We start from the raw sequence: 56,054 nt of genomic DNA on the forward strand, positions 1-56,054 counted from the left end.
ATGTCCGGCAGCTCGCCATCGGCGCGGAACCAGACGTATTTGATCGGGTCCGCCGGCTGCGGGTTGTAGGGGTCTTTCTCGGTCACCGGGCGCACTTCGATGGGCTTGGGGCACAGCAGTTTTTCGCGCATGTGCTCAGGGATCAGGTGCGCGCGCTGCTGGGTGATTTCCAATTCCGACGGCAGGTTTTCCGGGCCGACCACCTGGGGCATCGTGTCCTGGTGCTCGAAGCCTTCCTCGTCGTACTGGAACGAGGCGCTGCAGGTGAAAATCGGGTTGCCCTTCTGGATCGCCGTCACCCGGCGAGTGCTGAAGCTGCCGCCATCGCGCACCCGGTCGACCTGGTACACCACCGGCAACGCCGCATCGCCCGGGCGCAGGAAGTAACCGTGCAGCGAATGCACATGACGGGCCTCTTCGACAGTCTGGCTGGCCGCGGACAGGGACTGACCCAACACCTGTCCGCCGAACAGCTGGCGGAAGCCCAGGTCCTGGCTGCGACCGCGAAACAGGTTTTCCTCGATCGGTTCCAGGGTCAACAGGTCGACCAGATCATCCAACACGTGGCTCATTCAGACTCTCCTCACACAGAGCAATGCCGCGCAGTCTTGGCTGTCGCGGTCGATTCAATCGGGTTCACACACATGGGCACACTCCAGATGCCCCCGACCTGCTATCCATGCAAGGTTTCCAACCATTGTTCGCGGTTGATGCGATACAGCACATGATGACGCAGCGGATGCTCGCTGCCGAGCTTTGGGTGATCGAAATCGTCGTGCGCATCGTGTTGCATGCCGATGGCCTGCATGACTTTCTGCGACGGCAGGTTGCTGGTGGTGGTGAAGGCAACGATCTCCTTTAGGGCCAGGCGATCGAAGCCACAGCGCAGCGCGGTCCAGGCCGCTTCGCTGGCGTAGCCCAGGCCCCAGTGCTCGCGCGCCAGGCGCCAGCCGATTTCCACCGCCGGGGTGAACGGCGCTTCGAAGCCCACCACGCCCAACCCGGTAAAACCGATGAAGGCCCCGGTATCCTTGCGCTCCAGCGCCCAGGTGCCAAAACCGTGCTCGGCGAAATGCCCACGGATCCGACCGATCAGCGCGGCGCTTTCCAGGCGGCTCAGGGGGGCCGGAAAGTAACGCATGACCTGCGGGTCGGCGCACATCGCCGCAAACGCCGGCAAATCCTCGTCGCGCCACTGGCGCAACAGCAGTCGAGCACTTTCGAGTTGCAGTATCGGCTCCATCGTCCCCTCCATTTCCATGCGTGCCAGTCTACATCGCTGGTAGGATCCTTTTCGGATTCCTACATGAAATTGCCATGCCACTGCCGCTGATCTACCACGACGACTACAGCCCCGAGTTCCCGGCGGAACACCGCTTCCCCATGGACAAGTTTCGCCTGCTGCGCGACCACCTGGTGGACAGCGGCCTGACCCACGATGCCGACCTGCTGCGCCCGGAACTGTGCCCGACGGAGATTCTCGCCCTGGCCCACGACCCTGGGTATATCGAACGTTATATGGCCGGCGAGTTGTCGCGGGAAGACCAGCGGCGCCTCGGCCTGCCCTGGAACGAAGCCCTGGCCCGGCGCACCGTGCGCGCTGTCGGCGGCTCGCTGCTGGCCGCCGAACAGGCCCTGGAGCATGGCCTGGCCTGTCACCTGGCCGGCGGCACCCATCACGCCCACTACGACCACCCGGCGGGCTTCTGCATCTTCAACGACCTGGCGGTGATCAGCCATTACCTGCTCGAAGCCGGGCGGGTCGGCCGGGTGCTGATCTTCGACTGCGACGTGCACCAGGGTGACGGCACCGCGCGGATTCTCGAACATACCCCGGACGCCGTGACTGTCTCGCTGCACTGCGAAAAAAATTTCCCGGCGCGCAAGGCCACCAGCGACTGGGACATTCCCCTGCCCATGGGCATGAGCGACGCCGATTACCTGAAAGTGGTCGACGATGCCCTCAATTACCTGCTGCCGCTGTACCAGCCGGACCTGGTGCTGTACGACGCCGGGGTGGATGTGCACAAGGACGATGCCCTGGGTTACCTGAAGCTGACCGACCAGGGCGTCGCCGCCCGCGACGAGCGGGTGATGCGCCATTGCCTGGGCCGCGATATCCCGGTGCTCGGGGTGATCGGCGGCGGCTACAGCAAGGACCGCCAGGCCCTGGCCCGCCGCCACGGCATCCTCCACCACAGTGCGCAACGGGTGTGGACGTCATCAGGTTGTCACTGAAAGCTGGGCGCCTTACCCACAATGGCTGTGGAGCCGCTTGTGGATAACCTGAGTGCAAGCGGCTGCAGGTCATGCTGGCTGTGCCCTACAGATAGACGATCATTTTTTGATCAGGCCCGGTAAGCACTGCTGAATGCTGCGAAGCGGGAACATAAATAGTGATGCCGCTGGAGGTCCTGCGGACCTTTCGCAGCCTGCGGCAGCGGCTACAAAAGCCTTCATCAGGTAGTCATGAAATTGTGGGTGCCTTACCCCCAATCTCTGTGGAACCGCTTGTGGATAACCTGAGTGCAAGCGGCTACAGGTAAGGCTGGCTGTGCCCTACAGACAGGTGATCATTTTTTGATCAGGCCGGGTAAGCACCGCTAAATGCTGCGAAGCGGGAACATGAATAGTGATGCCGTTGGAGGTCCTTCGGACCTTTCGCAGCCTGCGACAGCGGCTACAAAAGCCTTCATCAGGTGGTCATGAAATTGTGGGCGCCTTACCCCCAATCTCTGTGGAGCCGCTTGTGGATAACCTGAGTGCAAGGGGCTACAGGCCATGCCGTACAAGCCCTGCAGAGCACTGAACATTTTTTGATCACCCCTTGCATAAGCCGCTGCGGGGCGCATGGCGCATTGGCGACGGGCCTGCCTCGGGTAGAATGCCTGGCTTATTCCGCCACGCCGCCGCCCGCCATGACTTTATCCAGCACACCCTGCCCCATCACGTCGCCATTATCGGTGGCGGCCCCGCCGGCTTGATGGCGGCCGAGGTGCTGAGCCTGGCGGGCATCCGCGTCGACCTCTACGACGGCATGCCGTCGGTGGGCCGCAAGTTTTTGCTGGCCGGGGTCGGCGGCATGAACATCACGCATTCCGAGGCCTACCCGGTCTTTCTCTCGCGTTATGCCGAACGGGCCCCGCAGATGGCCCCGCTGTTGCGCGAGTTCGGCAGCGAGGCCTTGTGCCAATGGATTCATGGCCTGGGCATCGAGACTTTCGTTGGCAGCTCGGGCCGGGTGTTCCCCACCGATATGAAAGCCGCGCCGCTGCTGCGCGCCTGGCTCAAGCGCCTGCGCGATGCCGGCGTGGTTATCCACACCCGTCATCGCTGGCTCGGCTGGAATGCCGACGGCAGCCTGCGCATCCACAGTCCGGAAGGTGAAAAGTCGGTCCAGGCCGACGCCCTGCTGCTGGCGCTGGGCGGCGGCAGCTGGGCACGGCTGGGCTCGGATGGGGCCTGGATGCTGCCGCTGGAACAGCGCGGCGTGCAACTGGCGCCCCTGCAACCGAGCAACTGCGGGTTCGAAGTGCAGGACTGGAGCGATCTGCTACGCAGCAAGTTCGCCGGCGCCCCGCTGAAGAACGTGGCCATCGGCCTGAACGACGACATCCCCCGCCTCGGTGAATGCGTGATCACCACCACCGGGATCGAGGGCAGCCTGATCTACTCGCTGTCGGCGCCGATTCGGGACGCGATCAACCGCCACGGCTCGGCCACCGTGCATATCGACCTGCTGCCGGGCAAACCCCATGACCGGATCCAGGCCGCGCTGAGCAAGCCACGGGGCTCGCGCTCCATGGCCAAGCACCTGCACAGCCAGCTGGGCATCGACGGAGTAAAGGCCGCACTCTTGCGTGAACTGACCACTGCCAACTGCTTCGCCGACCCGGCGCTGCTGGCCAAGGCGATCAAGGCCCTGCCGTTGCCCCTGGTGAGAACCCGGCCGCTGGACGAAGCCATCAGCAGCGCCGGCGGCGTGACGTTCGAGGCCATGGACCAACGCCTGATGCTCAAGCAATTGCCCGGCGTGTTCTGCGCCGGGGAGATGCTCGACTGGGAGGCGCCCACCGGCGGCTACCTGCTCACCGGGTGTTTCGCCAGCGGGCGGGCTGCGGGGTTGGGGATGATCGAATGGTTGCGGGAAAAGGCCTGAAGCCTGCGTACATCCTGTAGCCGCTGGCGCAGCCTGCAATCGGCTTGGGCGGCATTCCGACGTTGCGGCCGTAAAACCAAACGCCCCGGTTTTCCTGGAAAAACCGGGGCGTTTGGTTTGGCGAGGACTGCGTCCTCGATCGCAGGCTGCGGGAGCGGTATCGACCACCCCCATCCAGGGCTTACGGCTTGCGCTTGCGCGGCCCGGTGTTGAACGCCGGCACCTTGCGCACCGGTTTCACCGCCGGGGCTTCGGCCTCTTCGCCGCTGTCCACCCACTTGCCCAGGTTGCGCTTGCCGCCACCGCCGGAAGCCTTGGGCTTCTTCGGCTTTTTCGGCTTCTTGATCACCTGGCCGCTGGCGTCGGTTTCCGGCACCCGATGGTCCGGGATGAAGTCCGGCTCGTCATGGCGCTTGAGGGTCTGGCGGGTCAGCATCTCGATGGCCGACAACAGGTTCACTTCATCGGCGCACACCAGCGAGATCGCCTCACCGGTAGAGCCAGCACGGCCGGTACGGCCGATGCGGTGGATGTAATCCTCGGCGACGATCGGCAGGTCGAAGTTGACCACCAGCGGCAGGTCCTCGATGTCCAGGCCACGGGCCGCCACATCGGTGGCCACCAGGATCTGGATCTCGCTGGCCTTGAAGCGGTCCAGCGCGCGCTGGCGGGTGGCCTGGGGCTTGTCACCATGGATGCCGTCGGCATTCACGCCCTGGCCCTGCAACCTTTCCACCAGCGCGTCCACGCCGTTGCGGGTCTTGGCGAACACCAGCACCTGCTTCCAGCGGTTCTTGCGCAGCAGGTGGCTGAACAGCTCCGGCTTGCGCTTCTTGTCCACCGTCACCACCCATTGCTTGACGGTGTTGGCCGCAACGTTGCGCGGGCTGACCTCGATGCTCAGCGGGTCGTTGAGCATCTGCCCGGCCAACAGGCGAATGGCGTCGGAGAAGGTCGCGGAGAACAGCAGGGTCTGGCGCTTTTTCGGCAACGCCGCGTAGATGTCCTTCAGCTCTTCGGAGAAACCCAGGTCGAGCATGCGGTCGGCTTCGTCCAGCACCAGGGTCTGCAACTGGCTGAACTTCACCGCGTTCTGCCGGTACAGATCGAGCAGGCGCCCTGGGGTCGCCACCAGCAGGTCGATGCCTTTGCGCAGCTTCATCATCTGCGGGTTGATGCTGACGCCGCCGTACACCGCGTAGGTGCTCAGCGGCAGGTGCTCGGCGTACTGGCGCACGCTCTCGTGCACCTGTTCGGCCAGCTCGCGGGTCGGCACCAGGATCAGCGCGCGCACCGAATTGCTGGCCACTTTCGGCCCTTCCAGGGTCAGCGATTGCAGGAGCGGCAAGGCGAAGCCGGCGGTCTTGCCGGTGCCGGTCTGGGCCGCGGCCATCAGGTCGCGACCGCCCAGCACCGCCGGAATGGCTTGCGCCTGCACCGGTGTCGGGGTCTGGTAGCCAAGCGTTTCGAGGGCGCGCAGCAAGGGTTCGATCAGGCCAAGAGTGGCGAATGTCATGGGGATACCGTAGGGAAAAAAGTCAGCGCAGGTGTGCAATGGGCGGCAGTTTACCCTAATTCAGGCGGGTTTCTTTCGGGCTGACGAGTTGCCCTGCCTCTCGCCGTTACGAGTCCCCGGGCGGCGAGCAGCGATAATCTTTGTAGACGCGCCTGGAGCTGCCGGGAGAGGATTCAGCTCTTTTATCCCCATCGCCCCGTTGAAGATCCAGGAGCCTGACCCGTATGGACACCCCCAACCCGTTCCAGACACCGGCCGCCGAGTTGCAGACCCCGGCTGCATCGACCGCGCCATTGCGCCTGTACAGCATCAACGCCGTCGGCCTTGCCACCTTCCTCGGCACTTCCCTGGCGGGGTCCTACATGATCGCTGCCAACCTCAAGGCGCTCGGCCGCGAAAGCGAAGTGAAGAAGGCCTGGTATGTCGGTATCGGCCTGCTCGTCCTGATGATGGCGCTGAGCGCGGTGTTGCCGGAAAGCATTCCAGCCGTGGTCTTCGTACTGCCACCGCTTTTTGCGATGAACACCTACGCGCGCCAGCTCTTCGGTCCGGTCGTCATCGAACACAAACTCAGCAATGGGCCTTTCTTCTCGTTGTGGCGCGTCGCCGGGATCAGCCTGCTGTTCATGCTGGCTTTCGTCGTCGCGCTGATACCGCTGGTGATGCTGTTCAACCCGGCCTGATCATGACTGGCTGGAACAAAAAACGCCGGGCAATGCCCGGCGTTTTCAATCGTGCGCCAACCGGCCACTTCAAGCCGTGGCTTCTTCCTGTATCGCGGCGGCTTTTGGCTTGCGCCATTGCGGCAGGCCGATCAACACCACGGCGCTGATGATCACCACCATCGCCAGCGCCTCCTCCAGGCCAATGGTCTCGCCGACAAACACAATCCCCAGCAGCACCGCCACCGCCGGATTGACGTAGGCATAGCTAGTGGCCGCCGCCGGACGCACGTGCTTGAGCAGGTACATGTAGGCGTTGAAGGCGATGATCGAGCCGAAGCCGGTCAGGTACGCCAGGGCTGCCCAGCCTTCGATCGGCGGAACCGCGGCCAGTCGCTCGCCGCTCCACCAACTGCCGATCAACAGCACCACGCCGCCCACCAGCATCTCGACGGCACTGGCCATCGCCCCTTGCGGCAACGGCAGGTGCTTGCTCCACACCGAACCGAAGGCCCAGGCCGCCGCCGCGAACACCAGCAGGGCCGCGCCGGTCGGGCTCGACTGCAGGTTGGAACCGAGGTTGAGCATGGCGATGCCGATCAGCCCGAGGACGATACCGGCCCATTCCAGGCGGGTGTTGCGCGCGCCCCAGAAGTAACCGCACAGCAGGGTGAACAGCGGCACCGTGGCCACCGCCAGGGCCGCCACTCCGGACGCCACGCCCATGTGTTCGGCGACGGTGACCGCGCCATTGCCGCAGCTCAGCAGCAGGATGCCGATCACCCCTGCCGCCCGCCATTGCGCCCAGGTCGGCGCCGGTGCCCCACGCCAACGCAGGAAGCCATACATCAGGCTGCCGGCGATGACAAAACGGATGCCGGCGAGCATCAGCGGCGGCCAGTATTCGACACCAATGCGGATCACCAGGTAGGTCGACCCCCAGATCACGTACAGCGCAAAAAAAGCGGCAATCAAAGGCAAGGGAAAACGGCGTAGGCCAGGCATGGGAAGCTCGAAGACAGGCAAGGAAGAGGGCTTATTCTAGAAAGCCGGACGGCGGAACTTAAGCTACAAAACCTGTTTAAAGCGCCAGTACACTTTTCAAAACACGGAGATTGTGTCTATAACCCATGCTTTCGAAAGTCGCTGTATTTGGAAGCCTTATCATGGACAAATATGACCGCATGCTCCTCGCCGCCCTGCTGGAAAATGGCCGGGCGAGCTACGCCGAGCTGGCGCGCAAGGTGAACCTCTCCGCCCCGGCCGTGGCCGAACGGGTGGCCAAACTCGAAGCCAGCGGAGTGATCACCGGCTACCAGGCCAAGGTCGACCTGGCCAAGCTCGGGCTGCCGATCCAGTGCGTGATCGAACTGCGCATGGCCCAGCACGGCAATCAGAAAGCCTACGACGAACTGAGCCGGATCCCGCAACTCACCGAATGCCAGCGGGTCACCGGTGATCCGTGCGTGATCATGCGCGCCGCCGTCGGTTCGATGCCGGAGCTGGAAGAGCTGATCAACCGCGTTGCACAGTTCGGTTTCAGCAAGACCTCGATCGTGCTCTCCAGCGCCATCGAACAGCGCGTGCCGCTGGGGCATCTGGAGAGCAACGGCAAGTGAGCCCAGCCAGCGCCGATCTGTAGCCGCTGCCGAGCCGTAGCGAGGCTGCGAACGGCAACGCAGTTGCCGCAAAACCCGCGTCCGCGATCCGCCTGGAGAAACACAGTGCCCGGTTTTACGACCGCTACGCGGTCGAGCGCAGCCTCGCTGTCGCTCGGCAGTGGCTACAGGGGGTGTGGGTCAGGCGCCGCGACGGCGCTTGAGGTGTTCGCCGATCTTGGCGGCCGGCACTTTCTGCAATTTGCACAGGAAGTCGTGGGACAGCTCGCGCAGCCCGTGTTTCTGCCGCAGTTCCAGCGCCAGGTGCGCGGTGAGGTTGGCGGCCATTTCCGCGTCGGCCATGGCCCGGTGAGCCTGGCCGGTATGGGGCAGGCTGGCGAACGTGGTCAGGGTGCCGAGCTTGTGGTTGGGCGCCGCCGGCATCAGGCGCCGGGCCAGCAACAGGGAACAGGCGAAGTTCTGCAAGCGGGTGCGCTTGATCCGGCCCAGTTCGTAGTCCCAGAACTTCTGGTCGAACGCGGCGTTGTGCGCCAGCAGCGGCGTGGTGCCGACGAACTCGTTGACCTCGTTCATCACCTGCTCGGCCGGCGGCGCACTGCGCAGCATGGCGTTGCTGATGCCGGTCAGCTGTTCGATGAAGGCCGGCACCCGCACGCCGGCATTCATCAGGCTCTGGTAACGCTCGACGATGCGCCCCTGCTCAAGAATCACCACGGCGATTTCCGTGGCCCGGCAACTGCTGCTCGGGGAGATCCCGGTGGTTTCAAAGTCGATGACTGCGATGCGTTCCAAACCTGTCCAGCTCCATACAAAAAATAGTCAGCTCAGCTTTTGAGCAGTAGCGCGCCTTCGATCGGCACGTAGCGCGTGGCCGCGCGAATCAGCGAATTGGCGGTCAGCCCCGGCACGCCGTAAGCCACGGCTTCGACGCCGTGCTTGCTGATGATGCGCTCGAGCAACAGATCGAAATCGCCGTCACCGGAGGCCAGCACCACTTCGTCGACATGGTCGGCGGCGTCCATGATGTCGATGGTGATACCCACGTCCCAGTCGCCCTTGGCCGAGCCGTCGCTGCGCTGGATATAGGGTTTGAGTTTTACCGTGAAGCCCAGGTTGCGCAGGATCTGCTGGAACTGCTGCTGCTTGCTGTCGCCCCGGTCGATCGCATAGGCATAAGCCTCGACTATCTGCCCGCGTTGGCTGATATCGGCCCACAGGGCGGCATAGTTGAAGTGGCAGCCATAGGCCTGGCGCACGGTGTAATAGAGATTCTGGACATCGGCGAACACAGCGATTTTTTTCACCGCTTATCCTCATGGCGCTCACGCGCGCGAACTGGGCCGGGACTCAAACCCTGAAAAGTCGCCCAGTATGCCAGCCAGAAGGAAGATTCCGCGAATAATCGGTCCGGGACGCAGTGGCGTTCCGGACCGATGGCGAATCAGACGAAGGAATCGTCGTCGGAAAAGAACGAGCTGTCGTCGTTGCCGTAGTCGGCATCGCTGAAGCCGCCCTGGTCGTTGTTGCCCCAGGAGTCGTTGTTGGCCATGCGCTGCTCGTCATTGCCCCAGCCACCCGCGTTGTCGCTGGCGGGTGCCGGTTCTTCCTTGATCACTTCGACGATTTCCTGCGGCTGCTGGTTACCGTGGAACAGGCTGCTGAGGCCTTGCGCCAGCATCACGCCACCCGCCACGCCGGCGGCGGTTTTCAGCGCGCCGCCGAGGAAGCTGCTGCCAGCCGCGGCCGGAGCCTGTTGGGGTGGCGCGGCATAGTTTTGCTGGGGATAGCTCTGTTGCGGCGCGCCGAAGTTCTGCTGCGGCTGCGGGTTGAACGTCGGCCGCGCCGGTTCGCGCCAGCCACCGCCGGACGAAGCCGGAGCGCTTTGCGTCGGCGCCGGCTGCGGATCGCGGGAACCGCCACCGAAGATGCTCGAAAGGAACCCGCCGCTGCTGGGCGCCGGTGCCGCGGCCTGGGATCTGGCCTGCTGCAGCTCGGCCTGCAGTTGCTGGACCTGCTGGGTGAGTTGCTTGCTCTGCTCGTCGAGGCTCTTGATTGCCGCCTCTTGCACCAGAATCGCCTGGGTCATGAAATACCCGGCGGCAGGCTGCCGGGTCAGATGCTCCTTGATCCGCGTCTCGGCCTGGACGTCGCGCGGGGCTGAATCCTTCTCGGCTTGCTGCAACCGTGAAAACAGTCCATCGATCAGGGTTTGCTCTTCGCTGTTCATGGCGACCTCTTTAGATTGCCGGTAAAAAACTGGGCCTTGCCTGTCATGCACAAGGTGCAACCAGTAATGGGGCTGCCCAGCGGGCTTTCAATGGCCTTTACCTAACGTTTACGTTTGCTCGCCCCGGGGTCGCATCGGTTAAAGTGTCCAACCGCTTTTTGTGATCTGTGATAACCACTGATGAATCCGTTAACCGTTCTGCGCGACTCCCTGTACTTCTGCCAGCGCAACCTGGGGCGCATCGTCCAGCTGTGCCTGCCGCTGGTGGTCCTCGAAGCGCTGCTGCAGCAGGCGGTCGACAGCTCGCTGGGCCCCGAGGCCTTTCCCGGCTATAGCGTGGTCGTCGGCCTGCTGATCTACCCACTGTACACCGGGGTGTTGATCCTGTTTCTCGATGCCCGCAGCCGTGGCGAATCGCCATTGGCCCGCGACCTGCTCGCCGCGACTGTCAGCCTGTGGCCGCGTTTTGCCCTGCTGACCGCCATCAACACCCTGCTGATCCTGCTGGGCCTGTCGCTGTATTTCCTGCCCGGGCTGTGGCTGATGGTGACCCTGGCCTTCGCCGAATACCTGCTGGTGCTCAAGGGCCTGCAACCGCTGGCCGCGATCAAGGAAAGCTTCCGCCTGACCCGCGGGCACTTCCTGCGGATCCTGGTCTGCATCCTGGCCGTGATGGCCCCGCTGTGGGTGCTCAAGGGCGCCAGCCTGGCGGCGTATCCCGAGCCCAGTCCGATGTTGTCGCTGCTGATCGAAAGCGCCCACAGCTTCCTGCAATTGTTCACCAGCGTGGTGGTGTTCCGGCTGTTCATGCTGATCGGCGATTTGCCTGACAAGCAATGACGCGATATCCGACCGCTCTACCCCTTGGGCCGCGGCCCCGCTCTCGGTTATGCTCGGGCTCAATCCAGCAACGCCATAAGCCGAGCCGATGCCCCGTCCATTTCGCTTCATCCTCCTGGGCCTGCTGATCAGCGCAGGCCTGTTGTCAGCCCTGGTCTACAGCCTGACCTGGCGCCCCGACGCCAAGGAGTCTCTGCCGGTCGCCTGCGCTGGCAAGGTGCCCAGCCTGGTGCCGGGCCAGGCGCTGAAAGTGATGACCTGGAACGTGCAGTACCTGGCGGGCAAGCGCTATGTGTTCTGGAACGACCAGGCCCGGGGGCCGGACGAGCACCCGACCCCGGAAGACATGGCCTTCAGCCTGGACGAAGTGGCCCGGGTGATTCGCGACGAGCAACCGGACATCGTGCTGGTGCAGGAACTGGACGACGGCGCCAAGGCCAGCGACTACCAGGACCAGCTCAAGCTGCTGCAGGAACGCCTGACCGACCTGTATCCCTGCAGTACCCAGGCCTTCGACTGGAAGGCCGATTTCGTACCCTCCCCACACATTTTCGGCAGCGTCGGCCGGCAACTGGCGACCTTGAGCCGCTACCGCATCGAACACGCCGAACGCCTGCAATTGCCGGTGCCCGAGGCCAATTTCATCAGCCGCCAGTTCCAGCCGAAAAATGCCGTGCTGGTGAGCTACCTGCCATTAAGCGATGGCGGGCAGATGGCGGTGCTCAATACCCACCTGGACCGCGCGACAAAACCCGACGGTACCCTGCAAGCCCAGGTGAACGCGGTAACCAGGATCCTCGACCGCTTCGAAGCCCGCGGCACGCCCTGGCTGATCGGCGGCGACTTCAATCTGCTGCCCCTGGGCCAGTACCAGCGGCTCGCCCCCGAGCAACGCACGCCCTACTCCGCCGATAGCGCGTTGCACAGACTGTGGGACAAGTACCCGATGATCCCCACCAACAACGAAGCCAGCGGCATCGACCGCGCCCTGTGGCTGACCCACTACCCCAACGACCCGGCCCTGAACGGCCCGGATCGCACCGTCGACTACCTGTTCCACAGCCCGCGGATCAAGCGGGTCGAGGCCCAGGTACGGCAAGACGACACCCTGCGCATCTCCGACCACCTGCCGCTGATTGCGCGCTTCCTGTTGCCCGCCGCGTTGTAGCCGCTGCCGCAGGTTCGGGCCGCGTTCGGACGATAAGGCCGAAGGCCTTCAGTGGTCTCAAGATCCTGCGCCCGCGTTGTCGGAATGCCGCCCAGTTCGATCGCAGCCTGCGACAGCGGCTACAGGGCCCTGGATTACTTGCGCGGTTTGGCGCGGGCCGTGGCCTCGGCCACCAGCGGGTCATCCGGCCAGTAGTGTTTTGGGTATCTACCTTTGAGATCTTTCTTCACTTCCGCGTAGGTACTGCGCCAGAAGTTCGCCAGGTCCTGGGTGACCTGCACCGGCCGCCGCGCCGGGGACAGCAGGTGCAGCTTGACCACTTGCCGGCCACCGGCGATCCGTGGCGTTTCCGCCAGGCCGAACAGCTCCTGCAGGCGCACGGCGAGAATCGGTGGCTGCTCGCTGTAGTCGAGGCGGATCGACGAGCCGGACGGCACCGTCAGGTGGTGCGGCGCCAGCTCGTCCAGGCGCTGTGGCAATGGCCATGGCAGCAGGTTGTGGACGATGCTGGCCAGCTCCAGGTTGGCGAAGTGGCTGAGGCGCGAAACCTTGCCCAGGTACGGCAGCAGCCAGTTCTCCAGGCTCTTGAGCAAGGCAGCGTCGCTGACATCCGGCCACTGGCTTTCGCCCTTGGCCTCTAGATCGAGCTGGCGCAACAAGGCCACCCGCGCCTGCCACTGGCGCAGCTCCGGGGTCCAGGGCAACAGCTCCAGGCCCTTGCGCCGCACCAGGTTGACCAGGGCCTGGCACCGCGTCGCCTCGTCCAGCCCGGTCAACGGCTCGCGACTGAGTACCAGTTCGCCGACCTTGCGCTGGCGCTCGGCACGCAACACGCCTTCGCGCTCGTCCCAATCAAGCTGGTCGACGCTGCGCACCTGCTCGGCCAGGACCGAGTCGAACAGCGCCGGATCGAAATTCGCCGCCAGGTAGATGCGCTCTTCCCGCTGCCCCTGGCGACTGCCCAGGTCGGCGATCACCAGCCAGGGTTGCTTCATCAGGTTATCGGTCTCGCTGAACAGCGCCGCGCGGCCGTTGGCCAGCCGGTACTCGGCACCGCCAGGACGGCGTTGCTGGGCGACCCGATCCGGATAGGCCAGCGCCAGCAAGGCGCCCAGCCAGCGCGGATGGTCCGGGTCCGCCACCGCCTGGCTCGGCTGCCCACGCAGATAGCCGCGGTACTGCCGGGCCAGTTGCCGAGCCCGCTGTACGCCGCCCTGGGCACCGCGGGCCGCGCGCTCCTCGCCGGACAGCAGCACCAGACGGCTATGCAGGTCGGCACCACCACCGCGCAGGATGTCGCGCTCGCCGAGCAAGGCGGCGACGTCGCAGGCCATGTTCGCCAGCCCCAGGGCCTGGCCGCGCAACAGCAGATGGGCAATGCGCGGATGGGCCGGCAACTCGGCCATCGCCTGGCCGTGGGCTGTCAGCTTCCAATCCTCGCCGGCTTTGGCGGTCAGGGCGCCGAGGCGTTCGAGCAGGTCCTGGGCCTGGGCATAAGCCGCGCCGGGCGGCACATCCAGCCACACCAGTTGCGCTGGCGTCACACCCCAGCGCGCCAATTGCAGGGCCAAGCCCGCCAGGTCCGCCTGGAGAATCTCCGCGCTGCCATAGGCCACCAGTTGTTCGTGCTGGTCCTGGGACCACAGGCGATAACACACGCCCGGTTCCAGGCGCCCGGCCCGACCGGCTCGCTGGGTGGCGCTGGCCCGGGAAATACGCTGGGTGTCGAGACGAGTCATGCCGCTGCCCGGGTCGAAACGCGGCACCCGCGCCAACCCGGCATCGACCACCACGCGCACGCCGTCGATGGTCAGGCTGGTCTCGGCAATATTGGTCGCCAGCACCACTTTGCGCTTGCCGGGCGGAGCCGGCTCGATGGCCGCGCGCTGCGCCGTCAGGTCCAGTTCACCGTGCAGCGGGCAGAGCAGGATCTCCGGGCGCTCGCCCACGGCATCGGCCAGCTGCTGATGCACCCGGCGGATCTCGGCCTGCCCCGGCAGGAACACCAGGACACTGCCGCTTTCATCGTCCAGCGCTTCAAGAATGGTCTGCACCAACCGCGGCTCGATGAACTCGCCCGGCTGGAAAGGCCGCCCCCAACGCACATCGACCGGGAACATGCGGCCTTCGCTGCGCAGGATCGGCGCGTCGTCCAGCAGCCCGGCCAGACGCTCGCCTTCCAGGGTCGCCGACATCAGGAGGATTTTCAGCGGCTGCTCGTCACGGAACAGGTCGCGGCCATTGAGGCTCAAGGCCAGGGCCAGGTCGGCGTCGAGGCTGCGCTCGTGGAATTCGTCGAAGATCAATAGGCCGACGCCTTCCAGCGCCGGATCGTCCTGCAGGCGGCGGGTCAGGATCCCCTCGGTGACCACCTCGATGCGGGTGTTCGGGCCGACCTTGCTGTCGAGGCGAATGCGGTAGCCCACGGTTTCGCCGACCTTTTCCCCCAGTTCGCTGGCCAGCCGTTCGGCCGCCGCCCGCGCCGCCAGGCGCCGTGGTTCGAGCATGAGAATGCGTTGTCCGGCCAGCCAGGGTTCGTTCAATAGGGCCAAAGGCACGCGGGTGGTCTTACCGGCGCCGGGCGGTGCTTCGAGCACGGCCTCGTGGCGTGTCGCCAGGGCTTCACGCAGGGCGGGTAAAACTTCATCAATCGGCAAAGAATTCATACTGGCTCCCAAACAGAGGCGCGAGTATAACGGCGAACTGCCTGGCGTTAATCACGGTCTGAATTCATACCGGCAACGCTTCAGCCTTGCTCTTTCGTGTCTGTTCAGGAGATTTACATGCGTATTCCTTTCCGCATCATCGGTGGCGTCCTGGTTGCCACCCTGCTGACTCAGCTCACCGCCTGCGGCTCGATCTTCTTCCCCGACCGGCGCGGCCAGATCGATGGCAAGATCGACCCGCTGGTAGCCGTGCTCGACGCCGTGGGCCTGCTGTTTTATGTGATCCCGGGGCTGATCGCCTTTGGCGTCGACTTCGCCACCGGCGCCATTTACCTGGAGCCGGGCAAGACCGCGCAGATCGACCCGCACAAGCTGCAGCAAGCCATAGGCGCCGACGGCCAGGTCGATAACCACAAGTTGCAGGCTATCCTCGAAAGCGAGCTGGGCCGCAGCTTCCCGCTGGACGATCCACGCCTGATCCAGCACAAGGGCAGCGCACAGCAGCTGGCCCTGTACGGTCCGCAACCGGCAGCCTGACCCTCGCGTTTCTTGAAGGAACAAGCCTTGTATGAGCAGTAGCCCGGAACACGCGCGCCTGTTGCGCCTGGCGACCCGCGCCTCGCTGGCGGTGGCCAGTATCCTGATCGTGGCCAAGGCCATCGCCTGGTGGTTGAGCGGTTCGGTCAGCCTGCTGGCGGGCCTCACCGACTCGCTGCTCGATGGCGCCGCGTCGTTCCTCAACCTGCTGGCCGTGCATTACGCCCTGCGCCCGGCCGACGCCGACCACCGCTACGGCCATGGCAAGGCCGAGTCCCTGTCGGGCATGGCCCAGGCGCTGTTCATCGCGGTGAGCGCGGTGCTGATCGGGGTACAGGCCGTCGAGCGCCTGCAGAACCCTGAACCGCTGGGCGCGCCGTGGATCGGTATCGGCGTGATGCTGCTGTCCCTGGCGCTGACCGTTGCGCTGCTGATGGTGCAACACCGGGTGATCCGCGAAACCGGCTCCACCGCGGTACGCGCCGATTCGCTGCACTATCGCTCCGACCTGCTGCTCAACGGCAGCATCCTGCTGGCGCTGGTGCTGGCCAGTTTCGGCTGGCAGCAACTGGACGCCTGGTTCGGCCTGGCGATTGCCGTCTACATCCTGTGGAGCGCGATCCAGATCGCCCGCGAAAGCGTGGCGGTGCTGATGGACGAGGAGCTGCCGCCCGAGGTCAGCCAGCACATGCTGGAACTCGTATGCGCGGTGCCCGGGGTGCTCGGTGCCCATGATCTGCGCACGCGGATTTCCGGCAACCACTGGTTCGTGCAACTGCACCTGGAGTTACCGGGGGAACTGACCCTGTCGGTGGCCCACGGCATCAGCGATCAGGCCGCCGAGGCGATTCATGCGGCCTATCCGCGGGCCGAGGTGCTGGTGCACGCCGACCCGCAGGAAGTGGTGCAGACCGCCCGGGCTCAGTAAGTCACCTGATAGCCGCGCGAGCTCAGACAACCGCCCTGGGCCTGGCGGTAGGTCTGGACCACTTCCGGCGCCGGTGGATAGGTCATCGCCGCCGGATCGAAGCCACTCTGCTGCACCGCCCAGCGATAACAGTCGTAGCGGTCCTGACTGATCTGCTGCGGGCTCTGCCCTCTGACCGGGTAGGCCAGCACGTTGTAATCATTGCCGGCCTGCGGCGGCGGGCTGGCCACCGGCGGCTCGACCACCACGTACTGCTGGGTACTGGCCTCATAGCTGTAGTAGGCACCCGCGGCCAGAAAGAACAGCGCGCTGCCGATCCACACTTCCCGTGCGTAATCCGGCAGGTAGGCCACGCGAATCCCGTAGGGTGGGCGCACCACCACATATCGTGGGCCTTGCGGGCGATACCAGTAACCACCGGAGAAGAAATAGTCCTGCCCGCGATACGGTACGCGGTAATGCCGGTCCGGAAAACGATCGATCACATAACCCGGCCGATATTGCGGGCCTGGGCCCCAGCCATTGCCACGACCGTCCGGACGGCCCGGCCAGCGATAGTCGTAGGGCCGCGAGCCCGGTCCGCCGGCCTGCCAATGCTGGTTGTAGTCGTTACGGCGCGGGATGTCCTGGTAATAACCCTGGCGCGGCTCCTGGGTCTGGCGGACGGTATCGGGACGGCCCTGGATCGGCAGGTTGGCGGACGGCTGTGCCAGTCGCCCCCGCCCTTGATCATTCGGCCCGTGGTTCTGCCAGCGCCCGTTCTCGACGTTGCGCTCGAACTGCTGGCTGTTGTCGCCGCGAATGATTTCAGTCTGCTGGCGCGACTGATGGCTTTCGCCTCGCCCCTGGCCGCTGCCCGGATACCCGTCGTCACTGCGCTGGCCGCCATTGGACCATCCACGGCCGTCATTGCGGTCATCGGCGAGCCCCTGCGCACTGATGCTCACACAGAGCAAACCAACACCTGCCAAACGCCAGATGCGCGATTTCATGCTATTCCTCACTACGGATAGGGGCCTGTAGATAAGACTGGAAAAGCCCAGGCCGGTTCTGCCACAGGTTATCAGTCGCAAAACTTATTTATTGAGGCCGCCATGGGATATTTCCTGGCGCGCAGGCAATAAAAAAGGGGGACCCGTCGGCCCCCCTTTGAGAATTTCGTCCGTGCTCGACGCTTATGACGCCGGCTCACCTCACGCCGTCTTCTGGACAGTGTGTAGCCCGGGGGCCGGCTCAACCCTGTGGGATTGGCGGCCGCGGCAGGCCTGATTCGGCGGGCCGCAGTGGACTCTATGTCCGGGCAGTGATTCTGGTGATAAGAATAGGCCTAGCGTGCCGACAGAGGATTGCGAAGATTGCTCAAAAAAACATGACTTGCGCAATTTTTAACTCAAGATAGATAATATTGCGCAATAGTTACGAAAAAGGCCTGATCCATGAGCAAACTCGACCGATACGACCTCAGCATTTTGGCGGAATTGCAGCGCGACGCCCGCATCTCCAATCAGGAACTGGCCGAACGCATCGGCCTGTCGCCTTCGCCGTGCTCACGTCGGGTCAAGCAACTGGAAGACGACGGCTACATTTCCCGTCAAGTCGCCCTGCTGGACCGCAAGATGCTCGGCCTGAGCCTGACCGCCTACGTGCTGATCGGCATGGACCGCCACACCCCCGAGCGTTTCGAGAACTTCGAAGCGGCGATCCGCAGCCTACCGCAGGTCCTCGAATGCAGCCTGGTGACCGGGATGGACGCCGACTACCAACTCAAGGTGGTGGTGCCGGACATGGACCACTACCAGAAACTGCTGCTGGGCCATTTGACCCGTATCGAAGGCGTGACCAGCGTGCGCTCCAGCTTCGTGCTCAACCAGGTGCTCAACAGCACCGAATTGCCGCTGACCCACCTGCGCAACTGATCTGCTTCTGTCTGTAGGAGCAAGGGGGACGCCCAGTTCTTGTTCGCGATAAATGTTCCTGGCTACACATGGGCTGCAGCCGAACGTTTTATCGCGAGCAAGCTTCGCTCCTACAGAAGATCCCGATGGTGTGACGACGAAGCGCACCTGGATCAATGCCCGGCCGCGGCCCCTTGGCGTATACTCGCCCCCGCCTTTTTAGCCTTGCCCGTGCTGGAGATGTTCGATGGATCCTGCAGTATTCGAAGAGTGGATGATGACCGGTCTGGTGACCATCCTGATCATTTTCATGGCCTTCATCGTCTGGGATCTGGCGAAGAAGTCCAAGGCCGGACGCTTCGGCTCGTTCATCCTGTTCTTCGTCCTGGGCCTGGGCGTGGCCGCGTTCATCATCAAGAGCGTGGTGATCGGCCTGATCGAATCCGGCGCCTTATAAACGCGCCGGAACCTCCTTCCACTGGCCCTGATCGAGCCCCTCGATCGTCCAGTCGCCGATCCTGACCCGCACCAGGCGCAATGTCGGCAAACCCACGGCAGCCGTCATGCGCCGCACCTGGCGATTGCGCCCTTCACGAATGATCAACTCCAGCCAGCTGGTGGGCACGCTCTTGCGAAAGCGCACCGGCGGGTTACGCGGCCACAGCTGCGGCTCCTCCAGCTGCCGGGCTTCGGCCGGCAGGGTCATGCCGTCATTCAACTCCACACCATCGCGCAGACGCTGCAATTGCTCGGCCGTGGGCTCGCCTTCCACCTGCACCCAATAGGTCTTGGCCAGCTTGTGCCTGGGATCGGCGATGCGCGCCTGCAGCTGGCCGTCGTTGGTCAGCAGCAGCAAGCCTTCGCTGTCGCGGTCCAGGCGGCCGGCCGGGTAGATGCCGGGTATCGCGATGAAGTCCTTGAGGGTCGCCCGCCCTTCGCCGTCGCTGAACTGGGTCAGCACATCGAAGGGTTTGTTGAACAGGATCAGCTTCGGCTCGGCCGGTGGCGCTTTGGCAACACGGCGCGGCGCGGAGGAAGACGAAGGACTCTTCACGCCAGGGCGGCGGGAAGCAGGACGCGGAGGACGAGACATGGCGAAAAGAACATCTAACGGTCAGGGCCGACCATGCTAGTGGCCCGACCGTTAAATGACCATCCCGCGATCAGCGGAATGGCGGCTCGTCGAAGCTGCGCAGCTTGCGCGAGTGCAACGAATTGAGCTCGGTACGCAGCAGGTCCACCGCGGCGATACCGATCTTCAAGTGCTGGCTGACCGCGCGCTCATAAAAGGCGTTGGCCGAACCCGGCAGCTTGATTTCGCTGTGCAGCGGCTTGTCCGAGACACACAGCAAAGTGCCGTATGGCACCCGCAGACGATACCCCTGGGCGGCGATGGTGCCGCTTTCCATGTCCACCGCCACGGCGCGGGACAGGTTGATCAGCGGACGCTCCTGGGCCCAGCGCAGCTCCCAGTTACGGTCGTCGTAGGTCAGCACGGTGCCGGTGCGCAGGCGTTTTTTCAGGTCGTCGCCCTTCTCGCCGGTGACGTTGGCGGCGGCCTGCTGCAACGCCAGCTGCACTTCGGCCAGGGCCGGAATCGGAATGTTCGGCGGCACCACGCGATCGAGAATGCCGTCGCGGCGCATATAAGCGTGGGCCAACACATAGTCGCCGATGGTCTGCGACTGCCGCAGGCCACCGCAGTGGCCGATCATCAACCAGCAGTGCGGACGCAATACCGCCAGGTGGTCGGTGATGTTCTTGGCATTGGACGGGCCGACGCCGATGTTCACCAGGGTCACGCCGTGGCCGTCGCTGGCCAGCAGGTGATAAGCCGGCATCTGGTACCGATGCCAGACCACCCCGGCGGCGATCGACGAGGCTTCGCCGTGGTCCATGCCCTTCTCGATGATCACATTGCCCGGCAGGACCATGCGCACGAACCGCGGATCGCTGCGCAGCTGTTCAAGACCGTGGGTGATGAACTGGTCGACATAACGGTGGTAGTTGGTCAGCAGGATCCATGGCTGCACATGGCGCCAGTCGCTGCCGGTGTAGTGCACCAGGCGGCGCAGGGAGAAATCCACCCGCGCGGCATCGAACAGCGCCAGGGGCAACGGATGGGTGTTTTCCCAATCGTACAGCCCGTCGGCGATGCCATCGGTGGCGGCGGACAGGTCGGTGCTGGGGAACACCCGCGCCAGCACCGCGGCGGTGACGCCGGAACCAGCCAGTTCATCGCCCTGCTCGACCACGTACGGATACGGGATGTTCTGCTCGCTGACGCCCACTTCCACGGTCACGGTGAAGTCGTGCATCAGTGGCACCAACTGCTCCAGCAGGTACTTACGGAAGGCGGAGGGATGGGTGACCGTGACGCTGTAGGTGCCCGGCAACTGGACCTTGGCGTAGGCGCGGGTGGTCTGCGGGACTTCGCCCTGGCAGTGATAGGTCAGGCGCAATTCCGGGTAACGAAACAGGGCGCGCTGTTCGGCGTCGGGTTCGACGCGGTCCTTGAGGTAACGCTTGAGCGCCTGGCTCAGCGACGTGGTGGCCCGCTCATGCAAAGCGGCAAGCCGGTCCACGGCTTGCTCGGCGGTTTGAACGACAATAAAAGCTTCGGTCACGGTAAGCATCCTGTGTTCTGATCTTGCAGGCCTTCATCTTGCCTGCAACGCCGTCTCACGGGAACAGTGGAATCGCCCGGGCCGTCAGGTTCTTGCTCGCGATCCTCGGCGCGAACAAGAACCGGGCGCGCCCTCTCGCCTACAGATCGATCAGAAGCCTGTCGGGGTCGAGCGCGCGACTATCGCCTCGACATCCAGGCCCCGCGGCAAGGTACCGTAGACCCTTCCCGCCGAACCCAGGCGACTGGCGATAAAGGCATCGCTGACCAGCGCGTTGCCGGATTCCAGCAACAGCTTGGCCTGCAGGCCCAGGGCGATGTCCTCGGTCAGTTGGCGGGCGCGGTACTGAATGTCGTCGGTATCCTGGAAGGCGCCTTTCAGGTTGGCGATATGCGCGGCCAGGCGTCTGTCGCCATGGCCGTCGCCCAGTTCGGCGAACAGCGCGTCGAGTACGCCCGGCTCCTTGGACAAGGCGCGCAGCACGTCCAGGCACTGCACGTTGCCGGAGCCTTCCCAGGTCGAGTTGACCGGTGCTTCGCGGTACAGCCGCGGCAGGATGCTCTCCTCGACATAACCGGCGCCGCCCATGCACTCGGCGGCCTCGTTGATCATCGCCGGGGCCCGCTTGCAGATCCAGTATTTGCCCACCGCCGTCACCAGTCGCGAGAACATTGCTTCTTGCGGGTCATCCAGGTTGTCCAGCGCGCGGCCCATGCGCAGGCTCAAGGCCAGCGCCGCCTCGCTTTCCAGCGCCAGGTCGGCCAATACGTTCTGCATCAAGGGTTGCTCGCTGAGCACCCGCCCGCCCACCAACCGATGGGCACAGTGATGGCTGGCCTGGGTCAGCGCCTGGCGCATCAGCGAGCTGGAGCCGACCATGCAATCGAAACGAGTCATGGCCACCATCTCGATGATGGTCGGCACACCGCGTCCCTCTTCCCCGACCATCCACGCCAGGGCCCCGCGGAACTCCACTTCGCTGGAGGCATTGGAGCAGTTGCCGAGCTTGTTTTTCAGGCGTTGGATATAGAACTGGTTGCGGCTGTCGTCCGGACGGTGCCGAGGCAGCAGGAAGCAGGTCAGGCCTTTTTCGGTCTGGGCCAGGGTCAGGAAGGCGTCGCACATCGGCGCCGAGCAGAACCACTTATGGCCCACCAGCTCATAGGCCTGCCCCGGCCCCGTAGCGCCCACCGGATACGCCTTGGTGGTGTTGGCGCGCACATCGGTACCGCCCTGTTTCTCGGTCATCGCCATGCCGATGGTGACGCCGGCCTTGTGGGCCATGCCGACATTGCGCGGGTCATATTCGGTGGCGAGGACTTTCGGCAGCCATTGCTCGGCGAGATCCGGCTGCAGTTTCAGCGCCGGCACACAGGCGAAGGTCATGGTCAGCGGGCAACCGCTACCGGCCTCGGCCTGGCTGTGCAGATAGGTCATGGCGGCGCGGGCGACATGCGCCCCGGCCTGCGGATGAGCCCAGGGCAAGGACGTCAGGCCATGCTCGATGGCGGTACGCATGAGGTCGTGATACGCCGGGTGAAACTCCACCAGGTCGAGGCGATGACCGTAACGGTCATGGCTGGTGAACACCGGTTTGTTCTGGTTGGCCAGGAACCCCGCTTCCATCAGCGGCCCACCGGCCAGGGCACCGTAGGCGTCGATCCGCGATTCGGCCCAGCCGGCACCAAAACGCCGTGCCCATTCCTGCAATGGCAGATCGATTCGATAGAGGTTGGTACCGTCCAGGGAAGGTGGCTGGTTGATGACTTCGTGGGTCTCGGCGAACTGGTGCAGGTTCATGTCGGGCTCCTTGAGGGGTGTGCCAGAACCTCAGTTAAGCACCCCCTCCTCGACGAACAAAGTGGCATACCCGCCTAAATGCCGGCGCTTTCGCCTTGTTCCGGAGCCAGTACGCGACGCGCCAGAACGCCTTGCAACTCCTCGAATTTCACCGGCTTGGAGAGGTAATCGAGCAGGCAGCGCTCAGCCTCCAGGCCATGCGCCGAGGCTGACACCAGCAGCACCGGCAACCCGGCGCAACCCGGCATACCATGCACCTGGTCGTACAGTTTGAGTGCCTCGGCCTGCTCGATCTGGCAATCGAGCAGCACTGCGTCCACCGACTCCCGGCGCAACAACGCCAGCGCCCCGCGAGCATTCTCCGCCGTGCGCACCTGATACCCCAGCTTGAGCAGCATGCCGCGGATCACCAGTTGATTGATGCTGTTGTCGTCCACCAGCAGCACGCTGCAATCCTGTGGCATGCGCCGGGCGGAGCGGACCCGCAGGGCCGGCTGGGAAGCCATCGGCTGCTCGCCGTCCAGATCGAAGGTCACCTCCAGGCGGAAACAGCTGCCACGTCCCGGCTCCGATTCATGGGTCAGATGGCCACCCAGCAGATCCACCAGCTGCCGACAGATCGCCAGCCCCACGCCCAGCCCGCCGTATTCGCGGGTCATCGAACCATCGAGCTGGAAGAAGCGCTGATACAGCGAAGCCTCATCGAGATTGACGAAACCGATGCCGGTGTCGATCACCGCGAAAGTCATCGCCACCCGTCCCGGCGCCGTCGGCTTGCCGGTCACTCTCAGGACCAGGCCGCCCACCCGGGTGAACTTGATGGCATTGTCCAGCAGGCACTCCAGGCACTGGCTCAACTTGCCGCGATCGCCCAACAGCCGGTCAGGCAGCCCGGCGGCCAGGTCGATATCGAAGCCCAGCCCCTTGGCCGAGGCATTGGCGGAAAACTGGCCCTGCAAGGCATCGAGCAGCGAACGCAGGCTGAAGGTCTCGCGCTGGGCGCTGAGCTTGCCGGCCTGCAGCTCGGTCAGGGTCAGAATGCCGTTGACCATGCGCATCATGTCCCGGGCCGAACCGGCGGCGGTCTGCTGGTATTGCTCCAGTTCCGGGTCGAGATCGACGGTCTGCATCAGTTCCAGGGAACCGATCACCCCATTCATCGGCGTGCGCAGTTCATGGGTCAGGGTGGCGAGGAATTCATCCTTGAGCCGGTTGCTGTGGGCCAGTTGCTGGTTGAGCACTTCGAGCTTCTGCCCGGCATCGAACAGGGTCTGGGCCTGCTGTTCGCGCATCGAATTGATGCGGTCGGCCAGGGCCAGCGACAACAGCGCCACCTCGATGGCCGAACCGATCTGGCTGGAGTACATGGTCAGGAACACATTCGGTAGATAGCCCAGCACCATCAGGGTATTGATGATCCCGCCCACCAGGAACGCCGACCAGGCGATGATGAAGTAACGCGCCACGCGCATGCCGCGGCACCAGGCAACGATGCCGGAGACAAAAATCACCACGGTAAAGATCAGCGCCAGGGCCGTGGCCAGGCGTAATGCCAGGGCGTAGCTGGTCATCAGCGACAGGGCCACCACCACGGCGCTGCACAGGATCAGCACCAGCAGCAGGCGATCGACCCGCCGGCTGTGGCGGGCGGTCTGCAGGAAGCTGCGGGCGAACTGGCTGCCGAACAGGGCCGCCGCGCCAATGAAGAATGGCGTCGCCGCGTTGGCCCACCACGGGTTGTCCGGCCAGAAGTACTCCACCGCGGCGCCGTTCACCGACAGCTGGTACAGCCCGAACGAGGCGATGTAGAGGATGTAATAGAGGTAACTGGTGTCGCGCACGCTCAGGTAAATGAACAGGTTATAGACCAGCATCCCCAGCAGCACGCCGTAGATCAGGCCGAGCACATACAGGCGCACCGGTTGTGCTTCCAGGTAGGCCGTGCTGGACCAGAGCGTCACCGGCGCCTGGACCGAGCCCTGGCTCTGCAGGCGCAGGAACAGAGTCTTTTGCTCGTAGGGCGCGAAGCTCAGGTCGAACAGGTAATTGTTCTGGCGGATCTGCCGGCTGTCGAATGGCAAGGCATCGCCGGTGCGCTGGGCCAGGCGGTAGCCACCGGCTTCATTGGGCACATACAGCTCCAGATGATCGAGCGGCGGATAGGCCAGCTCCAGCAGCCAGGTGTGTCGTATGGAGGGGTTGGCGGGACGGTAGCCGAGGTCGATTTTCAGCCAGAATGCCGAGCGGGAGTAACCAGCGTTTAGGGTGGCCTTATCATGGGTCTTGAAACTGCCGGCCATGGCCGGTGCGCTGACATCTGCGATCGTTGCCTGACCACTCGCGTCTTCAAACACCTGCATCACCCGACCCAAGGGCAGGCTCTGGGTGAACTCGTCGAACTCGACCGCGCCAGCCAGCATCGGCAAGCTCAACAGCAACATCAGCAAATAGCGCATAAAGCCCCAGCGTGGCCTGTCCGGTGGTGTCAGGAAGCCCCCCATTTCCCTTTGAGTAGACGTAAAACCGGCATGACCTGTTATTGGTTTGGATCCACTCTAGCATAGCCGTTGATGGCCAATGAAGACCATGAAAATTTTAGTTTAAAGGCTCTAGAACGGGCATTTCAGCGCCATCCATTGATCTAGAGCTGTTGCTTCGGTCAAGTTGCCGGCAAGGCGGAAAAACCGGCCCCGGCCAACACGCGAGGAGCCGTGCAAAAAAGACGTTTGGTGGTAAGCTCGCGCACCATGAATATCTACAGCTCTCGCCCCGTTGTCCTCTGTCTCTCCGGCCACGACCCCAGTGGCGGCGCCGGCCTGCAGGCAGATATCGAAGCCCTGCTCGCCCAGGGCTGCCATGCGGCTCCCGCTGTGACCGCGCTGACCGTGCAGGATACGGTCAACGTCAGCGACTTCCGCGTGCTGGATCGCGAGTGGGTGCTGGCCCAGGCCAACGCCGTGCTCAACGACTCCACGGTCGCCGCGGTCAAACTGGGCATGCTCGGTTCGCTGGAAATGGTCGACACCGTGGTCGAGCTGTTGCAGGCACACCCGCATCTGCCGATGGTCTGCGACCCGGTACTGCGCGCTGGCGGCGGTGGACGCCTGGGCAAGGACGAGGTCGGCTACGCCATGCGTGAACGCCTGCTGCCACTGGCGACCATCGCCACCCCGAATCTTCCGGAAGCACGGATCCTCGCCGAGTTGCCCGAAGGCAGCGCAGACCAGTGCGCGGAAAAGCTCCTGCCGTTCGTCAAGCACCTGCTGATCACCGGCGGTCATGGCGACGAGCATGAAGTGCATAATCGCCTGTACAGCCGCGATGGCAGTCGTCACACCTACACCTGCCAGCGGCTGCCGGGCAGCTATCACGGTTCCGGTTGCACCCTGGCCAGCGCCCTGGCCGGACGCCTGGCCCAGGGCGAAAACCTGGCCAGCGCCGTGAAGTCGGCCCTCGATTACACCTGGCGCACCCTGCGCGACGCCGAGCAACTGGGCCAAGGCCAGTTCGTACCGCGCCGCCTGCCGCTGGACTTCTGCTCGTAAGCCATGAGGCCCGCTCGATGAAACTACGTGGTCTGTATGCCATTACCGACAGCCAACTGTTGGCCGGCAAATTCCTGCAGTACGTGGAGGCGGCGCTCGACGGTGGCGTGACCCTCCTGCAATACCGCGACAAGAGCAGCGACGAGGCCCGCCGCCTGCGCGAAGCCGAAGCCCTGCACAGCCTGTGCGAGCGCTACAAGACCCAACTGATCATCAATGACGATGCCGAACTGGCTGCGCGCATCGGCGTCGGCGTGCACCTGGGCCAGACCGACGGCCCGCTGACCCCGGCCCGCGCCCTGCTCGGTCGACAGGCGATCATCGGCTCGACCTGTCATGCCCAACTGGAACTGGCCGAGCAAGCCGCCAAAGAAGGCGCCAGCTATGTCGCCTTCGGTCGCTTCTTCAATTCCAACACCAAGCCCGGCGCACCGGCGGCCAACCTGGAACTGCTGGACCAGGCCCGCACCCGGTTGCACCTGCCGATCTGCGCGATCGGCGGCGTCACCCTGGAAAATGCCGCGCCGCTGGTCGCCCATGGCGTCGACCTGCTGGCCGTGGTCCATGGCCTGTTCGGCGCCGACAGCGCCCAGGAAGTAACCCGCCGAGCCCGCGCCTTCAACGCCCTCTTCTAACCGCTGATTTCCGAGAGCCCGATCATGTCTCGTTCCGAAACCCTGTTTGCCAATGCCCAGAAACACATCCCCGGTGGCGTGAACTCGCCCGTGCGCGCATTCAAGAGCGTGGGTGGCACGCCGCTGTTCTTCAAACACGCCGAGGGCGCCTACGTCACCGACGAAGACGACAAGCGTTATGTGGACTATGTCGGCTCCTGGGGGCCGATGATCCTCGGCCACAGCCATCCGGACGTGCTGAACGCGGTGCGCAAACAGCTGGAACACGGTCTGTCCTATGGCGCCCCGACCGCCATGGAAACCGAAATGGCCGACCTGGTCTGCTCCATCGTGCCGTCGATGGAAATGGTGCGCATGGTCAGCTCCGGCACCGAAGCGACCATGAGTGCGATCCGCCTGGCCCGTGGCTTCACCGGCCGCGACAGCATCATCAAGTTCGAAGGCTGCTACCACGGCCACTCCGACAGCCTGCTGGTCAAGGCCGGCTCCGGCGCGCTGACCCAGGGCGTGCCTAGCTCGGCCGGCGTACCGGCGGCCTTCGCCAAACACACCCTGACCTTGCCGTTCAACGACATCGACGCAGTCGAGAAGATGCTCGCCGAAGTCGGCCAGGAAGTGGCCTGCATCATCGTCGAGCCAGTGGCCGGCAACATGAACTGCGTGCCACCGGCCCCGGGCTTCCTCGAAGGCCTGCGCAACCTGTGCGACAAGCACGGCGTGGTGTTGATCTTCGACGAAGTGATGACCGGTTTCCGTGTCGCCCTCGGCGGCGCCCAGGCGCACTACGGGGTGACGCCGGACCTGTCCACCTTCGGCAAGATCATCGGCGGCGGCATGCCAGTGGGCTGCTTCGGCGGCAAACGCCAGATCATGGAACACATCGCGCCGCTAGGCCCGGTCTACCAGGCCGGCACCCTGTCGGGCAATCCGCTGGCCATGGCCGCCGGCCTGACCACCCTGCGCCTGATCAGCCGCCCAGGCTTCCATGCCGAACTGAGCGACTACACCAGCCGCCTGCTCGACGGCCTGCAGCAACGCGCTGACGCCGCCGGCATTCCGTTCGTGACCACCCAGGCGGGCGGCATGTTCGGCCTGTACTTCAGCGGCGCCGACGACATCGTCACCTTCGACGACGTGATGGCCAGCGATGCCAACCTGTTCAAACGCTTCTTCCACCTGATGCTCGAAGGCGGTGTCTACCTGGCCCCGAGTGCCTTCGAAGCCGGCTTCACCTCGATCGCCCACGGCGACGCCGAGCTGAAACTGACCCTGGACGCGGCCGAACGCGCTTTCGCCGCCCTGAAGTAACCTTCCCTGCCAAACCGGCGCCACACTTGCTGGCGCCGGTTTTACGCTGCATTCGCGCCCCAACTCCCGAAACAGCCCCGAAAGCGGCGGATATCGCGCCCGCGCAGCAGAAAAACGAGTAAAGACTTTGTAAGGTTGGCCCTGCTTATTTCATAATGCGCGCTTATTGGATCCCTCGATGGGTCCGCGCGCCCTTCAGAGGTAAGTCGATTCCCATGAACCGCACCGGCCGCGCCCTTGCACTGGGCTGCCTGTTGCTCCTTCAGCCCCTGCTCGCGCACGCACAAGCAGGCGGCAACTCGTTGTTGATCCCAGCGATGGGTCGCTGCACCCTCAATACTCAGTCACAAGATCTGTCCGAGGCCCTGGCGGTCTGCCAGAAGGCGGCTGACGAAGGGGATGCGCAAGCGCAATACGAGTTGGGCGAGTTCTACTACGAAGGTAAAAATACCCCGCGCGATCTCAATCAGGCCCTGAGCTACTTTGAAAAGGCCTCGCTGCAAGGCCACGCCCAGGCGCAATTCAAGCTCGGCACCATGTTCTTCCGCGGCGAAGGCGTACCGGCCAACAACGTCCAGGCTTATATCGTGCTGAAGATGGCGGCGGTCAACGGCGCCGAAGAGGCACTGGACACGGCCGACGAAGTGGCCGAGCACATGCAGCGCGATGAGCTGGAAGTCGCCACCCAGGTGCTGGGGCAGATTTTCCGCAAATACCTGATGGAGTTGCAGAGCGCCGACGGGCGTTCGCCCTTCTCACCCCTGCCTTGATGACATCGCGAGCAAGCTTGCTCGCGATAGCACACTCGATACAGCCCTTACTTCTCAGGCATCGGCATCGGAAACGGCATGACGTTGCTCACGCCACGCGCCTCGCTGATCTTCGGCGTGCCCAGGCGCTCGACCTCGTCGATGCGCACGATCGAATGCATCGGCACAAAGCTGCGCACCACGCCTTCGAACTGGGCCTTGAGCTTCTCTTCGCTCGGATCGACGACCACTTGCGTGCGCTCGCCAAAGACGAACTCTTCCACCTCCAGGAAACCCCACAGATCACTTTGATAGATCTGCTTGGCGTACATTTCGAACACCTGTCCCTGGTTGAGGAAAATCACCTTGTAGATTGGAGCTTCACGTTTGGTCATGGTGGGCGGGTAACACATCGGGGATATAAAAGAGGGCGCGAACTATAGCATAGCCACCGGACGCACAGCGGTAGGAACCTAAGGCCATGTTCCCTATAATGCGCGGTTCTTTGAATCACGTGATGACCCCTTCCATGGCCAAGAAGCTTTACATAGAAACCCACGGTTGCCAGATGAACGAGTACGACAGCTCGCGCATGGTCGATCTGCTGGGTGAACACCAGGCCCTGGAAGTCACCGCCCGCGCCGAAGACGCGGACGTCATCCTGCTCAATACCTGCTCGATCCGCGAACGGGCCCAGGACCGGGTGTATTCCCAACTGGGTCGCTGGCGCGAGCTGAAGCTGGCCAACCCGGAAATGGTCATCGCCGTCGGCGGTTGCGTGGCCAGCCAGGAAGGCGCGGCGATCCGTGACCGGGCACCGTACGTCGACGTGGTCTTCGGCCCGCAGACCCTGCACCGCTTGCCGGAAATGATCGATGCCGCCCGCAGCAGCAAGCTGCCGCAGGTCGACGTCTCGTTCCCGGAAATCGAAAAATTCGACCACCTGCCAGAACCGCGCATCGACGGTCCTAGTGCCTATGTCTCGGTGATGGAAGGCTGCAGCAAGTACTGCACCTTCTGCGTGGTGCCCTACACCCGTGGCGAGGAAGTCAGCCGGCCGTTCGACGACGTGATCTCCGAAATCATCCACCTGGCGGAAAACGGCGTGCGCGAAGTCACCCTTCTGGGGCAGAACGTCAACGGCTACCGCGGCCAGACCCACGACGGCCGCCTGGCCGACCTTGCCGAACTGATCCGCGTGGTCGCGGCGGTCGATGGCATCGAGCGCATCCGCTACACCACCTCCCATCCGCTGGAGTTCTCCGACAGCCTGATCCAGGCCCACGCCGAGGTTCCGGAGCTGGTGAAACACCTGCATTTGCCAGTGCAATCAGGTTCCGACCGGATCCTGGCGGCCATGAAGCGCAACCATACGGCGCTGGAATACAAGTCCAAGCTGCGCAAACTGCGCGCCGCCGTGCCAGGCATCTGCATCAGCTCGGACTTCATCGTCGGTTTCCCCGGCGAGACCGAAAAGGACTTCGAACAGACCATGAAGCTGATCGAAGACGTCGGCTTCGACTTCTCCTACTCGTTCGTCTACAGCCAGCGCCCAGGCACCCCGGCGGCCGATCTGGCGGACGACACCCCGGAAGAGTTGAAAAAGGAACGCCTGAACGTGCTGCAACATCGGCTGAATCAGCAAGGATTCGAAATCAGCCGACAGATGGTCGGCTCGATCCAGCGCATCCTGGTCACCGATTACTCGAAGAAAGACCCGGGCGAACTGCAGGGGCGGACCGAGAACAACCGCATCGTCAACTTCCGCTGCGACAACCCAACCCTGATCGGCCAGTTTGCCGACGTGCATATCGACTCGGCCCAGCCTCACTCGCTGCGCGGATCGCTGCTGCAATAACCTCCTGCCGATGCTGGCTGACCAGCGGTAGTGGCCTCGGGCACGCCACCGCCGGGAAGCCGGCCCCAAGGAAAATGTGGCGAAAGACATTGCTCGTATAAGAGCTTTCGCACCCAGGCCTCTGGCGTTATCCTTGATTTCATCCTTTATTGCCGTTGGGCGGCTAAAAAACGACCTTGAACGCACCCATAGAACCACATCGCTTTATCCTCGAGCCCTTTGAGGCTCGCCGCTTCGCCAATCTGTGCGGGCAGTTCGACGAGCATTTGCGCTTGATCGAACAGCGCCTGACCATCGAGATCCGCAACCGCGGCAATCAGTTCGAGCTGATCGGCGAACCCAAGCACACCACCTCCGCGGAAAACCTCCTGCGCCGCCTGTACCGGGAAACCAAGGGTACCGAGCTGTCGCCGGACATGGTGCACCTGTTCCTCCAGGAATCCGCCGTCGAAGAACTGGACAATCACCCTGTCGCCGAAGCGGCCGTGGCCCTGCGCACCAAAAAAGGCATGATTCGCCCACGCGGCGTGAATCAGCAGCGCTACGTCAAGGAAATCCTCGGCAACGACATCAACTTCGGCATCGGCCCGGCCGGTACCGGCAAGACCTACCTGGCCGTGGCCTGTGCGGTAGACGCACTGGAGCGCGAGCAGGTACGGCGCATCCTGCTGGTACGCCCGGCGGTCGAGGCCGGCGAGAAGCTCGGCTTCCTGCCCGGCGACCTGGCCCAGAAGATCGACCCGTACCTGCGCCCGTTGTATGACGCCCTGTATGAAATGCTCGGCTTCGAACATGTCGCCAAGCTGATCGAGCGCCAGGTCATCGAGATTGCGCCGCTGGCGTATATGCGCGGCCGTACGCTGAACAACAGCTTCATCATCCTCGACGAAAGCCAGAACACCACCGTCGAGCAAATGAAAATGTTCCTGACCCGGATCGGCTTCGGCTCCACCGCCGTGATCACGGGCGACATCACCCAGGTCGACCTGCCCAAGGGCACCAAGTCCGGCCTGGCCCATGTGATCAACGTCCTCAAGGATGTGCCGGGCATCAGCTTTACCCACTTCATGCCCAAGGACGTGGTGCGCCATCCGCTGGTGCAGCGCATCGTCGAAGCCTACGAGCGCTTCGAGCAGCGCGTGGCCGACGAGTCCGCCCAGCCCACCGCGGAAAAGGGCAATCGCCACGATGCTTGAGCTTGATCTGCAGCTTGAAAGCCGGGGAACTGCTCCCAGCGAAGCCCTGTTCCGCCAATGGTGTGAGCTGGCCCTGCGCCAGCGCACCGCCGATTCGGAACTGACCATCCGTCTGGTGGACGAGCCCGAAGGCCACGAACTGAACCGCACCTGGCGGCAGAAGGACTATGCCACCAACGTCCTGTCGTTCCCCGCCGATGTGCCGGACGAGCTGCTGGACATTCCATTGCTCGGCGACCTGGTGATCTGCGTCGAAGTGGTCGAGCGCGAAGCCGCCGAACAAGGCAAGGACCTCCAGGCCCACTGGGCCCATCTGGTGATTCACGGCTGCTTGCATCTATTGGGTTACGACCACATAGATGACGACGAAGCCGAAGAAATGGAAGCACTGGAACGAACGTTGCTTGCAGAACTGGGTCATCCCGACCCTTATGCGGACGACGAAACCGAAGAACATCCATCTGTAACAACCAAGGATTTAGAGTAATCGCTATGAGCGAAGACCGATCGAGCAGCGGGCAAAAGTCGTGGCTGGGAAAACTGACCCAGGCTTTTGCCCATGAGCCGAAAAACCGCCAGGAGCTGCTGGAGCTGCTGCGCGAAGCCCATCAGAACAAGTTGCTGGACAGCGAAGCGCTGGCCATCGTCGAAGGCGCCATCCAGGTCGCTGACCTGCAGGTACGGGACATCATGGTTCCGCGCTCGCAGATGATCAGCATCAAGGCGACCCAGACTCCCCGCGAATTCCTGCCGTCCGTCCTCGATTCCGCGCACTCGCGGTATCCGGTGATCGGCGAAAGCCATGACGACGTCATGGGCGTTCTGCTGGCCAAGGACCTGCTGCCGCTGATCCTCAGGGAGAACGGCGACAGCTTCAACATCAAGGATCTGCTGCGTCCAGCGACCTTCGTGCCCGAGTCCAAGCGCCTGAACGTGCTGCTGCGCGAGTTCCGCGCCAACCACAACCACATGGCCATCGTCATCGACGAATACGGCGGTGTGGCGGGGCTGGTGACCATCGAGGACGTGCTGGAACAGATCGTCGGCGACATCGAAGACGAGCACGACGTCGAGGAAGACAGCTACATCAAGCCGCTGCCGAGCGGCGATTTCCTGATCAAGGCGCTGACGCCGATCGAGAATTTCAACGAGTTCTTCGACAGCGAGTTCTCCGACGACGAGTTCGACACCGTCGGCGGCCTGGTGATGAGCGCGTTCGGGCACCTGCCTAAACGCAACGAAATCACCGAAATCGGTGCCTATCGCTTCCGTATCCTGAATGCCGACAGCCGTCGGATTCATCTGCTGCGACTAACACCTATCCCCCGCTAAGGAAAAGGCGTGTCATCTGCTCTTTCCTGCGTCGCGTTGTCGCCTGAAAGCTGGCCTGGCAAGGCGCAGTCCGCAGGAAATGGCATTGCCTTTCCAAAGACTGCAACACAGCATGGCCAGCTTTCAGGCACAACCCGAAAGGCCGGGCCTGCTGTTGCGCAGGGCTGCGTTACTCGTCGTTCATTTGAAAAAACCAAACCACACTCCTCGCGCCTTGCCCTGCGCAACAGCAGGCTCCGGCGCGACACAGGAAAGAGCAGATGACACGCCTCTTGCTGCGCTTAACCCGCCCCGGCTGGCCCGGTAACCTGCTGGCCATGGCGGCTGGCGCAATCACCACCCTGGCCCTGGCGCCGTATGACATCTGGCCGCTGGCACTGCTGGCGGTCGGCTTCTTTTATGCCAGCCTGCGCGAACTGAGCCCGCGTCAGGCGCTGTGGCGCGGCTGGTGTTTCGGCTTCGGTCTGTTTGCCGCCGGCACCAGCTGGATCTACGTCAGCATCCATACCTACGGTGGCGCCTCGGTACTGCTGGCCAGTTTGCTGATGCTGGCCTTCATTGCCGCCATCGCCTTCTTTTTCGCCCTGCCGGCCTGGCTCTGGGCGCGCTGGCTGCGTCGCAATGAGGCGCCCCTCGCCGACGCCCTGGCCTTCGCCGCCCTTTGGGTGGGCCAGGAAGCCTTCCGCGGCTGGTTCCTGACAGGTTTCCCCTGGCTCTACTCCGGCTACAGCCAGCTCGACGGCCCTCTGGCCGGCCTGGCCCCGCTGGGTGGCATGTGGCTGATCTCCTTTACCCTGGCGCTGACCGCCGCCCTGCTCTACAACCTGCCGGGCCTGATCCGTGCCGGGCGCAAGGGGTTTATCGCCGCCGGCCTGGTGCTGCTGGTCGCCCCCTGGGTGATCGGCATCGCGCTCAAGGGACACGCCTGGACCAGCCCGTCGGGCGAGCCGCTGACCGTGGCGGCGATCCAGGGCAATATCGAACAGAGCCTGAAGTGGGACCCTGCACAACTCAACTCCCAGCTGGCGCTGTACCGCGACATGAGCTTCGGCTCCAAGCGCGTGGATCTGCTGGTGTGGCCGGAAACCGCGGTGCCGGTGCTCAAGGAGTCGGCCGAAGGTTATCTGAGCATGATGGGCAACTTCGCCGCCGACCGGCATTCGGCACTGATTACCGGCGTACCGATCCGCCAGGAAGTGCACCATCAGAAACGCTACTTCAACGGCATTACCGTGGTCGGCGAAGGCGATGGCGAATACCTCAAGCAGAAGCTCGTGCCATTCGGTGAATACGTGCCCTTGCAAGACCTGTTGCGCGGTTTGATCGCGTTCTTCGACCTGCCCATGTCGGACTTCGCCCGCGGCCCCGCCGACCAGCCTTTGCTGCAAGCCAAGGGCTACCAGATCGCGCCGTTCATCTGCTATGAGGTGGTGTATCCGGAATTCGCCGCCAGCCTGTCAGCCCGCAGCGATCTGCTGCTGACCATCAGCAACGACACCTGGTTCGGCACTTCGATCGGCCCGCTGCAACACTTGCAGATGGCCCAGATGCGCGCCCTGGAAGCCGGCCGCTGGATGATCCGCGCCACCAACAACGGCGTGACCGGCCTGATCGATCCGTTCGGCAAGATCACCGTGCAGATTCCACAGTTCGAACGCGGAATTCTTTATGGCGAGGTGGTGCCGATGCACAACCTGACGCCTTATCTGCAGTGGCGCTCCTGGCCACTGATCATTGTGAGTGTCCTGCTGTTCGGCTGGGCCCTGCTGGCCAGCCGGATCGCCAAGATCGTCTGACCTCATCGCGAGCCTGCTCGCTCCTGCCGGGGGATTTGCAATTCCTGCGGGAGCGGCTGGCTCGAGATGAACCTAGTCCTCTCCACGATAAAACAGCTTGTAGCCCACCAGCCCCACCGCCTCGTTCAGCAACTGGCCGCTCTGCCAGATCGACTTGAACTCCGGCATCCAGCCGCCCAGCGGCCTGGCATTATCCACCCCGAGGAATCCCACGGGAGCCGGCACCACGGTGAATCCTGCCTGCTCGAAACTCCAGACAGCCCGCTGCATATGCCAGGCCTGGGTGACCAGCACTATACGTTTGACACCTTGTGGCTCCAGCACTTGCGCGGTGAATTGGGCGTTTTCCCAGGTCGTGCGGCTGCGCCCTTCCTGCCAGCGCACCTTCACGTCGAAATCGTTCAGCAGCGACTCGGCCATCAGCGCCGCCTCCGTAGGCGGCGTGCCGTAGTGCAGGCCTCCACTGGTCAGGATCGGCAACCCGGAAGCCTTGGCCAGGCGCGCCGCATAACGCTGGCGCTCGAGCCCGACCCCGGTCGGCTGGTCGCTGCCCCAGGCCGGATCGCCACGCTCCCGTCCCGAGCCCAGCACCACGATCGCATCGGCCTGTTCGGCCAGGGTCGACCACTGGCTTTGCGTCAGCGCCGGCTCACTTTCCAGGGCACTCGCGCCCCACTCCACCATCACAGGCAGGCTCATCAACCAGAACCCGCCCAGGCCGAGGGCAAAACACACACCGGCCAGTCGCGGCCTCGAGCGGCGAAACCACCAGGCGAACAGAAGCAACAGCAACAGAAGGCCGGGCGGCAGGAGCAGTTGTTTGACGAAATAACGAAAAGGCATCGAGCATCTCCAAAGATGCTCGAAGCCTAAGTGGGTAAAAGCAAAGCAACAACAGATACGAAACAGATTTTGTGCACAAGGTACGCGGCGTTGACGCTGCGCAGATGCCCGAATGGGCTGCGCAGACTCACTTGAAGTGCAGGGATCGGACCTTTGCCGCATCCCGGGCGGGCACCTTGTCTTTCAACCAGATGACCTTGGCCGAATGTGGAGTCACTTCGTGCCTCAGGCATTCGAGCACGCTCAATTGCGTCTCACGCTCGCTACGATCCAGATAGGCTTTGATCACCTCGAGCTCGGCATGACTCAGGCCCCGCAGCTCCAACTCCGCAGGACGCTCATTACGCAAGCTTCCTGCTGTTCTCGCTGTATCCAGGGCCAAAGCCAGACGATCTATCAATCGTTCGTACAACTCGGGTTTTGTAACTTTCCGCTGCGACTCAACCATCCACTCACCTCATGAAAGTAAGACTCACTCCCCTTTTTGAGCTTAGCCGCACTGCCGAAACCGGCCGGGTGCCGCGACCAACGGCCCACGGCGCGTAATCAGGGTTTCCCTCGGTAGAGCACGGTCATGTATGCTACGGCGCTTCCTGTAACTCCACTTCCAGCTCGACTGGGTAGCGAAAACGCCACATTTGGCGTCACCACCGCCCAACGTTGCATTGAAGAGGATTAGGCCACCCCCTATTCAGTTCAAAAGTAGCCATGCACGAACACTATCAGCCCCGTGAAATCGAAGCCGCCGCCCAGTCGTTCTGGGATGAGCAAAAGTCCTTTGAAGTCAGTGAACAGCCAGGCAAGGAGACTTACTACTGCCTGTCGATGTTCCCTTACCCCAGCGGCAAGCTACACATGGGGCACGTGCGTAACTACACCATCGGCGACGTGATTTCCCGCTACCAGCGCATGCAAGGCAAGAACGTGCTGCAACCCATGGGTTGGGATGCCTTCGGCATGCCGGCGGAAAACGCCGCGATGAAGAACAACGTCGCACCGGCCAAGTGGACCTACGAAAACATCGCCTACATGAAGTCCCAGCTGCGCAGCCTGGGCCTGGCGGTGGACTGGTCCCGCGAAGTCACTACCTGCAAGCCGGACTACTACCGCTGGGAACAATGGCTGTTCACTCGCCTGTTCGAAAAAGGCGTGATCTACCGCAAGAACGGCACCGTGAACTGGGACCCGGTCGACCAGACCGTCCTGGCCAACGAACAGGTGATCGACGGTCGCGGCTGGCGCTCCGGCGCGCTGATCGAAAAACGCGAAATCCCGATGTACTACTTCAAGATCACCGCCTACGCGGATGAGCTGCTGGAGAGTCTCGACGAGCTGCCGGGCTGGCCCGAGCAGGTCAAGACCATGCAACGCAACTGGATCGGCAAATCCCGTGGCATGGAAGTGCAATTCCCCTACGACCAGGCCTCCATCGGCGAAGCGGGCGCACTGAAAGTCTTCACCACCCGCCCTGACACCCTGATGGGCGCGACCTACGTTGCCGTGGCCGCCGAGCACCCGCTGGCCACCCTGGCGGCGCAGAACGACCCGGCGCTGCAAGCCTTTATCGCCGAGTGCAAGGGCGGCAGCGTCGCCGAAGCCGACATCGCCACTCAAGAGAAGAAAGGCCTGCCGACTTCGCTGTTCGTCGAACACCCGCTGACCGGTGAAAAACTCCCGGTATGGGTCGCTAACTACGTGCTGATGCACTACGGCGATGGCGCGGTAATGGCTGTTCCGGCGCACGACGAGCGCGACTACGAATTCGCCACCAAGTACAACCTGCCGATCAAGAACGTGGTGCGCACCAGCGCTGGCGACGAAACGCCTGCGCCTTGGCAGGACGCCTACGGCGAGCACGGCGAACTGATCAACTCCGGCGAGTTCAACGGCCTGGATTTTGCCGGCGCCTTCGACGCCATCGAAGTGGCCCTGCTGAAGAAAAACCTCGGACAATCCCGTACCCAGTTCCGCCTGCGCGACTGGGGCATCAGCCGCCAGCGCTACTGGGGCTGCCCGATCCCGATCATCCACTGCGACAGCTGCGGCGATGTACCGGTACCGGAAGACCAACTGCCGGTAGTACTGCCGGAAGACGTGGTGCCGGACGGCGCCGGCTCGCCACTGGCGCGCATGCCCGAGTTCTACGAGTGCAGCTGCCCGAAATGCGGCAAGCCTGCCAAGCGTGAAACCGACACCATGGACACCTTCGTCGAGTCCTCGTGGTACTACGCCCGCTACGCCTCGCCAAAATACGAGGGCGGCCTGGTCGACCCGGCTGCGGCCAACCACTGGCTGCCGGTGGACCAGTACATCGGCGGTATCGAACACGCGATCCTGCACCTGCTCTACGCCCGCTTCTTCCACAAGCTGATGCGCGACGAGGGCCTGGTCAGCTCCAACGAGCCGTTCAAGAACCTGCTGACGCAAGGCATGGTGGTCGCCGAGACCTACTACCGTCGCGAAGCCAACGGTGCCTACACCTGGTACAACCCGGCCGATGTCGAGCTGGAGCGTGACAGCAAGGCCAAGATCGTCGGCGCCAAGCTGATCAGCGATGGCCTGCCGGTGGAAATCGGCGGTACCGAGAAAATGGCCAAGTCGAAGAACAACGGCGTCGACCCTCAGTCGATGATCGAGCAGTACGGCGCGGACACCTGCCGCCTGTTCATGATGTTCGCATCGCCGCCTGACATGAGCCTGGAATGGTCCGACTCCGGCGTCGAGGGTGCCCACCGCTTCCTCAAGCGCGTCTGGCGCCTGGCTCAGGCTCACGTAGCCCAGGGCCTGCCAGGCACGCTGGAGCTGGGTGCGCTGAACGACGAACAGAAAGTCATTCGTCGCGCCATCCACCTGGCGATCAAGCAAGCCAGCCAGGACGTCGGCCAGAACCACAAATTCAACACCGCCATCGCTCAGGTCATGACGCTGATGAACGTGCTGGAAAAAGCACCACAAGCCACCCCGCAGGACCGTGCCCTGTTGCAGGAAGGCCTGGAAACCGTGGCCCTGCTGCTGGCGCCGATTACCCCGCACATCAGCCACGAGCTGTGGAGCCAGCTGGGTCGCAGCGGCGCCATCATCGACGCCGGCTGGCCGGTACTGGATGAGAATGCGCTGGTTCAGGACAGCCTGCAGTTGGTCATTCAAGTGAATGGCAAACTGCGTGGCCAGATCGAAATGCCGGCCAGCGCCAGCCGTGAAGAGATCGAAGCTGCCGCTCGGAGCAACGAGAACGTGCTGCGCTTCACCGAAGGCCTGACGATTCGTAAAGTGATCGTCGTGCCTGGCAAGCTGGTCAATATCGTCGCTAGCTAATTGGATCAGGCGTCAGCCCAAGGCTGACGCCGAATAAAACCTCCAGGGCCGCCCTGTCGGCCCACATGGTTTCAAGGGGAGCAACAAGATGATCAAACGCAACCTCCTGGTGATGGGCCTGGCCGTACTGCTGAGCGCCTGCGGCTTTCAGCTGCGCGGTACCGGCACCACCGAACTGGCGATCAAGGAGCTCGACCTGAGCGCCCGCAACGCTTACGGCGAAACCGTGACCCAGCTGCGCCAGGTCCTGCAGAGCAGTGGCGTCAAGGTCTATGCCGGCGCGCCTTACAAGCTGGTGCTGACCCGCGAACAGGAATCCCAGCGCAGCCTCAGCTACGCGGGTGCCGGTCGTTCGGCCGAGTATGAGCTGACCACCGTGCTGAACTACGAAATCCAGGGCCAGAACAACCTGCCCCTGCTCAGCGACAAGCTGCAAGTGCAGAAGATCTACATCCACGACGGTAACAACCTGGTGGGTTCCGACCAGGAGTCGCTGGAAGTACGCAAGGAAATGCGCCGCGACCTGGTGCAGAACATGATGCTGCGCCTGCAACTGCTGACCCCGACCCAGTTGGACCAGTTGCAGCAGACCGCGGATGCCCGTGCCAAGGCCGAAGCCGAGGCGCTGGAAGCCGCGCAGAAGGCTGAGGCGGAAACCCCGCAACAGTCGCCCATGCAACTGCCGAACCAGTAAGTCTCGTGGGGCGTGCAAGCGCCCCGCTTGCCCTTCCTTATGAAACTCGCCCCCGCTCAACTCGGCAAACACCTGCAAGGCACGCTCGCACCGGTCTACGTCATCAGTGGCGACGACCCGTTGCTGTGCCAGGAAGCCGCCGACGCCATTCGCAGCGCCGCCCGCCAGCAGGGCTTCGACGAGCGCCAGGTATTCAGCGCCGACGCCAATTTCGATTGGGGGACGCTGCTGCAAGCCGGTGCGAGCATGTCGCTATTCGCCGAAAAGCGCCTGCTGGAACTGCGCCTGCCTTCGGGAAAGCCCGGTGACAAAGGCGCGGCGGCCTTCATCGAATACTGCTCACGGCCGGCCGAAGACACCCTGCTGCTGATCAGCCTGCCCAAGCTCGATGGCAGCGCGCAAAAGACCAAATGGGGCAAGGCCCTGATCGACGGCGAGCAGACCCAGTTCATCCAGATCTGGCCGGTGGATGCCAGCCAGTTGCCGCAGTGGATTCGCCAACGCCTGTCCCAGGCTGGGCTTTCCGCCAGCCAGGACGCCGTGGAACTCATCGCGGCCAGGGTCGAAGGCAATCTGCTGGCCGCGGCCCAGGAAATCGAAAAGCTCAAGCTGATGGCCGAAGGCGGCCAGATCACGGTGGAAACCGTGCAAGCGGCAGTCGCCGACAGTGCGCGCTTCGATGTTTTCGGACTGGTGGACGCCATCCTCAATGGCGAGGCCGCGCATACCCTGCGCATGCTCGAAGGCCTGCGCGGCGAAGGTGTCGAGCCTCCGGTGATTCTCTGGGCGCTGTCCCGGGAGCTGCGGTCGCTGGCCAATATGTCGTTGCAATACAGCCAGGGCACTCCGCTGGATAAAGTGTTCAGCCAGGCCCGCCCGCCCGTCTGGGACAAACGCAAGCCGCTGATGAGCAAGGCCCTGCAGCGCTATTCCGCGCCGCGCTGGGCGCAATTGCTGCTCGATGCCCAGCGTATCGATGCGCAGATCAAGGGGCAGGCCGCCGGCTCGCCCTGGAGCAGCCTGAGCCGCCTGTCACTGCTGATGGCCGGACAACGCCTGCCTCTCCCCGCCGAATAAAGCCAACGTCCCGCCGAAGCGAACAAGCCCGTTCCTACAGAAAATGGGGGAATCGACGAGGACTGCTGAAAAACCCTACACATCACGGGGCTGGACAGCAGGGGCAAGCTGGCCGATCATCTGCCGCGCAAACCCACCTCAAGCGAGAACCCAAAATGAGCAAGCCATCCAAGCATGGCCCCAACAAGGCCAAATCCATCATCGCCCAGCCCCTGTTCCGCAGCCGCCAGGAACGACCCGCCAAGGGCAAAGGCAGCTACCGCCGCGAAGCCTTCCAGTCTAAAAGCTGGGAGGCTTCTTACTTTCTGGCTGCATAAAGCGGAGAACCCCGCCGGCGTGATAAGGTCTGTATCTGATTCGTATTCTCTGGACCTGTGCATGCCCTTCTGTCTTTCCCGTCGTTGGCACCTGCGCCAACTGATCGCTGCCTCCAGCCTTGCCCTGCTCGTCGCCTGCGCGGAAAAACCCACCGCCGCCGATGCCCAGCCACTCCAAAGCATTCAAGCCGCCCCTCTCGCCGCGCCTGCAACCGTCGCTCCGCTGGCCGTCGACAACCTGGATATCCAGCCAACCCAGACCTTTGCCCAATGGCAGGCAGGTTTCCGTGTCGAAGCCCTGAACGCAGGGATCCGCGCCGATATTTTCGACCGTGCGTTCGCCGGCATCACCCCGGACATGGGCGTGATCAAGGCCGACCGTAGCCAGCCGGAATTCACCCGGCCGGTATGGGAGTACCTCGACGGCGCCCTGTCGCCGCTGCGCGTGCGCAAGGGCCAGGCGCTGATCAATCAGTACGCCGACATCCTGCAGCAGATCGAACAGCGTTATGGCGTCGATCGCCAGGCGCTGGTGGCGGTCTGGGGCATGGAAAGCAATTTCGGTGAGTTCCAGGGCAACAAATCGGTCATCCGCTCCCTCGCGACCCTGGCCTACGAAGGCCGTCGCCCGGCTTTCGCCAATAGCCAGCTGCTCGCCGCCCTGCAGATCCTCCAGCACGGCGATATTCAACCCGAGAAGATGCTCGGTTCCTGGGCCGGTGCGATGGGACAGACCCAGTTCATCCCAACCACCTACAACACCCACGCCGTGGACTTCGACGGCGATGGCCGCCGCGATATCTGGAACAGCCCGGCCGACGCCCTGGCCTCGACCGCGCACTATCTGCAAAGCTCCGGCTGGCAGAAAGGCCAGCCATGGGGTTTCGAAGTGGAGCTGGCGAACGGCTTCGACTATGCGCTGGCGGACGGTGCGATCCGTAAACCGGTATCCGAGTGGATGCGCCTGGGCATGAAGCTGCCCAACGGCGCCAGCGTTCCGCCAGGCTCCGAGCAGCTTTCGGCGGCCTTGCTGCTGCCAGCGGGTTATCGCGGTCCGGCGTTCCTGATCCTCGACAATTTCCGCGCCGTTCTGAAGTACAACAACTCCTCGTCCTATGCCCTGGCGGTGAACCTGTTGTCGCAACGCTTCAACGGTTCAGGCTTGATCAACGGCGTCTGGCCGAAAGACGACATGCCCCTCAGCCGCTCCGAGCGCATCGAGCTGCAGAACCTGCTCAGCGCCAACAATTACGATGCCGGCAACCCGGACGGCATTATCGGCGCCAATACCCGCAAGGCGATTCGCAGCGCGCAGCAATCGCTGGGCTGGCCTGCCGATGGCTATCCGACCCACAAGCTGCTGGAGAGCCTGCGCTCGCGTTGAGCCGGCCTGCGCGCCAATCATCAGGGTAATCGTCTTGGACACGCTCGCTCCCACAGGGGAGCGAGCACAGGCTGATCAGCCGAACACCACGTCCTGTTCCAGGATCAACTGCTTCTCCCCCGCATCCAGCCTGACCATCGCTCCCAACGGCAGGGTCAGGTTCGGATCGCAGTGGCCACTGCGCCATCCAGCCAGCACAGGAATGCGCAGGGGTTCGAAGGTCTGCTTGAGCAGCCCGGCAAGCGCCTGGGGCTCCACGCCCGCCACATCCCCCACCAGCACACCGCGAAGCCTGTCGAGCATGCCGGCCAGGCGCAGGTGCGTCAGCAGACGGTCGATCCGGTACAGCGGCTCGTTGATGTCTTCGATAAACAGAATGATGCCGTCGCCATTGATCTCGTACGGCGTGCCCATGGTCGCGGCGATCAACGACAGATTGCCCCCCAGCAGTTGGCCGCAGGCGATGCCAGGCTCGATGGTGGTCAAGGGATAAGCCGCCGGATGCGCAAGCAAACTGCCAGCCTTCAGTTGCCCCCTGAGCAGGCTGAACAGCGAGGACTCGGTCGGTGGCTGCTTGTCGCCCAGCAGGTCGGCATTGAGCATCGGCCCGTGAAAGGTCACGAACCCCGCATGACGATTGATAGCCAGATGCAGCGCGGTGATGTCGCTGTAGCCGACGAACGGCTTGGCATGGCGGCGTAGCAGGTCGTAGTCGATTCGGTCGAGCAAGCGTGGGCTGCCGTAGCCACCCCGCAGGCACAGGATGGTATCGACATCGTCATCGGCGAAAGCGCTGTGCAGGTCGTTCAGGCGGACCTCATCGCTACCGGCCAGATAGCCGTCCTTCTGCTGGACCCCGGGGTAGATCCGCAGCGAATAACCTCGAGCGCGCATCCAGCGGGCGGCTTGCTCGGTATCCAGGGCGGCGGGCCCGGCAGGTGCAATCAAGCCGATCAGCCCTTGCGAAGGCAGCGCCGGCACCGGGCGTTGCGCACAAAGGACGTCAGTCGGTTGGAGGGTCATCCAATGGTTCTCCCTGTGTGGATTCTCTAGTGCACAGTAGCCATGAAAGCGGGCAAACAGAAGTGCCGAAACGCCACGGCGCTTGCGGGAAAAGTCTATGAAGGGAGGGAGACGCGGGCGTAATGGAAGATGATGCCCGCAAGGAAAGACCTTGCGGGCGCATTACATCAGGAGACCAGGCCTTCTTTGGCCAGCTTCGCCTGCTCGTCGGCGTGGTAGGAGGAACGTACCAGCGGGCCCGAGGCGACGTTCTTGAAGCCCATCTTGTAACCTTCCTCGGCGAACCAGGCGAAGGTGTCCGGGTGCACAAAACGCTGCACCGGCAAGTGGCTGCGGGACGGTTGCAGGTACTGGCCGAGGGTCAGCATGTCGATGTCGTGCTCGCGCATGCGCTTCATGACCTCGATGACTTCGTCGTCGGTCTCGCCCAGGCCCAGCATCAGGCCGGACTTGGTCGGTACGTGCGGCACCAGTTGCTTGAACTTCTGCAGCAGAGTCAGCGACCACTGGTAGTCAGAACCCGGGCGCGCGGCCTTGTACAGGCGCGGCACGGTTTCCAGGTTGTGGTTGAACACATCCGGCGGCTCGGCGGCGGTGATTTCCAGCGCCACGTCCATGCGGCCACGGTAGTCCGGGACCAGGGTTTCCAGTTGCACGTTCGGCGACAGCTTGCGGATTTCGCGGATGCAGTCGGCAAAGTGCTGGGCACCGCCGTCGCGCAGGTCGTCGCGGTCGACCGAAGTGATCACCACGTACTTCAGGCGCAGGTCGGCGATCGCTACCGCCAGGTTCATCGGCTCATCGACGTCCAGAGGCTTCGGACGACCGTGACCGACGTCGCAGAATGGGCAGCGACGGGTGCAGATGTCGCCCATAATCATGAAGGTGGCGGTACCGCCGGAGAAGCATTCGCCCAGGTTCGGGCAGGATGCTTCTTCGCAGACGCTGTGCAATTTGTGCTTGCGCAGCAATTGCTTGATCCGGTCGACTTCCGGGGAAACCGGAATTCGCACGCGAATCCAGTCCGGTTTCTTCGGCAGTTCGGTGGTCGGGATGATCTTCACCGGGATACGCGCGACTTTCTCGGCACCGCGCAATTTAACGCCGGTTTCAACTTTCGCACGGGCCGGGCGCTCGGAAACATCCAGCGTCGGGATCAGGGTTTGCACAGCGTCTTGCGCAGTAGTCATATCAGTCGATTCCGCCCGTTAGGGTCGTCTGCTCAGCATAGTCGAGGTGTTTGACGAGCTGCGCACGCAGCCGGGCACTTACCTCGGCAAATTCAATCGGTCCTGTGTGGTCGCTCAGCTGGGTCATTGCCAGCCCGGCATAGCCACAGGGGTTAATCCGTCGAAACGGCTGCAGATCCATGTCCACGTTCAAGGCCAGGCCATGAAAGGAACAACCATGGCGGATCCGCAGGCCCAGGGAGGCGATTTTCGCGCCATCGACGTAAACGCCGGGGGCATCCGGCTTGGCCGCCGCGGTCACGCCGTAGCTGGCCAGCAGCTCGATCAGGCACTGCTCCATCCGGCTGACCAGGTCGCGCACGCCAAAACCCAAACGGCGGACATCCAGCAGCAGATAAGCCACCAGTTGGCCAGGACCGTGATAGGTCACTTGGCCACCCCGGTCGACCTGCACCACCAGGATATCCCCGGGAAGCAACAGGTGTTCGGCCTTGCCCGCCTGGCCCTGGGTAAAGACCGGCGGATGCTGCACCAGCCAGACCTCATCGGGAGCGTCGGTGCCGCGTTCGTTGGTAAAGCGTTGCATGGCCTGCCAGACCGGCTCGTAGGCCATCTGGCCGAGCTCGCGAAAGCCCAGCGTTTGTGGCATCACAGCACCATGTGCACGAAGCCGGTGGCCCGTAACTCGCTGTTGATGTCGTACAGCTGTTCTTGACCGGTGGCGATGATATGCAGCTGGATGGTCGTGTACTTGCCGTTGGTACTCTGGCGCTCGGCCAGGGTCTTGTGGTCAACGGTCGCGTGTTTTTCAAGGATCGCGATGATCTTGTCCTTGAAACCCACGCCGGTGTCGCCGATCACCTTAATCGGGTAATCCGCGCAGGGGAATTCGATCTTTGGCGCCTTTACTTCAGTGTCTGTCATGGCGTAACGGCCTCGTAAGCCGTGGCGACGGACGCGGCCCCCGCTCTACTTCAGAGCGAGGGCCACGCGGGTCGACAATATCAGTTGAACAAGCCGTAGAAGAATAGGCGGATGCTATCCCACATGCGGCGGAAGATACCACCTTCGTCGACCGCGTCCAGAGCGATCAGGTCGGCGCTGTGCACCACCTTGTCGTCCAGTTTCACTTCGACTTTACCGATCACGTCGCCCTTGGCGATAGGCGCGACCAATTGTGGATTCATGGTCATGCTGGCCGCGAGCTTCTTCAGCTGGCCTTTTGGCATGGTCATGGTCAGGTCCTGGGCCAGACCGGCCTTGACCTGGGAGGTAGTGCCTTTCCAGACAGGCGCCTGAGCCAGCTCGGTACCCTTCTGGTAGAAGGTCTGGGTTTCGAAGAAGCGGAAACCATAGGTCAGCAGCTTCTGGGTCTCGGCCGCGCGAGCCTGCTCGCTGTTGGTACCGAATACCACGGCGATCAGGCGCATGCCGTCACGCACGGCCGAGGACACCATGCAGTAGCCGGCTTCGTCGGTGTGACCGGTTTTCAGGCCATCGACGGTCTTGTCACGCCACAGCAACAGGTTGCGGTTAGGTTGCTTGATGCCGTTCCAGAAGAACTCTTTCTGCGAGTAGATCGCGTAGTGAGCCGGGTCTTCGTGAATGATGGCGCGAGCCAGGACCGCCATGTCATGCGCCGACGAGTAGTGCTCGGGGTTCGGCAGGCCGGTCGGATTCATGAAGTGGCTATTGGTCATGCCCAGGTCGCCGGCGGTCTTGTTCATCATGTCGGCAAAGGCGTCTTCGCTGCCGGCGATGTGCTCGGCAACCGCGACACTGGCGTCGTTACCCGACTGAATGATGATGCCGTGCAGCAGGTCGCTGACCGTGACCTGCGAACCGACCTTGATGAACATCCGCGAACCGCCGGTACGCCAGGCGTTCTCGCTGACGGTCACCGGGTCGTTCTCACCGATCTGGCCGCGACGGATTTCCAGGGTCGCGATGTAGGCAGTCATCAGCTTGGTCAGGCTGGCTGGCGGCAGACGCTGGTCACCATTGTTCTCCACCAGCACGTTACCGCTGCTGGCCTCCATGAGCACATAGGACTTGGCAGCCAGCTGCGGTGGCGACGGCATCACTTCTACCGCCCAGGCGGCAGGCGTGATGATCAGCGGGACAAGCAGACACAGGCGTTTGGCAAAGGTGGTGATGTTCATCCGTCTCTCGAAATTGCTAATGGAAACTTGTCCTCGCGGACAAAACTATTCAGACAGCCTTCTAAAGGGCTGTCGCGTGTTCAGTTGTTCACTCACGACCCTTGCCGGGCTTTTGTTGTACGACGAGCCAACAACCTGGGTTCACCCCTCAAATACCGCGGATGAACCATGAATCAGAATCCGATTACTCGGCGGTTACCAGGCTCGGCTGCCCCAGATTGGCCAGCCGGACACTGTTCTGCACTTGCTGGATCTCACCCGGCGAGCCGATCGGCCCCAGGCGAACCCGGTGCAGGGTCTGTTGATTGCGCACGATCGAGCTGATGAACACCGGAGCGCTCACCATCCCGCTCAGCTTCGAGCGCAGGAGCTCGGCAGCGTCCGGGTTGGCGAAGGCGCCCACCTGCAGATACTGGCCAGAGGCTTGCGCAGAAGCGTTTTTTTTTGCATCCAGCTGCACCGGCACGACGGCCGCGGCGTGCTGCTGCGGAGGTGGAGTCCATTGCTCTACAGTCCCCGTGGACGCCGTCATCACCGGCGCGGCTTTCGGCTCATTGAGCATCAAGGGTGCCGGCCGGCCGCGCTGGGCCCACCACTCCTGCGGGTCGATGCCCTCGACCTTGACCCGGGCGGTACCGATCTCGGCGTAACCGAGCTTCTTGGCCGCGGCATAGGACAAATCGATGATCCGGTCCGAATAGAACGGCCCACGGTCATTGACCCGCAGGATCACGCTCTTGTGGTTGTCCAGGTTGGTCACCCGCACATAACTCGGCAAGGGCAGGGTCTTGTGCGCGGCACTCATGCCGTACAGGTCATACACCTCGCCATTGGCGGTGTTCTGCCCGTGGAACTTGGTGCCGTACCAGGAAGCCGTGCCCGAAGCAACATAACGCTTGGATTCGGCCATCGGGAAATAGGTCTTGCCCAGCACCGTATAAGGGTTGGCCTTGTACGGACCGGTGTGCAGGGTCGGCGTGGCGTCGGGGATACGCGATACATCGACGTCCCACCAGGGCGCGCCGTCTTTGTGGGCGCGGTTGATGTCCAGGACCGGTTTCGAACGTACGGCCGTCGTCTGGCCTTTCTGTTTCGGCGCCTGGGTTGACGAACAACTGACCACCAGCAAGGACAACGCGGCAAGAGCCACCAGCTTCAGGGGTTTGCGGATTGGCGATGCCAGCATTACTTGACGCCCCGTGCTTGGACCAGCTGTTCAGAAAGCTGATGTACGGCCATGGCGTACATCACGCTGCGGTTATAACGCGTGATCGCGTAGAAATTCTTCAGCCCCATCCAGTATTCGGGGCCACTGTCACCTTCCAGGCGAAAAGCCGTGACCGGCATATCATCGCGCAGCGCATCATGACTCGACCAGCCCAGCGCCCGCAACTCCCCGACGGTTTTCGTCGGCTCGATACCAGTGGTCAGGCCTTCGTCGACCTGATCGCCACGCACTTCGGCCCGGCTGACCACCGGCTGCCCGGCCTCCCAGCCGTGACGCTTGAAATAGCTGGCGACGCTGCCGATGGCATCGTCCGGATTGGTCCAGATATTGATGTGGCCATCACCGTCGAAGTCCACAGCATAGGCGCGAAAACTGCTCGGCATGAACTGCGGCAAGCCCATGGCACCGGCGTAGGACCCCTTGAGGGTCAGCGGATCGACCTGTTCCTCGCGCGCCAGCAGCAGGAATTCGCGCAATTCCTTGCGGAAGAACTCGGCACGTGGCGGGTAATCGAAGCCCAGGGTCGACAGCGCATCGATCACCCGATAGTTACCGGTGTTGCGCCCGAAGAAGGTTTCAACGCCGATGATCGACACGATCACCTGTGCCGGAACCCCGTATTCCTGCTCGGCACGGGCCAGTACCGCCTCGTGCTGGCGCCAGAAGTCCACACCCCGGGCGATACGCGCGTCGGTGATGAACATCGGCCGGTATTCTTTCCACTGCTTGACCCGCTCGGCGGGCCGGGAAATGGCGTCGAGGATCGACTGCTTGCGCTCGGCCTCGCGAAACACCCCCATCAGCTGTTCGCCCGCGAAGCCGTAGTCGCGAGTCATTTCGCCCACGAACTCGGCCACTTGGGGCGAACCTTCGTATTCGCCGCCGGCCAGCGCTTCCTGCGCCGCACCAAGGATGCCTACCAGACCGACCCACGGCGCATACCGAGCGGTCCAGCCACGCATTACTTGCATTGAATTCTTCACCTTATTCAAACCTGCGCGATCCACTTGCGATGGGTATGGATCGACATCAAAACCCCAAACGCTGACAGCAGCGTCACCAGCGAAGTTCCTCCGTAGCTAATGAACGGCAACGGCACCCCCACGACCGGCAACAGGCCACTGACCATACCGATGTTGACGAAAACGTAAACAAAAAACGTCATGGTCAGGGCGCCGGCGAGCAATTTGCCGAACAGCGTCTGCGCCTGGGCGGTGATCACCAGCCCACGACCGATCAGCAGCAGATAGATCAGCAGCAAGGCGCAAATGCCCACCAGGCCGAACTCTTCGCCCATGACCGCGATAATAAAGTCGGTGTGGCTCTCGGGCAAAAAGTCCAGGTGCGACTGAGTGCCCAGCAACCAGCCCTTGCCGAAGACGCCGCCGGAACCGATGGCCGCCTTGGACTGAATGATGTTCCAGCCGGTGCCCAGTGGATCGCTTTCCGGATCGAGGAAGGTCAGGATCCGCTGCTTCTGGTAGTCGTGCATGATGAAGAACCACATGGCGATCGCCACCGGTACCGCGGCGGCCAGCACGCTGAGGATCCAGCGCCAGCGCAGGCCGCCCATGAACAGCACGAAGGCGCCACCGGCAAGGATCAGCAGCGAGGTACCGAGATCCGGCTGGCGCACGATCAGAATGAACGGGATACCGATCAGGACCAGGCTGATGCCCACATGCTTGAGTTGCGGCGGCAAACTGCGCTTGGCCAGGTACCAGGCGATGGTCGCCGGCATGATGATCTTCATGAACTCCGAGGGCTGGAAGCGAATCACCCCGGGGATATTGATCCAGCGGGTGGCGCCCATGGCGTTATGTCCCATGACATCCACCACCACCAGCAGCACCACGCCGAACACATAGGCCAGTGGCACCCAACGAGCCATGAACCGGGGCTCGAGCTGGGCAATGATGATCATCGACGCCAGGCCGATGCCGAACGAAGTCGCCTGCTTGCCCAGCAGGTCCCAGCTCTTGCCGCTCGCCGAATACAGGACGAACAGGCTGCCGGCCGCCAGGGTCAGCAGCAGGATCAGCAATGGGCCGTCGATATGCATGCGCTGCAACAGCGTCGCACGGCGACGCATCACATCCTCGCTGGACAGGATGCGATCGAAATTACTCTTCACGGGCCGTAGCCTCCGCACTGATAGGGCCGGCAAACTCAGGCTTGAGCAGGCCATCCGGGCCGAGGAGCCAGGCGTCCATCACCTGGCGCACCACCGGGGCCGCCACGCCGGAGCCGGACTCGCCGTTCTCGACCATGACCGAAACCACGATTTTCGGGTTTTCCGCCGGCGCGAAGCCGACGAACAGGGCGTGGTCGCGATGGCGCTCCTGAACCTTGGAGCGGTCGTACTTCTCGCCCTGCTTGATCGCGACCACCTGGGCCGTACCACTCTTGCCGGCGATCCGGTATTGCGAGCCAATGGCCGCCTTGCGCGCCGTACCACGGGCACCGTGCATCACCTGCTGCATGCCGTGGTTGACCTTCGTCCAGTCCGACGGATCGCGCAGGATGATGTCCGGCATCGGGTTTTCATCCACCGGCTTTTCGCCTTCGATGGTCTTGGCCAGGTGCGGACGGTTCCACTTGCCCTTATTCGCCACCAGCGCCGTAGCCTGGACCAACTGCAACGGGGTGGACTGCATGTAACCCTGGCCGATCCCGAGAATCAGCGTCTCGCCCGGGAACCAGGCCTGGCGACGGGTGGCGCGCTTCCATTCCCGCGACGGCATCAGGCCCGGCGACTCCTCAAACATGTCCAGCGAGACCTTCTGGCCGATCCCGAACTTGTTCATGTAGGCCGACAGCCGATCGATCCCCAGCTTGTGGGCCAGGTCATAGAAGTAGGTGTCGTTGGACCGCATGATCGCGGTGTCGAGGTCGACGTAACCGTCACCGCTGCGATTCCAGTTACGGTATTTGTGGTCGTAGTTGGGCAGTTGGTAGTAGCCCGGGTCATAGACCCGCGTGGAAGCCGTCACCACCCCCGAATCGAGACCGGCGATCGCCACCGCTGGCTTGATGGTCGAGCCCGGCGGGTACAGGCCGCGCAGCACCCGGTTGAACAGCGGGCGGTCGATGGAATCGCGCAGCTCGGCATAGGCCTTGAAGCTGATGCCGGTCACGAACAGGTTCGGGTCGAAACTCGGCTGACTGACCATGGCCAGCACTTCCCCGGTGTTCGGGTCCAGTGCTACCACCGCGCCACGCCGGCCGCCCAAGGCGGCCTCGGCAGCTTCCTGCAGCTTGATGTCCAGGCTCAGGACAATGTCCTTGCCGGGAATCGGGTCGGTGCGCTTGAGCACCCGCAACACGCGGCCACGAGCGTTGGTCTCGACCTCCTCGTAACCCACTTGGCCGTGCAGCTCGGGCTCGTAGAAGCGCTCGATGCCGGTCTTGCCGATGTGGTGAGTGCCGCTGTAGTTCACCGGGTCCAGGGTCTTCAGCTCTTTCTCGTTGATCCGCCCCATGTAGCCCACCGAGTGCGCGAAGTGCGCGCCCTGGGGGTAATGGCGGACCAGCTGCGCCACCACTTCCACCCCGGGCAGGCGGAACTGGTTGACTGCGATCCGGGCGATCTGCTCTTCGTTGAGCTCGAACAGGATCGGCACCGGCTCGAACGGCCGGCGCCCCTGCTTCATGCGCTTCTCGAACAGCGCCCGGTCTTCCGGCGTCAGCTCCAGCACTTCGACAATGACGTCGAGCACCTGGCGCCAGTCGCCGGAACGCTCGCGGGTCATGCTCAGGCTGAAGCTCGGACGGTTATCGGCCACCACCACGCCGTTACGGTCGAAGATCAGGCCGCGGGTCGGCGGAATCGGCTGGACGTGGACCCGGTTGTTTTCCGACAGGGTCGAGTGATAGTCGTACTGGATCACCTGCAGGTAATACAGGCGCGCGATCAGCACCCCGATCAGGCAGACCACGGCAATAGCCCCGAACACGACCCGGCCACGCACCAGACGGGCGTCTTTTTCGTGGTCCTTGATACGGATCGGCTGGGACATTAGAGGCGCGGGCTATTTGTGATAAGGGTGCCCGGACAGGACTGTCCAGGCGCGATACAGCTGTTCACCGATCAGGATCCGTACCAACGGGTGCGGCAAGGTCAAAGGCGACAGCGACCAGCGCTGGTCCGCCCGCGCGCAGACTTCCGGCGCCAGCCCCTCGGGGCCGCCGACCATGAAGTTCACGGTGCGCGAGTCGAGGCGCCAGCGATCCAGCTCCACCGCCAACTGCTCGGTGCTCCAGGGCTTGCCGTGGACCTCAAGGGTGACGATCCGCTCGTTCTGACCGACCTTGGCCAGCATGGCTTCGCCTTCCTGACGGATGAAACGGGCCACATCGGCGTTCTTGCCACGGGTATTGAGCGGTATTTCCACCAGTTCCAGCGCCAGTTCGGATGGCAGACGCTTGGCATACTCATGCCAACCCTCTTCCACCCACTTGGGCATGCGTGAACCGACAGCGATCAGACGCAGGCGCACAGCCGTCCCTTATTGCTGGTCTTTGTTGAGCTTGGTGAAGTGCTCATGGGTGTGTTCCGGGCTGTGGTGCTTGCCATCGGCCGCACGGCTCTGCTCGGCCCCCTGCCACAGACGTTCCAGGTCGTAGAACTGGCGTGCGGAGGCGGTCATCATGTGCACGATCACGTCGTCCAGGTCCAGCAGCACCCAGTCGCTGTCGCCCTTGCCTTCTTCACCCAGCGGCTTGACGCCCTGGGCCTTGACCATCTCGCGGACCTTTTCCAGCATCGCGCCGATCTGGCGGTTGGAAGTACCGGTGGCGATGATCATGTAGTCAGTGATGCTCTGCTTGTCGCGAACATCGATCACCAGGACATCCTGGGCCTTGACGTCTTCCAGCGCGGCGACTGCCACCTTGACCAGATCTTCGCCTTTCATTACTTGGTTAGTCATATAAAACTCGTTCAGCTCGTATGTTTGGCGCGTTGCACGGCATCAGCCGGCAGCGCGCCTTCAGTTCGGCCCACGGTAAAGACCGTGTGCATCGATATAGGCCAGGACCGCATCAGGCACCAGGAAACGTACCGACTTACCGCTGGCCAGCAGTTGACGGATCTGGGTGGCAGACACCGCGAGCGGTGTCTGCCAGACGAATGCAATGTGTCCACCAGGCCCTTGCAGGGCCAGGGGATCGCTCACCGAGCGCGCCGCCAGCAGGTTGCGCAACGCATCCGGCGGCTCGCTGTCGGCATCCGGGCGTTGCAGCACCAGGATGTGGCAATGCTGGAGCAACTCTTCCCAGCGATGCCAGGTAGGCAGGCCGCAAAAAGCGTCCCAGCCCAGCAACAGGAACAACTGGTCATCCGCGGCCATCTCGGCCCGCATCTGTTCCAGGGTGTCTATGGTGTAGGACGGCTTGTCCCGTTTCAGCTCACGGTCGTCCACCACCAGGGGTGAAACGCCCGCCACCGCACACTCGACCATCGCCAGACGGTCCAGCGCCGACACCTGCGGTGCATCGCGATGAGGCGGCCGCGCGCTGGGCGTCAGCCGCAGCTCATCGAGCCCCAGCGAGTCGGCCACCTCCAGCGCGCTGCGCAGGTGACCGATATGCACAGGGTCGAAGGTACCGCCCAGCAGACCGATACGTTTGCTCATCAAGTGCGCACATGGCCGTCGCCGAAGACGACATATTTCTCGCTGGTCAGCCCTTCCAGGCCGACCGGGCCGCGGGCGTGCAGCTTGTCGGTGGAAATACCGATCTCCGCGCCCAGGCCATATTCGAAACCGTCGGCAAACCGGGTCGAGGCATTGACCATCACCGAGCTGGAATCCACCTCGTTGAGGAAACGCCGGGCGTCGGTGAAGTTCTCGGTGACGATGGCGTCGGTGTGCTGCGAACCGTAGGTGTTGATGTGCTCGATGGCCGCGTCCAGGCTATCGACCACCAGGATCGACAGGATCGGCGCGGTGTATTCGGTGCGCCAGTCTTCTTCGGTGGCCTCGATCACATCGTCGCCCAGCAAGGCACGGGTACGCGGGCAACCGCGCAGCTCGACCTTCTTGTCGCGATAGATCGCCGCCAGCGGCGGCAACACGCGCTCGGCAATACCGGCGTGGACCAGCAAGGTCTCCATGGTGTTGCAGGGCGCGTAGCGCTGGGTCTTGGCGTTGTCGGCGATGCGAATCGCCTTGTCCAGGTCGGCCGCCACGTCGATGAACACATGGCAGACGCCGTCCAGGTGCTTGATCACCGGCACCTTGGCATCGCGGCTGACCCGTTCGATCAGGCTCTTGCCGCCACGCGGCACGATCACATCGACGAACTCGGGCATGGTGATCAGCGCGCCAACGGCCGCGCGATCGGTGGTTTCCACCACTTGCACCACTTGCGCCGGCAGGCCGGCCACTGCCAGCCCTTGCTGGATGCAGGTGGCAATGGCGCGGTTGGAATTGATCGCCTCGGAGCCGCCCCGCAGGATGGTCGCGTTGCCGGACTTCAGGCACAGGCTGGCGGCGTCGATGGTCACGTTGGGGCGCGACTCGTAGATGATGCCGATCACGCCCAGGGGCACGCGCATCTTGCCGACCTGGATGCCCGAAGGCAGGTAGCGCATATCGCGGATTTCACCGATGGGGTCAGGCAGCTTGGCCACCTGACGCAGGCCTTCGATCATTTCGTCGATACGCACTGGGGTCAGCGCCAGACGATCGAGCAATGCCGGTTCCAGACCATTGGCCCGGCCATTGGCCAGGTCCTGCTCATTGGCCGCGCTCAGCTCGGGGCGAGCAGCGTCCAATGCATCGGCTGCCGCCAGCAATGCGCGGTTTTTCTGCGCGGTGGTGGCACGGGCGATTACCCGCGAGGCTTCGCGGGCAGCGCGACCCAAACGGGTCATGTAGTCAAGAACGGACTCAGTCATGGTCTGCTGTGGTCTTGGCAAAGAGGAAAGCGGCTGATTATAGCTGTCGCGCCGGTCCACGGACAGCGGTCACGGGCGGATGGTCGAAATGGGCGGCAAATACCTCTCGTTCAGCCTGAATTAAGCCTGGAATTGATATCATTCCGACCCAATTCCCGTCATCGCTCCTGGCTACCATGTCCATTCTGTCCACTCCGACGCTGCCCAAGGCCCTGCCCGACAGCTTTTTCGATCGAGACGCCCAGGTCCTGGCCCGTGAACTGCTCGGCAAAATCATCCGCCATCGGGTCGGCGATCTGTGGCTGTCGGCGCGCATTATCGAAACAGAAGCCTATTACTGCGAGGAAAAAGGCAGCCATGCCTCCCTCGGCTACACAGAAAAGCGTAAGGCTTTGTTTCTGGACGGTGGCCACATCTATATGTACTACGCCCGCGGCGGCGACTCGCTGAACTTCAGCGCCCAGGGGCCGGGCAACGCGGTGCTGATCAAGTCGGCCTACCCCTGGGTCGACGAAGTCTCAGGCCCCGCCAGCCTGGCGCAGATGCTCCTGAACAATCCCGACGCCAGCGGCCGGCCGCGCCCCTCGCAGAAGCTCTGCGCCGGCCAGACCCTGCTGTGCAAGGCCCTGGGCCTGAAAGTCCCGGTGTGGGATGCCAAGCGCTTCGACCATGAAGTGCTGTTCGTCGAGGATGTCGGCACGCCCGTCGCCAGCGTCATCCAGACCACCCGCCTGGGCATCCCCCACGGCCGCGATGAGCACTTGATGTACCGCTTTGTCGACGCCGCCTACGCCCCCTACTGCACCCGGAACCCGCTACGTCGCGGGCAGGTCGAAGGTCGCGACTATTTGCTGCTC

At 63.3% G+C, this 56,054-nt stretch carries 54 protein-coding genes (2 of these 54 cut by a window edge); 25 read left to right on the top strand and 29 right to left on the bottom strand.

All coding sequences use genetic code 11. From position 1 onward, the window contains the following. Positions 1-572: the 5' portion of an acyl-CoA thioesterase II gene (gene tesB / locus H0I86_RS27620; RefSeq protein WP_009050999.1), read on the bottom strand. The gene continues 298 nt to the left of window position 1, outside the view; the window shows 572 of its 870 coding nt (coding positions 1-572); the start codon lies at positions 570-572; the stop codon falls past the left edge of the window. 101 nt (positions 573-673) lie between these two features. Continuing rightward, positions 674-1,243: a GNAT family N-acetyltransferase gene (locus tag H0I86_RS27625; protein ID WP_016703728.1), complete on the bottom strand. Its 570-nt coding sequence runs from the start codon at positions 1,241-1,243 to the stop codon at positions 674-676. Between the two features lie 74 nt (positions 1,244-1,317). Here H0I86_RS27625 and H0I86_RS27630 point away from each other — a divergent pair, with 74 nt between their 5' ends. Further along, positions 1,318-2,238 (top strand): histone deacetylase family protein, encoded by a 921-nt coding sequence (locus H0I86_RS27630; RefSeq protein WP_180922903.1) that lies wholly within the window; start codon positions 1,318-1,320, stop codon positions 2,236-2,238. A gap of 646 nt (positions 2,239-2,884) precedes the next feature. Further along, on the top strand, positions 2,885-4,159 hold the full coding sequence (locus tag H0I86_RS27635; protein ID WP_180922904.1) for a TIGR03862 family flavoprotein: 1,275 nt from the start codon (positions 2,885-2,887) through the stop codon (positions 4,157-4,159). Between the two features lie 181 nt (positions 4,160-4,340). Here the strand turns inward: H0I86_RS27635 and rhlE1 are convergent, their stop codons facing one another. Next, positions 4,341-5,675 (bottom strand): RNA helicase RhlE1, encoded by a 1,335-nt coding sequence (gene rhlE1, locus H0I86_RS27640; protein ID WP_180922905.1) that lies wholly within the window; start codon positions 5,673-5,675, stop codon positions 4,341-4,343. A 224-nt stretch (positions 5,676-5,899) separates the two neighbouring features. On the opposite strand from rhlE1, the gene H0I86_RS27645 reads away from it, so the two are divergent. Beyond that, positions 5,900-6,358 carry a hypothetical protein gene (locus H0I86_RS27645; RefSeq protein WP_180922906.1) on the top strand — a complete coding sequence of 153 codons (459 nt, stop codon included), beginning with the start codon at positions 5,900-5,902 and terminating at the stop codon, positions 6,356-6,358. 69 nt (positions 6,359-6,427) lie between these two features. Here H0I86_RS27645 and yedA read toward each other — a convergent pair whose 3' ends face one another. Beyond that, positions 6,428-7,342 (bottom strand): drug/metabolite exporter YedA, encoded by a 915-nt coding sequence (yedA, locus tag H0I86_RS27650; RefSeq protein WP_180922907.1) that lies wholly within the window; start codon positions 7,340-7,342, stop codon positions 6,428-6,430. Positions 7,343-7,503: 161 nt separating this feature from the next. Between yedA and H0I86_RS27655 the strand changes: the two genes are divergently transcribed. Continuing rightward, entirely contained in the window at positions 7,504-7,956 is a 453-nt protein-coding gene (locus H0I86_RS27655) for an Lrp/AsnC family transcriptional regulator (protein WP_009051006.1), read from the top strand. 180 nt (positions 7,957-8,136) lie between these two features. On the opposite strand, the gene H0I86_RS27660 is transcribed toward H0I86_RS27655, so the two are convergent. The 3 genes from H0I86_RS27660 to H0I86_RS27670 form a co-directional block, all read right to left on the bottom strand. Continuing rightward, entirely contained in the window at positions 8,137-8,748 is a 612-nt protein-coding gene (locus H0I86_RS27660; protein WP_180922908.1) for a 3'-5' exonuclease, read from the bottom strand. 32 nt (positions 8,749-8,780) lie between these two features. Then, positions 8,781-9,260: a LabA-like NYN domain-containing protein gene (locus tag H0I86_RS27665; protein ID WP_016703734.1), complete on the bottom strand. Its 480-nt coding sequence runs from the start codon at positions 9,258-9,260 to the stop codon at positions 8,781-8,783. Positions 9,261-9,397: 137 nt separating this feature from the next. Next, positions 9,398-10,183 carry a DUF2076 domain-containing protein gene (locus tag H0I86_RS27670; protein ID WP_180922909.1) on the bottom strand — a complete coding sequence of 262 codons (786 nt, stop codon included), beginning with the start codon at positions 10,181-10,183 and terminating at the stop codon, positions 9,398-9,400. Between the two features lie 180 nt (positions 10,184-10,363). On the opposite strand from H0I86_RS27670, the gene H0I86_RS27675 reads away from it, so the two are divergent. Beyond that, entirely contained in the window at positions 10,364-11,023 is a 660-nt protein-coding gene (locus H0I86_RS27675; protein WP_124309631.1) for a YciC family protein, read from the top strand. Between the two features lie 88 nt (positions 11,024-11,111). Beyond that, on the top strand, positions 11,112-12,191 hold the full coding sequence (locus H0I86_RS27680; RefSeq protein WP_180922910.1) for an endonuclease/exonuclease/phosphatase family protein: 1,080 nt from the start codon (positions 11,112-11,114) through the stop codon (positions 12,189-12,191). Between the two features lie 134 nt (positions 12,192-12,325). On the opposite strand, the gene hrpB is transcribed toward H0I86_RS27680, so the two are convergent. Next, entirely contained in the window at positions 12,326-14,857 is a 2,532-nt protein-coding gene (hrpB, locus tag H0I86_RS27685) for an ATP-dependent helicase HrpB (RefSeq protein WP_180922911.1), read from the bottom strand. A 117-nt stretch (positions 14,858-14,974) separates the two neighbouring features. Between hrpB and pmcY the strand changes: the two genes are divergently transcribed. Further along, positions 14,975-15,394, top strand: coding sequence for a periplasmic Zn2+ metallochaperone PmcY (pmcY, locus tag H0I86_RS27690; protein WP_180922912.1), 420 nt, complete (start codon positions 14,975-14,977; stop codon positions 15,392-15,394). A gap of 31 nt (positions 15,395-15,425) precedes the next feature. Next, on the top strand, positions 15,426-16,322 hold the full coding sequence (locus H0I86_RS27695; protein ID WP_180922913.1) for a cation diffusion facilitator family transporter: 897 nt from the start codon (positions 15,426-15,428) through the stop codon (positions 16,320-16,322). Here the strand turns inward: H0I86_RS27695 and H0I86_RS27700 are convergent. Beyond that, positions 16,316-17,314: a DUF6515 family protein gene (locus tag H0I86_RS27700; RefSeq protein WP_180922914.1), complete on the bottom strand. Its 999-nt coding sequence runs from the start codon at positions 17,312-17,314 to the stop codon at positions 16,316-16,318. The two genes, H0I86_RS27695 and H0I86_RS27700, sit on opposite strands and share 7 nt — an antisense overlap. 444 nt (positions 17,315-17,758) lie before the next feature. Here H0I86_RS27700 and H0I86_RS27705 point away from each other — a divergent pair, with 444 nt between their 5' ends. Continuing rightward, positions 17,759-18,238, top strand: coding sequence for an Lrp/AsnC family transcriptional regulator (locus H0I86_RS27705; RefSeq protein WP_009045772.1), 480 nt, complete (start codon positions 17,759-17,761; stop codon positions 18,236-18,238). Between the two features lie 226 nt (positions 18,239-18,464). Continuing rightward, complete coding sequence (locus H0I86_RS27710; RefSeq protein WP_007927060.1) at positions 18,465-18,674, top strand: DUF2788 domain-containing protein; 210 nt, start codon at positions 18,465-18,467, stop codon at positions 18,672-18,674. Here the strand turns inward: H0I86_RS27710 and H0I86_RS27715 are convergent. The 4 genes from H0I86_RS27715 to H0I86_RS27730 all read right to left on the bottom strand — a co-directional run bounded on the left by H0I86_RS27715 (position 18,669) and on the right by H0I86_RS27730 (position 25,100). After that, positions 18,669-19,310, bottom strand: coding sequence for a pseudouridine synthase (locus tag H0I86_RS27715; protein ID WP_009045773.1), 642 nt, complete (start codon positions 19,308-19,310; stop codon positions 18,669-18,671). The two genes, H0I86_RS27710 and H0I86_RS27715, sit on opposite strands and share 6 nt — an antisense overlap. Before the next feature lie 70 nt (positions 19,311-19,380). Then, complete coding sequence (amn, locus tag H0I86_RS27720; RefSeq protein ID WP_161705368.1) at positions 19,381-20,853, bottom strand: AMP nucleosidase; 1,473 nt, start codon at positions 20,851-20,853, stop codon at positions 19,381-19,383. Between the two features lie 141 nt (positions 20,854-20,994). Continuing rightward, on the bottom strand, positions 20,995-22,644 hold the full coding sequence (locus H0I86_RS27725; RefSeq protein WP_180922915.1) for an acyl-CoA dehydrogenase family protein: 1,650 nt from the start codon (positions 22,642-22,644) through the stop codon (positions 20,995-20,997). Positions 22,645-22,718: 74 nt separating this feature from the next. After that, the gene (locus tag H0I86_RS27730; protein WP_180922916.1) at positions 22,719-25,100 is read right to left on the bottom strand and encodes a hybrid sensor histidine kinase/response regulator; all 2,382 of its coding nucleotides are present in this window, start codon (positions 25,098-25,100) and stop codon (positions 22,719-22,721) included. A gap of 291 nt (positions 25,101-25,391) precedes the next feature. On the opposite strand from H0I86_RS27730, the gene H0I86_RS27735 reads away from it, so the two are divergent. From H0I86_RS27735 to H0I86_RS27750, 4 genes are all read left to right on the top strand, one after another. Beyond that, on the top strand, positions 25,392-26,189 hold the full coding sequence (locus H0I86_RS27735) for a hydroxymethylpyrimidine/phosphomethylpyrimidine kinase (RefSeq protein ID WP_045881137.1): 798 nt from the start codon (positions 25,392-25,394) through the stop codon (positions 26,187-26,189). A gap of 17 nt (positions 26,190-26,206) precedes the next feature. Next, positions 26,207-26,824 carry a thiamine phosphate synthase gene (thiE, locus tag H0I86_RS27740; RefSeq protein WP_124322458.1) on the top strand — a complete coding sequence of 206 codons (618 nt, stop codon included), beginning with the start codon at positions 26,207-26,209 and terminating at the stop codon, positions 26,822-26,824. A gap of 24 nt (positions 26,825-26,848) precedes the next feature. Beyond that, a complete protein-coding gene (hemL, locus tag H0I86_RS27745) occupies positions 26,849-28,132 on the top strand; it encodes a glutamate-1-semialdehyde 2,1-aminomutase (protein WP_180922917.1) in 1,284 nt (427 codons plus the stop codon). Positions 28,133-28,347: 215 nt separating this feature from the next. After that, entirely contained in the window at positions 28,348-28,902 is a 555-nt protein-coding gene (locus H0I86_RS27750; protein ID WP_007927077.1) for a tetratricopeptide repeat protein, read from the top strand. A 47-nt stretch (positions 28,903-28,949) separates the two neighbouring features. Here H0I86_RS27750 and H0I86_RS27755 read toward each other — a convergent pair whose 3' ends face one another. Then, complete coding sequence (locus tag H0I86_RS27755) at positions 28,950-29,276, bottom strand: DUF1820 family protein (protein WP_007927079.1); 327 nt, start codon at positions 29,274-29,276, stop codon at positions 28,950-28,952. A 134-nt stretch (positions 29,277-29,410) separates the two neighbouring features. Here H0I86_RS27755 and miaB point away from each other — a divergent pair, with 134 nt between their 5' ends. The 5 genes from miaB to lnt all read left to right on the top strand — a co-directional run bounded on the left by miaB (position 29,411) and on the right by lnt (position 35,063). Further along, entirely contained in the window at positions 29,411-30,739 is a 1,329-nt protein-coding gene (gene miaB, locus H0I86_RS27760) for a tRNA (N6-isopentenyl adenosine(37)-C2)-methylthiotransferase MiaB (protein WP_180922918.1), read from the top strand. Between the two features lie 176 nt (positions 30,740-30,915). Next, a complete protein-coding gene (locus H0I86_RS27765) occupies positions 30,916-31,935 on the top strand; it encodes a PhoH family protein (RefSeq protein WP_180922919.1) in 1,020 nt (339 codons plus the stop codon). Beyond that, a complete protein-coding gene (gene ybeY, locus H0I86_RS27770) occupies positions 31,928-32,422 on the top strand; it encodes an rRNA maturation RNase YbeY (protein WP_180922920.1) in 495 nt (164 codons plus the stop codon). The genes H0I86_RS27765 and ybeY overlap by 8 nt, the downstream gene beginning before the upstream one ends. A 5-nt stretch (positions 32,423-32,427) precedes the next feature. Further along, on the top strand, positions 32,428-33,267 hold the full coding sequence (locus tag H0I86_RS27775) for a CorC family transporter (RefSeq protein ID WP_180922921.1): 840 nt from the start codon (positions 32,428-32,430) through the stop codon (positions 33,265-33,267). Positions 33,268-33,527: 260 nt separating this feature from the next. Continuing rightward, positions 33,528-35,063: an apolipoprotein N-acyltransferase gene (gene lnt, locus H0I86_RS27780; RefSeq protein WP_373369381.1), complete on the top strand. Its 1,536-nt coding sequence runs from the start codon at positions 33,528-33,530 to the stop codon at positions 35,061-35,063. Between the two features lie 72 nt (positions 35,064-35,135). Here lnt and H0I86_RS27785 read toward each other — a convergent pair whose 3' ends face one another. Both H0I86_RS27785 and H0I86_RS27790 read right to left on the bottom strand, forming a co-directional pair. Next, entirely contained in the window at positions 35,136-35,906 is a 771-nt protein-coding gene (locus tag H0I86_RS27785; RefSeq protein ID WP_081359661.1) for a YdcF family protein, read from the bottom strand. Positions 35,907-36,033: 127 nt separating this feature from the next. Continuing rightward, positions 36,034-36,354, bottom strand: a complete 321-nt coding sequence (locus H0I86_RS27790) for a hypothetical protein (RefSeq protein WP_180922922.1) — start codon at positions 36,352-36,354, stop codon at positions 36,034-36,036. Between the two features lie 260 nt (positions 36,355-36,614). On the opposite strand from H0I86_RS27790, the gene leuS reads away from it, so the two are divergent. From leuS to H0I86_RS27815, 5 genes are all read left to right on the top strand, one after another. Continuing rightward, positions 36,615-39,221: a leucine--tRNA ligase gene (leuS, locus tag H0I86_RS27795; protein ID WP_180922923.1), complete on the top strand. Its 2,607-nt coding sequence runs from the start codon at positions 36,615-36,617 to the stop codon at positions 39,219-39,221. An 88-nt stretch (positions 39,222-39,309) separates the two neighbouring features. Then, positions 39,310-39,915 (top strand): LPS-assembly lipoprotein LptE, encoded by a 606-nt coding sequence (locus H0I86_RS27800; protein WP_180922924.1) that lies wholly within the window; start codon positions 39,310-39,312, stop codon positions 39,913-39,915. Positions 39,916-39,954: 39 nt separating this feature from the next. Further along, positions 39,955-40,992: a DNA polymerase III subunit delta gene (holA, locus tag H0I86_RS27805; RefSeq protein ID WP_180922925.1), complete on the top strand. Its 1,038-nt coding sequence runs from the start codon at positions 39,955-39,957 to the stop codon at positions 40,990-40,992. Positions 40,993-41,147: 155 nt separating this feature from the next. Then, complete coding sequence (gene arfA / locus H0I86_RS27810; RefSeq protein WP_007927093.1) at positions 41,148-41,309, top strand: alternative ribosome rescue factor ArfA; 162 nt, start codon at positions 41,148-41,150, stop codon at positions 41,307-41,309. Between the two features lie 61 nt (positions 41,310-41,370). Beyond that, complete coding sequence (locus H0I86_RS27815) at positions 41,371-42,693, top strand: lytic murein transglycosylase (RefSeq protein ID WP_180922926.1); 1,323 nt, start codon at positions 41,371-41,373, stop codon at positions 42,691-42,693. Between the two features lie 75 nt (positions 42,694-42,768). On the opposite strand, the gene H0I86_RS27820 is transcribed toward H0I86_RS27815, so the two are convergent. The 13 genes from H0I86_RS27820 to H0I86_RS27880 form a co-directional block, all read right to left on the bottom strand. Next, on the bottom strand, positions 42,769-43,716 hold the full coding sequence (locus H0I86_RS27820) for a S66 peptidase family protein (protein WP_180922927.1): 948 nt from the start codon (positions 43,714-43,716) through the stop codon (positions 42,769-42,771). 167 nt (positions 43,717-43,883) lie between these two features. After that, the gene (lipA, locus tag H0I86_RS27825; RefSeq protein ID WP_007927101.1) at positions 43,884-44,906 is read right to left on the bottom strand and encodes a lipoyl synthase; all 1,023 of its coding nucleotides are present in this window, start codon (positions 44,904-44,906) and stop codon (positions 43,884-43,886) included. 1 nt (position 44,907) lies between these two features. After that, entirely contained in the window at positions 44,908-45,555 is a 648-nt protein-coding gene (gene lipB, locus H0I86_RS27830) for a lipoyl(octanoyl) transferase LipB (protein ID WP_180922928.1), read from the bottom strand. Further along, a complete protein-coding gene (locus tag H0I86_RS27835; RefSeq protein ID WP_008152827.1) occupies positions 45,555-45,830 on the bottom strand; it encodes a DUF493 domain-containing protein in 276 nt (91 codons plus the stop codon). The genes lipB and H0I86_RS27835 overlap by 1 nt, the downstream gene beginning before the upstream one ends. An 80-nt stretch (positions 45,831-45,910) precedes the next feature. Then, positions 45,911-47,068 (bottom strand): D-alanyl-D-alanine carboxypeptidase family protein, encoded by a 1,158-nt coding sequence (locus tag H0I86_RS27840; protein WP_180922929.1) that lies wholly within the window; start codon positions 47,066-47,068, stop codon positions 45,911-45,913. Positions 47,069-47,252: 184 nt separating this feature from the next. Continuing rightward, the gene (locus H0I86_RS27845; protein ID WP_180922930.1) at positions 47,253-48,254 is read right to left on the bottom strand and encodes a septal ring lytic transglycosylase RlpA family protein; all 1,002 of its coding nucleotides are present in this window, start codon (positions 48,252-48,254) and stop codon (positions 47,253-47,255) included. Next, complete coding sequence (gene mltB, locus H0I86_RS27850) at positions 48,254-49,267, bottom strand: lytic murein transglycosylase B (RefSeq protein WP_180922931.1); 1,014 nt, start codon at positions 49,265-49,267, stop codon at positions 48,254-48,256. Before mltB ends, H0I86_RS27845 begins: the two co-directional genes overlap by 1 nt. 17 nt (positions 49,268-49,284) lie before the next feature. Beyond that, positions 49,285-50,388 carry a rod shape-determining protein RodA gene (gene rodA, locus H0I86_RS27855; RefSeq protein WP_180925927.1) on the bottom strand — a complete coding sequence of 368 codons (1,104 nt, stop codon included), beginning with the start codon at positions 50,386-50,388 and terminating at the stop codon, positions 49,285-49,287. Positions 50,389-50,419: 31 nt separating this feature from the next. Continuing rightward, the gene (mrdA, locus tag H0I86_RS27860) at positions 50,420-52,315 is read right to left on the bottom strand and encodes a penicillin-binding protein 2 (protein ID WP_180922932.1); all 1,896 of its coding nucleotides are present in this window, start codon (positions 52,313-52,315) and stop codon (positions 50,420-50,422) included. Positions 52,316-52,327: 12 nt separating this feature from the next. Then, entirely contained in the window at positions 52,328-52,795 is a 468-nt protein-coding gene (gene rlmH / locus H0I86_RS27865; protein ID WP_009051038.1) for a 23S rRNA (pseudouridine(1915)-N(3))-methyltransferase RlmH, read from the bottom strand. A gap of 9 nt (positions 52,796-52,804) precedes the next feature. Continuing rightward, positions 52,805-53,227 (bottom strand): ribosome silencing factor, encoded by a 423-nt coding sequence (rsfS, locus tag H0I86_RS27870; RefSeq protein WP_009051039.1) that lies wholly within the window; start codon positions 53,225-53,227, stop codon positions 52,805-52,807. 60 nt (positions 53,228-53,287) lie between these two features. Beyond that, positions 53,288-53,932, bottom strand: a complete 645-nt coding sequence (nadD, locus tag H0I86_RS27875) for a nicotinate-nucleotide adenylyltransferase (RefSeq protein WP_025807711.1) — start codon at positions 53,930-53,932, stop codon at positions 53,288-53,290. Further along, entirely contained in the window at positions 53,932-55,197 is a 1,266-nt protein-coding gene (locus H0I86_RS27880) for a glutamate-5-semialdehyde dehydrogenase (protein ID WP_009051041.1), read from the bottom strand. The genes nadD and H0I86_RS27880 overlap by 1 nt, the downstream gene beginning before the upstream one ends. Before the next feature lie 176 nt (positions 55,198-55,373). Here H0I86_RS27880 and H0I86_RS27885 point away from each other — a divergent pair, with 176 nt between their 5' ends. Continuing rightward, a protein-coding gene (locus H0I86_RS27885; protein ID WP_028683488.1) for a DNA-3-methyladenine glycosylase crosses the window boundary here: on the top strand, positions 55,374-56,054 show its 5' portion. It continues 6 nt past the right edge of the window; 681 of the gene's 687 nt are visible here — the first part of the coding sequence; the start codon lies at positions 55,374-55,376; its stop codon lies beyond the right edge, outside the window.

Source organism: Pseudomonas chlororaphis subsp. aurantiaca (assembly GCF_013466605.1).
Taxonomy (GTDB): domain Bacteria; phylum Pseudomonadota; class Gammaproteobacteria; order Pseudomonadales; family Pseudomonadaceae; genus Aquipseudomonas; species Aquipseudomonas chlororaphis_I.

Bases quoted from the DNA above. Each gene is read 5' to 3' on its own strand.
- H0I86_RS27655 (WP_009051006.1), top strand. From the start codon at position 7,504: ATGGACAAATATGACCGCATGCTCCTCGCCGCCCTGCTGGAAAATGGC.
- rodA (WP_180925927.1), bottom strand. From the start codon at position 50,388: ATGCGTCGCCGTGCGACGCTGTTGCAGCGCATGCATATCGACGGCCCA.
- H0I86_RS27840 (WP_180922929.1), bottom strand. From the start codon at position 47,068: ATGAACATCACCACCTTTGCCAAACGCCTGTGTCTGCTTGTCCCGCTG.
- ybeY (WP_180922920.1), top strand. From the start codon at position 31,928: ATGCTTGAGCTTGATCTGCAGCTTGAAAGCCGGGGAACTGCTCCCAGC.
- holA (WP_180922925.1), top strand. From the start codon at position 39,955: ATGAAACTCGCCCCCGCTCAACTCGGCAAACACCTGCAAGGCACGCTC.
- miaB (WP_180922918.1), top strand. From the start codon at position 29,411: ATGGCCAAGAAGCTTTACATAGAAACCCACGGTTGCCAGATGAACGAG.
- mltB (WP_180922931.1), bottom strand. From the start codon at position 49,267: ATGCAAGTAATGCGTGGCTGGACCGCTCGGTATGCGCCGTGGGTCGGT.
- H0I86_RS27880 (WP_009051041.1), bottom strand. From the start codon at position 55,197: ATGACTGAGTCCGTTCTTGACTACATGACCCGTTTGGGTCGCGCTGCC.
- H0I86_RS27800 (WP_180922924.1), top strand. From the start codon at position 39,310: ATGATCAAACGCAACCTCCTGGTGATGGGCCTGGCCGTACTGCTGAGC.
- thiE (WP_124322458.1), top strand. From the start codon at position 26,207: ATGAAACTACGTGGTCTGTATGCCATTACCGACAGCCAACTGTTGGCC.
- H0I86_RS27710 (WP_007927060.1), top strand. From the start codon at position 18,465: ATGGATCCTGCAGTATTCGAAGAGTGGATGATGACCGGTCTGGTGACC.
- H0I86_RS27625 (WP_016703728.1), bottom strand. From the start codon at position 1,243: ATGGAGCCGATACTGCAACTCGAAAGTGCTCGACTGCTGTTGCGCCAG.
- H0I86_RS27820 (WP_180922927.1), bottom strand. From the start codon at position 43,716: ATGACCCTCCAACCGACTGACGTCCTTTGTGCGCAACGCCCGGTGCCG.
- H0I86_RS27735 (WP_045881137.1), top strand. From the start codon at position 25,392: ATGAATATCTACAGCTCTCGCCCCGTTGTCCTCTGTCTCTCCGGCCAC.
- H0I86_RS27750 (WP_007927077.1), top strand. From the start codon at position 28,348: ATGAACCGCACCGGCCGCGCCCTTGCACTGGGCTGCCTGTTGCTCCTT.
- H0I86_RS27715 (WP_009045773.1), bottom strand. From the start codon at position 19,310: ATGTCTCGTCCTCCGCGTCCTGCTTCCCGCCGCCCTGGCGTGAAGAGT.
- H0I86_RS27790 (WP_180922922.1), bottom strand. From the start codon at position 36,354: ATGGTTGAGTCGCAGCGGAAAGTTACAAAACCCGAGTTGTACGAACGA.
- H0I86_RS27700 (WP_180922914.1), bottom strand. From the start codon at position 17,314: ATGAAATCGCGCATCTGGCGTTTGGCAGGTGTTGGTTTGCTCTGTGTG.
- H0I86_RS27725 (WP_180922915.1), bottom strand. From the start codon at position 22,644: ATGAACCTGCACCAGTTCGCCGAGACCCACGAAGTCATCAACCAGCCA.
- H0I86_RS27695 (WP_180922913.1), top strand. From the start codon at position 15,426: ATGAGCAGTAGCCCGGAACACGCGCGCCTGTTGCGCCTGGCGACCCGC.
- H0I86_RS27680 (WP_180922910.1), top strand. From the start codon at position 11,112: ATGCCCCGTCCATTTCGCTTCATCCTCCTGGGCCTGCTGATCAGCGCA.
- H0I86_RS27845 (WP_180922930.1), bottom strand. From the start codon at position 48,254: ATGCTGGCATCGCCAATCCGCAAACCCCTGAAGCTGGTGGCTCTTGCC.
- H0I86_RS27675 (WP_124309631.1), top strand. From the start codon at position 10,364: ATGAATCCGTTAACCGTTCTGCGCGACTCCCTGTACTTCTGCCAGCGC.
- lipB (WP_180922928.1), bottom strand. From the start codon at position 45,555: ATGCCACAAACGCTGGGCTTTCGCGAGCTCGGCCAGATGGCCTACGAG.
- rhlE1 (WP_180922905.1), bottom strand. From the start codon at position 5,675: ATGACATTCGCCACTCTTGGCCTGATCGAACCCTTGCTGCGCGCCCTC.
- hrpB (WP_180922911.1), bottom strand. From the start codon at position 14,857: ATGAATTCTTTGCCGATTGATGAAGTTTTACCCGCCCTGCGTGAAGCC.
- H0I86_RS27630 (WP_180922903.1), top strand. From the start codon at position 1,318: ATGCCACTGCCGCTGATCTACCACGACGACTACAGCCCCGAGTTCCCG.
- amn (WP_161705368.1), bottom strand. From the start codon at position 20,853: ATGCTTACCGTGACCGAAGCTTTTATTGTCGTTCAAACCGCCGAGCAA.
- leuS (WP_180922923.1), top strand. From the start codon at position 36,615: ATGCACGAACACTATCAGCCCCGTGAAATCGAAGCCGCCGCCCAGTCG.
- H0I86_RS27755 (WP_007927079.1), bottom strand. From the start codon at position 29,276: ATGACCAAACGTGAAGCTCCAATCTACAAGGTGATTTTCCTCAACCAG.
- H0I86_RS27670 (WP_180922909.1), bottom strand. From the start codon at position 10,183: ATGAACAGCGAAGAGCAAACCCTGATCGATGGACTGTTTTCACGGTTG.
- rsfS (WP_009051039.1), bottom strand. From the start codon at position 53,227: ATGACTAACCAAGTAATGAAAGGCGAAGATCTGGTCAAGGTGGCAGTC.
- H0I86_RS27815 (WP_180922926.1), top strand. From the start codon at position 41,371: ATGCCCTTCTGTCTTTCCCGTCGTTGGCACCTGCGCCAACTGATCGCT.
- H0I86_RS27785 (WP_081359661.1), bottom strand. From the start codon at position 35,906: ATGCCTTTTCGTTATTTCGTCAAACAACTGCTCCTGCCGCCCGGCCTT.
- H0I86_RS27635 (WP_180922904.1), top strand. From the start codon at position 2,885: ATGCCTGGCTTATTCCGCCACGCCGCCGCCCGCCATGACTTTATCCAG.
- arfA (WP_007927093.1), top strand. From the start codon at position 41,148: ATGAGCAAGCCATCCAAGCATGGCCCCAACAAGGCCAAATCCATCATC.
- H0I86_RS27645 (WP_180922906.1), top strand. From the start codon at position 5,900: ATGGACACCCCCAACCCGTTCCAGACACCGGCCGCCGAGTTGCAGACC.
- pmcY (WP_180922912.1), top strand. From the start codon at position 14,975: ATGCGTATTCCTTTCCGCATCATCGGTGGCGTCCTGGTTGCCACCCTG.
- lipA (WP_007927101.1), bottom strand. From the start codon at position 44,906: ATGACTACTGCGCAAGACGCTGTGCAAACCCTGATCCCGACGCTGGAT.
- H0I86_RS27705 (WP_009045772.1), top strand. From the start codon at position 17,759: ATGAGCAAACTCGACCGATACGACCTCAGCATTTTGGCGGAATTGCAG.
- H0I86_RS27835 (WP_008152827.1), bottom strand. From the start codon at position 45,830: ATGACAGACACTGAAGTAAAGGCGCCAAAGATCGAATTCCCCTGCGCG.
- lnt (WP_373369381.1), top strand. From the start codon at position 33,528: ATGACACGCCTCTTGCTGCGCTTAACCCGCCCCGGCTGGCCCGGTAAC.
- H0I86_RS27775 (WP_180922921.1), top strand. From the start codon at position 32,428: ATGAGCGAAGACCGATCGAGCAGCGGGCAAAAGTCGTGGCTGGGAAAA.
- yedA (WP_180922907.1), bottom strand. From the start codon at position 7,342: ATGCCTGGCCTACGCCGTTTTCCCTTGCCTTTGATTGCCGCTTTTTTT.
- nadD (WP_025807711.1), bottom strand. From the start codon at position 53,932: ATGAGCAAACGTATCGGTCTGCTGGGCGGTACCTTCGACCCTGTGCAT.
- hemL (WP_180922917.1), top strand. From the start codon at position 26,849: ATGTCTCGTTCCGAAACCCTGTTTGCCAATGCCCAGAAACACATCCCC.
- mrdA (WP_180922932.1), bottom strand. From the start codon at position 52,315: ATGTCCCAGCCGATCCGTATCAAGGACCACGAAAAAGACGCCCGTCTG.
- H0I86_RS27730 (WP_180922916.1), bottom strand. From the start codon at position 25,100: ATGCGCTATTTGCTGATGTTGCTGTTGAGCTTGCCGATGCTGGCTGGC.